General features: G+C 36.9%; 58 protein-coding genes and 1 pseudogene (1 of these 59 only partly in view). 16 read left to right on the top strand and 43 right to left on the bottom strand.

Features of this window, described 5'->3' with window-relative positions:
* The 4 genes from fsa to JEM45_RS09545 all read right to left on the bottom strand — a co-directional run.
* A protein-coding gene (gene fsa / locus JEM45_RS09560; RefSeq protein WP_166626940.1) for a fructose-6-phosphate aldolase crosses the window boundary here: on the bottom strand, positions 1–365 show its 5' portion. The gene continues 277 nt to the left of window position 1, outside the view; 365 of the gene's 642 nt are visible here — the first part of the coding sequence; the start codon lies at positions 363–365; its stop codon lies beyond the left edge, outside the window.
* A gap of 171 nt (positions 366–536) precedes the next feature.
* Entirely contained in the window at positions 537–2,138 is a 1,602-nt protein-coding gene (locus JEM45_RS09555; protein WP_166626941.1) for a CTP synthase, read from the bottom strand.
* 127 nt (positions 2,139–2,265) lie between these two features.
* Complete coding sequence (gene rpoE, locus JEM45_RS09550; RefSeq protein ID WP_026866019.1) at positions 2,266–2,778, bottom strand: DNA-directed RNA polymerase subunit delta; 513 nt, start codon at positions 2,776–2,778, stop codon at positions 2,266–2,268.
* Positions 2,779–2,851: 73 nt separating this feature from the next.
* Entirely contained in the window at positions 2,852–3,682 is an 831-nt protein-coding gene (locus JEM45_RS09545; protein ID WP_035855590.1) for a GNAT family N-acetyltransferase, read from the bottom strand.
* Positions 3,683–3,844: 162 nt separating this feature from the next.
* Between JEM45_RS09545 and JEM45_RS09540 the strand changes: the two genes are divergently transcribed.
* Together JEM45_RS09540 and coaW are read left to right on the top strand one after the other, a co-directional pair.
* Positions 3,845–5,428, top strand: a complete 1,584-nt coding sequence (locus JEM45_RS09540; RefSeq protein WP_026866021.1) for a BCCT family transporter — start codon at positions 3,845–3,847, stop codon at positions 5,426–5,428.
* Positions 5,429–5,500: 72 nt separating this feature from the next.
* Positions 5,501–6,301 (top strand): type II pantothenate kinase, encoded by an 801-nt coding sequence (coaW, locus tag JEM45_RS09535; protein ID WP_026866022.1) that lies wholly within the window; start codon positions 5,501–5,503, stop codon positions 6,299–6,301.
* Here coaW and JEM45_RS09530 read toward each other — a convergent pair.
* From JEM45_RS09530 to JEM45_RS10985, 7 genes are all read right to left on the bottom strand, one after another.
* Positions 6,294–7,001: an ATP-binding cassette domain-containing protein gene (locus tag JEM45_RS09530; RefSeq protein ID WP_026866023.1), complete on the bottom strand. Its 708-nt coding sequence runs from the start codon at positions 6,999–7,001 to the stop codon at positions 6,294–6,296. The genes coaW and JEM45_RS09530 overlap by 8 nt on opposite strands.
* Before the next feature lie 2 nt (positions 7,002–7,003).
* Positions 7,004–7,348 (bottom strand): carboxymuconolactone decarboxylase family protein, encoded by a 345-nt coding sequence (locus tag JEM45_RS09525; RefSeq protein ID WP_051220440.1) that lies wholly within the window; start codon positions 7,346–7,348, stop codon positions 7,004–7,006.
* Positions 7,349–7,354: 6 nt separating this feature from the next.
* Complete coding sequence (locus JEM45_RS09520) at positions 7,355–7,600, bottom strand: hypothetical protein (protein WP_198687386.1); 246 nt, start codon at positions 7,598–7,600, stop codon at positions 7,355–7,357.
* Between the two features lie 64 nt (positions 7,601–7,664).
* Positions 7,665–8,171 (bottom strand): GNAT family N-acetyltransferase, encoded by a 507-nt coding sequence (locus tag JEM45_RS09515; protein ID WP_026866026.1) that lies wholly within the window; start codon positions 8,169–8,171, stop codon positions 7,665–7,667.
* 85 nt (positions 8,172–8,256) lie between these two features.
* Entirely contained in the window at positions 8,257–8,787 is a 531-nt protein-coding gene (locus JEM45_RS09510; RefSeq protein ID WP_026866027.1) for a chromate transporter, read from the bottom strand.
* A complete protein-coding gene (locus JEM45_RS09505; RefSeq protein ID WP_370545355.1) occupies positions 8,784–9,332 on the bottom strand; it encodes a chromate transporter in 549 nt (182 codons plus the stop codon). The genes JEM45_RS09510 and JEM45_RS09505 overlap by 4 nt, the downstream gene beginning before the upstream one ends.
* Positions 9,333–9,382: 50 nt before the next feature.
* Positions 9,383–10,423, bottom strand: a complete 1,041-nt coding sequence (locus JEM45_RS10985) for an SEC-C metal-binding domain-containing protein (protein ID WP_035855615.1) — start codon at positions 10,421–10,423, stop codon at positions 9,383–9,385.
* Positions 10,424–10,533: 110 nt separating this feature from the next.
* Between JEM45_RS10985 and JEM45_RS09495 the strand changes: the two genes are divergently transcribed.
* Positions 10,534–11,385 (top strand): Cof-type HAD-IIB family hydrolase, encoded by an 852-nt coding sequence (locus JEM45_RS09495; RefSeq protein WP_026866030.1) that lies wholly within the window; start codon positions 10,534–10,536, stop codon positions 11,383–11,385.
* Here JEM45_RS09495 and JEM45_RS09490 read toward each other — a convergent pair.
* A complete protein-coding gene (locus JEM45_RS09490) occupies positions 11,380–12,018 on the bottom strand; it encodes an alpha/beta hydrolase (RefSeq protein ID WP_026866031.1) in 639 nt (212 codons plus the stop codon). The two genes, JEM45_RS09495 and JEM45_RS09490, sit on opposite strands and share 6 nt — an antisense overlap.
* Positions 12,019–12,092: 74 nt before the next feature.
* Between JEM45_RS09490 and JEM45_RS09485 the strand changes: the two genes are divergently transcribed.
* On the top strand, positions 12,093–13,013 hold the full coding sequence (locus tag JEM45_RS09485; protein ID WP_026866032.1) for a VOC family protein: 921 nt from the start codon (positions 12,093–12,095) through the stop codon (positions 13,011–13,013).
* A 59-nt stretch (positions 13,014–13,072) separates the two neighbouring features.
* On the opposite strand, the gene JEM45_RS09480 is transcribed toward JEM45_RS09485, so the two are convergent.
* From JEM45_RS09480 to JEM45_RS09470, 3 genes are all read right to left on the bottom strand, one after another.
* A complete protein-coding gene (locus tag JEM45_RS09480; protein ID WP_026866033.1) occupies positions 13,073–13,900 on the bottom strand; it encodes a hypothetical protein in 828 nt (275 codons plus the stop codon).
* A gap of 69 nt (positions 13,901–13,969) precedes the next feature.
* The gene (gene rarD / locus JEM45_RS09475; RefSeq protein WP_166626943.1) at positions 13,970–14,893 is read right to left on the bottom strand and encodes an EamA family transporter RarD; all 924 of its coding nucleotides are present in this window, start codon (positions 14,891–14,893) and stop codon (positions 13,970–13,972) included.
* Positions 14,894–15,015: 122 nt separating this feature from the next.
* Positions 15,016–16,005, bottom strand: a complete 990-nt coding sequence (locus JEM45_RS09470; protein ID WP_026866035.1) for a hypothetical protein — start codon at positions 16,003–16,005, stop codon at positions 15,016–15,018.
* A 152-nt stretch (positions 16,006–16,157) separates the two neighbouring features.
* On the opposite strand from JEM45_RS09470, the gene JEM45_RS09465 reads away from it, so the two are divergent.
* From JEM45_RS09465 to JEM45_RS09450, 4 genes are all read left to right on the top strand, one after another.
* A complete protein-coding gene (locus tag JEM45_RS09465; protein WP_198687385.1) occupies positions 16,158–16,628 on the top strand; it encodes a MarR family winged helix-turn-helix transcriptional regulator in 471 nt (156 codons plus the stop codon).
* A complete protein-coding gene (locus JEM45_RS09460; protein WP_026866037.1) occupies positions 16,612–19,251 on the top strand; it encodes an MMPL family transporter in 2,640 nt (879 codons plus the stop codon). The genes JEM45_RS09465 and JEM45_RS09460 overlap by 17 nt, the downstream gene beginning before the upstream one ends.
* Positions 19,252–19,316: 65 nt before the next feature.
* Complete coding sequence (locus JEM45_RS09455) at positions 19,317–19,556, top strand: hypothetical protein (protein WP_026866038.1); 240 nt, start codon at positions 19,317–19,319, stop codon at positions 19,554–19,556.
* A 109-nt stretch (positions 19,557–19,665) separates the two neighbouring features.
* On the top strand, positions 19,666–20,241 hold the full coding sequence (locus tag JEM45_RS09450; protein WP_198687384.1) for a hypothetical protein: 576 nt from the start codon (positions 19,666–19,668) through the stop codon (positions 20,239–20,241).
* A 32-nt stretch (positions 20,242–20,273) separates the two neighbouring features.
* Here JEM45_RS09450 and JEM45_RS09445 read toward each other — a convergent pair whose 3' ends face one another.
* Positions 20,274–21,386: an amidohydrolase gene (locus tag JEM45_RS09445; protein ID WP_026866039.1), complete on the bottom strand. Its 1,113-nt coding sequence runs from the start codon at positions 21,384–21,386 to the stop codon at positions 20,274–20,276.
* Positions 21,387–21,536: 150 nt separating this feature from the next.
* Between JEM45_RS09445 and menC the strand changes: the two genes are divergently transcribed.
* Positions 21,537–22,676 (top strand): o-succinylbenzoate synthase, encoded by a 1,140-nt coding sequence (gene menC / locus JEM45_RS09440; RefSeq protein WP_035855618.1) that lies wholly within the window; start codon positions 21,537–21,539, stop codon positions 22,674–22,676.
* Positions 22,677–22,724: 48 nt separating this feature from the next.
* On the opposite strand, the gene JEM45_RS09435 is transcribed toward menC, so the two are convergent.
* The 8 genes from JEM45_RS09435 to JEM45_RS09400 form a co-directional block, all read right to left on the bottom strand.
* Complete coding sequence (locus tag JEM45_RS09435) at positions 22,725–23,585, bottom strand: metallophosphoesterase (protein WP_035855619.1); 861 nt, start codon at positions 23,583–23,585, stop codon at positions 22,725–22,727.
* Positions 23,582–24,832, bottom strand: a complete 1,251-nt coding sequence (locus JEM45_RS09430) for a hemolysin family protein (RefSeq protein WP_370545426.1) — start codon at positions 24,830–24,832, stop codon at positions 23,582–23,584. Before JEM45_RS09430 ends, JEM45_RS09435 begins: the two co-directional genes overlap by 4 nt.
* A gap of 129 nt (positions 24,833–24,961) precedes the next feature.
* A complete protein-coding gene (gene copZ, locus JEM45_RS09425) occupies positions 24,962–25,168 on the bottom strand; it encodes a copper chaperone CopZ (protein ID WP_035855628.1) in 207 nt (68 codons plus the stop codon).
* Positions 25,169–25,208: 40 nt separating this feature from the next.
* Complete coding sequence (locus JEM45_RS09420) at positions 25,209–27,593, bottom strand: heavy metal translocating P-type ATPase (RefSeq protein ID WP_198687382.1); 2,385 nt, start codon at positions 27,591–27,593, stop codon at positions 25,209–25,211.
* 15 nt (positions 27,594–27,608) lie between these two features.
* Positions 27,609–27,911: a metal-sensing transcriptional repressor gene (locus tag JEM45_RS09415; protein ID WP_026866044.1), complete on the bottom strand. Its 303-nt coding sequence runs from the start codon at positions 27,909–27,911 to the stop codon at positions 27,609–27,611.
* Between the two features lie 111 nt (positions 27,912–28,022).
* A complete protein-coding gene (locus tag JEM45_RS09410) occupies positions 28,023–29,198 on the bottom strand; it encodes a M20 metallopeptidase family protein (protein ID WP_035855639.1) in 1,176 nt (391 codons plus the stop codon).
* 57 nt (positions 29,199–29,255) lie between these two features.
* Positions 29,256–30,782, bottom strand: coding sequence for an AbgT family transporter (locus JEM45_RS09405; protein WP_026866046.1), 1,527 nt, complete (start codon positions 30,780–30,782; stop codon positions 29,256–29,258).
* Positions 30,783–31,095: 313 nt separating this feature from the next.
* On the bottom strand, positions 31,096–32,025 hold the full coding sequence (locus JEM45_RS09400) for an oxidoreductase (RefSeq protein WP_198687381.1): 930 nt from the start codon (positions 32,023–32,025) through the stop codon (positions 31,096–31,098).
* Between the two features lie 209 nt (positions 32,026–32,234).
* Between JEM45_RS09400 and JEM45_RS09395 the strand changes: the two genes are divergently transcribed.
* Positions 32,235–33,314 carry a branched-chain amino acid aminotransferase gene (locus JEM45_RS09395; RefSeq protein WP_198687380.1) on the top strand — a complete coding sequence of 360 codons (1,080 nt, stop codon included), beginning with the start codon at positions 32,235–32,237 and terminating at the stop codon, positions 33,312–33,314.
* A gap of 20 nt (positions 33,315–33,334) precedes the next feature.
* Here JEM45_RS09395 and JEM45_RS09390 read toward each other — a convergent pair whose 3' ends face one another.
* On the bottom strand, positions 33,335–34,687 hold the full coding sequence (locus JEM45_RS09390) for a MocR-like pyridoxine biosynthesis transcription factor PdxR (RefSeq protein ID WP_198687379.1): 1,353 nt from the start codon (positions 34,685–34,687) through the stop codon (positions 33,335–33,337).
* 94 nt (positions 34,688–34,781) lie between these two features.
* On the opposite strand from JEM45_RS09390, the gene pdxS reads away from it, so the two are divergent.
* Positions 34,782–35,636, top strand: coding sequence for a pyridoxal 5'-phosphate synthase lyase subunit PdxS (pdxS, locus tag JEM45_RS09385; RefSeq protein WP_166626952.1), 855 nt, complete (start codon positions 34,782–34,784; stop codon positions 35,634–35,636).
* 52 nt (positions 35,637–35,688) lie between these two features.
* On the opposite strand, the gene JEM45_RS09380 is transcribed toward pdxS, so the two are convergent.
* The 5 genes and pseudogenes from JEM45_RS09380 to JEM45_RS09360 all read right to left on the bottom strand — a co-directional run bounded on the left by JEM45_RS09380 (position 35,689) and on the right by JEM45_RS09360 (position 39,529).
* Positions 35,689–36,429, bottom strand: a complete 741-nt coding sequence (locus JEM45_RS09380) for a 2-keto-4-pentenoate hydratase (RefSeq protein ID WP_198687378.1) — start codon at positions 36,427–36,429, stop codon at positions 35,689–35,691.
* A gap of 13 nt (positions 36,430–36,442) precedes the next feature.
* Positions 36,443–36,778 carry a cupin domain-containing protein gene (locus tag JEM45_RS09375; protein WP_026866052.1) on the bottom strand — a complete coding sequence of 112 codons (336 nt, stop codon included), beginning with the start codon at positions 36,776–36,778 and terminating at the stop codon, positions 36,443–36,445.
* Positions 36,779–38,016: pseudogene (locus tag JEM45_RS09370) on the bottom strand (TRAP transporter large permease). It lies immediately after the preceding gene.
* 50 nt (positions 38,017–38,066) lie between these two features.
* The gene (locus JEM45_RS09365; protein ID WP_035855649.1) at positions 38,067–38,531 is read right to left on the bottom strand and encodes a TRAP transporter small permease; all 465 of its coding nucleotides are present in this window, start codon (positions 38,529–38,531) and stop codon (positions 38,067–38,069) included.
* Positions 38,528–39,529 carry a DctP family TRAP transporter solute-binding subunit gene (locus JEM45_RS09360; protein ID WP_166626955.1) on the bottom strand — a complete coding sequence of 334 codons (1,002 nt, stop codon included), beginning with the start codon at positions 39,527–39,529 and terminating at the stop codon, positions 38,528–38,530. Before JEM45_RS09360 ends, JEM45_RS09365 begins: the two co-directional genes overlap by 4 nt.
* 128 nt (positions 39,530–39,657) lie before the next feature.
* On the opposite strand from JEM45_RS09360, the gene JEM45_RS09355 reads away from it, so the two are divergent.
* Entirely contained in the window at positions 39,658–40,806 is a 1,149-nt protein-coding gene (locus JEM45_RS09355; RefSeq protein ID WP_026866056.1) for an aminotransferase class I/II-fold pyridoxal phosphate-dependent enzyme, read from the top strand.
* A 266-nt stretch (positions 40,807–41,072) separates the two neighbouring features.
* Here the strand turns inward: JEM45_RS09355 and lhgO are convergent, their stop codons facing one another.
* The 11 genes from lhgO to JEM45_RS09300 all read right to left on the bottom strand — a co-directional run bounded on the left by lhgO (position 41,073) and on the right by JEM45_RS09300 (position 52,318).
* Positions 41,073–42,281 (bottom strand): L-2-hydroxyglutarate oxidase, encoded by a 1,209-nt coding sequence (gene lhgO / locus JEM45_RS09350; RefSeq protein ID WP_084145671.1) that lies wholly within the window; start codon positions 42,279–42,281, stop codon positions 41,073–41,075.
* Positions 42,278–43,555, bottom strand: coding sequence for a (Fe-S)-binding protein (locus tag JEM45_RS09345; protein ID WP_198687377.1), 1,278 nt, complete (start codon positions 43,553–43,555; stop codon positions 42,278–42,280). Before JEM45_RS09345 ends, lhgO begins: the two co-directional genes overlap by 4 nt.
* Positions 43,548–44,954 (bottom strand): FAD-binding oxidoreductase, encoded by a 1,407-nt coding sequence (locus tag JEM45_RS09340; RefSeq protein WP_026866059.1) that lies wholly within the window; start codon positions 44,952–44,954, stop codon positions 43,548–43,550. The genes JEM45_RS09345 and JEM45_RS09340 overlap by 8 nt, the downstream gene beginning before the upstream one ends.
* A gap of 10 nt (positions 44,955–44,964) precedes the next feature.
* Positions 44,965–45,666 (bottom strand): FadR/GntR family transcriptional regulator, encoded by a 702-nt coding sequence (locus JEM45_RS09335; protein WP_026866060.1) that lies wholly within the window; start codon positions 45,664–45,666, stop codon positions 44,965–44,967.
* A gap of 74 nt (positions 45,667–45,740) precedes the next feature.
* Positions 45,741–46,619 (bottom strand): DUF6282 family protein, encoded by an 879-nt coding sequence (locus JEM45_RS09330; RefSeq protein ID WP_198687376.1) that lies wholly within the window; start codon positions 46,617–46,619, stop codon positions 45,741–45,743.
* A gap of 28 nt (positions 46,620–46,647) precedes the next feature.
* On the bottom strand, positions 46,648–47,862 hold the full coding sequence (locus JEM45_RS09325; protein ID WP_198687375.1) for an Nramp family divalent metal transporter: 1,215 nt from the start codon (positions 47,860–47,862) through the stop codon (positions 46,648–46,650).
* A 16-nt stretch (positions 47,863–47,878) separates the two neighbouring features.
* A complete protein-coding gene (locus JEM45_RS09320; RefSeq protein WP_198687374.1) occupies positions 47,879–48,469 on the bottom strand; it encodes an MBL fold metallo-hydrolase in 591 nt (196 codons plus the stop codon).
* Between the two features lie 363 nt (positions 48,470–48,832).
* On the bottom strand, positions 48,833–50,188 hold the full coding sequence (locus JEM45_RS09315; RefSeq protein WP_198687373.1) for an anthrax toxin lethal factor-related metalloendopeptidase: 1,356 nt from the start codon (positions 50,186–50,188) through the stop codon (positions 48,833–48,835).
* A 19-nt stretch (positions 50,189–50,207) separates the two neighbouring features.
* Complete coding sequence (locus JEM45_RS09310; protein ID WP_198687372.1) at positions 50,208–50,480, bottom strand: YciI family protein; 273 nt, start codon at positions 50,478–50,480, stop codon at positions 50,208–50,210.
* A 57-nt stretch (positions 50,481–50,537) separates the two neighbouring features.
* Complete coding sequence (locus tag JEM45_RS09305) at positions 50,538–51,068, bottom strand: thioredoxin domain-containing protein (protein WP_198687371.1); 531 nt, start codon at positions 51,066–51,068, stop codon at positions 50,538–50,540.
* 74 nt (positions 51,069–51,142) lie between these two features.
* Positions 51,143–52,318, bottom strand: coding sequence for a M20 metallopeptidase family protein (locus tag JEM45_RS09300; protein ID WP_198687370.1), 1,176 nt, complete (start codon positions 52,316–52,318; stop codon positions 51,143–51,145).
* Positions 52,319–52,619: 301 nt separating this feature from the next.
* Between JEM45_RS09300 and JEM45_RS09295 the strand changes: the two genes are divergently transcribed.
* From JEM45_RS09295 to JEM45_RS09280, 4 genes are read left to right on the top strand one after another with little or no spacing between them, the layout of a single operon-like run.
* Positions 52,620–53,777: a betaine/proline/choline family ABC transporter ATP-binding protein gene (locus JEM45_RS09295; RefSeq protein WP_198687369.1), complete on the top strand. Its 1,158-nt coding sequence runs from the start codon at positions 52,620–52,622 to the stop codon at positions 53,775–53,777.
* Positions 53,774–54,409 (top strand): ABC transporter permease, encoded by a 636-nt coding sequence (locus tag JEM45_RS09290; protein WP_198687368.1) that lies wholly within the window; start codon positions 53,774–53,776, stop codon positions 54,407–54,409. Before JEM45_RS09295 ends, JEM45_RS09290 begins: the two co-directional genes overlap by 4 nt.
* 10 nt (positions 54,410–54,419) lie before the next feature.
* Positions 54,420–55,349 carry an osmoprotectant ABC transporter substrate-binding protein gene (locus tag JEM45_RS09285; protein WP_198687367.1) on the top strand — a complete coding sequence of 310 codons (930 nt, stop codon included), beginning with the start codon at positions 54,420–54,422 and terminating at the stop codon, positions 55,347–55,349.
* Complete coding sequence (locus JEM45_RS09280; protein WP_198687366.1) at positions 55,349–56,035, top strand: ABC transporter permease; 687 nt, start codon at positions 55,349–55,351, stop codon at positions 56,033–56,035. Before JEM45_RS09285 ends, JEM45_RS09280 begins: the two co-directional genes overlap by 1 nt.
* 48 nt (positions 56,036–56,083) lie before the next feature.
* On the opposite strand, the gene JEM45_RS09275 is transcribed toward JEM45_RS09280, so the two are convergent.
* Positions 56,084–56,794, bottom strand: coding sequence for an MOSC domain-containing protein (locus JEM45_RS09275; RefSeq protein ID WP_198687365.1), 711 nt, complete (start codon positions 56,792–56,794; stop codon positions 56,084–56,086).
* Positions 56,795–56,799: 5 nt separating this feature from the next.
* Positions 56,800–57,657 carry a fumarylacetoacetate hydrolase family protein gene (locus tag JEM45_RS09270; RefSeq protein WP_166626965.1) on the bottom strand — a complete coding sequence of 286 codons (858 nt, stop codon included), beginning with the start codon at positions 57,655–57,657 and terminating at the stop codon, positions 56,800–56,802.
* Positions 57,658–57,671: the final 14 nt, after the last annotated feature.

Raw genomic sequence — 57,671 nt, 5'->3', positions numbered from 1 at the left:
GCACGAGCTGCGGTTAGAGCTTGTACTGTATTAAAGATTAAAGTGACATTCGTCTTGATTCCCTCTTCTGTTAATACTTTAACTGCTTTCATACCTTCTTCAGTCATAGGGATTTTAACAATGATGTGCTCGTGTAATTTAGCGAGTTCTCTACCCTCATTAATCATACCCTCTGCATCTAATGCAATGACTTCTCCACTTACAGGGCCATTAACAAGGTCACAGATTTCAACGAGTCTATCGTGAAAAGAAATATCTTTTTCCTTAGCTACTAGTGATGGGTTTGTTGTTACACCACTTAAAATCCCCCACTGATGGATTTCTTTAATTTCGTCCATATTTGCTGTATCTATAAAAAATTTCATTTTGTATCCTCCAAACAATTTTATGTTAGCTCCATTATAAGTTAAAGCTCATTAAAGTGACAATGCTTTACTATTAAAGGTTGATTTAAATTTGATTAAAATCACGATTTAACCCATAAAGGTAAAAACTCAGCTGAAGACTCTACTTAGAATTTTCAGCTGAGCTTAAACTTATTCGTTGTCTAAAGTTGCTTGAATCAAACCACTAAATAGTGGGTGTGGACGTGTTGGTCTTGATTGGAATTCTGGGTGGAACTGAACAGCCATGTAATATGGGTGGTCTTCTAATTCAATCATTTCCACCAATCTACCATCTGGTGAAGTCCCACTAAACACCATGCCATGTTCTTCCAGCTGTTCCTTATAAGCATTGTTGAATTCAAAACGGTGACGGTGACGCTCATTAATTTCATTTTGCTCATAAAGTGCCTCTGCCTTGGTTCCTTCTTTAATCACACATGGGAAACTACCGAGGCGAAGAGTACCACCAAGATCAACAACATCTTTTTGATCCGGCATTAAATCAATGATTGCGTATGGTGTATGTTCATCTAATTCGGAAGAATTTGCACCTTTAAGGCCTACTACATTACGAGCAAATTCAACTGATGCGAGTTGCATGCCGAGGCAAATACCTAAAACAGGCACCTTGTTTTCCCTCGCATATTTAAGCGTTAAGATTTTACCCTCTATACCGCGGTCACCAAAGCCACCCGGTACCACTATACCATCGACTTCTCCGAGTATTTCCATATAGTTTTGCTCAGTCACTTCCTGAGAATTAATCCAGTGGATATCAACGTCTGCATGGACTTCATAACCTGCATGACGCAGCGATTCTGCTACAGATAGGTAAGCATCCTGTAGTTCCACGTACTTACCAACTAAACCGATTTTGATTGTTTTATCAATTTTACTTAGGTTATCAAGTAAATGCTTCCAATCAGTTAATGCCGCTTCACCCTTAGATTCAAGTTTCAGGTTTTCAAGAACTAAATCATCCATATCTTGATCTTGCAATGACATCACAAGCTTATATATTGTTTCTTCATCTTTTGCATTGATTACGTTTTTCTCTTCGATGTCACAGAACAATGCAATCTTATCACGTAAATCTTCAGTCATCGGATATTCAGAACGAACAACAATCATGTCAGGGTGAATACCTAAACCTCTTAGTTCCTTAACACTATGTTGAGTTGGTTTTGTTTTCATTTCTCCAGCTGCTTTAATATAAGGCAGCAATGTACAGTGAATGAACATAACATTATCTTTACCAAGGTCACTTCGTAACTGACGAATTGATTCAATAAACGGTAAGGATTCAATATCACCTGTTGTACCGCCTATCTCTGTAATAACGATGTCAGCTTGTGATGAATCCCCCGCTTTTTTAATGCGTGATTTAATTTCATTTGTAATGTGAGGAATCACTTGCACTGTACCACCTAAATAATCTCCGCGGCGCTCTTTTTGAATGACTTCAGAGTATACTTTACCAGCAGTGACATTAGAGTACTTGCTCACATTAATATCGATAAAACGCTCATAGTGCCCTAGATCTAAATCAGTTTCCGCACCATCTTCTGTGACGAATACTTCACCATGTTGATACGGGCTCATCGTCCCTGGGTCAACATTTAAGTAGGGATCAAATTTTTGAATTGTGATTTTAAAACCTCTATCTTTCAATAAACGTCCTAGTGAAGCTGCTGTTATTCCTTTACCTAAAGATGACACCACGCCACCTGTTACAAAGATATATTTAGTCATAGTCTTCCTCCTGCATAAAATAAAAATAGCTCCCTTTCACAAATGTGAAAAGGAGCACGTTTACTAGTCCCAATTTAAGGGAGCCCAATTAAAATATTATCACTTTCAAGAAGAAAGTCAATAATTATTAATATGCATCTGCCTCGTCATCATATTCATCTTCAAGCTTTTCTTTGTCGTCGAATTCCAACTCATCATCGACTTCAGAATCGATGGCTTCTTCATCATCATCTTCTTCAGTTTCACCATGAAGTGTGCCATCAATTTCTTCCTGGTCTTCACCTAGTTCCTTGGCACCAGGGTAATCTTCTTCTTCATCAATATACTCATCTTCAGAAGCAATCTCAATCTTATGGATGGTCGGTGCAATCTTATCATTGATATCATCCACGGCATACCATTCACGTAAGCCCCAAACACCTTCACCTGTACTTAAGAAACGACCGTCAGTGTTTAAATCCGTATAGAATTGTAAGATGCGGTCTTCAATTTCACTTTCAGTATAATTCCCAACTTCTTTAAATTTATCTACCATTTCATAGAGGTTAGTATCTTCGCCTTTATCTTCTAAATAAATGTGTGACATATCAATAAATGAATTTTCGTCCATCATTTCCTTAGTATAACTGTCCAGTCTCATTTACGTCATCCTTTCAAGATGTAAATACCTTAGGATATAATACAAATATTTTACTAATGTTTCAAGAGCTAAGTTAGTATCTCACCAATTTCCGGTAATAATTCTCATCTTCAGCATCATGAGGGTGAACAAATCCAGCACCAGTAAACAGCTTTTCTAAGCCCGTATTCGTCACGTTAACTTCAGCAATCTCAACATCTTTCAAATATTTTCTAACTATTGTAGCAAACTGCCTTATTGCGCTCTCAGCAATCCCTTTTGAACGATGCTTCTCCTCAACATATATATGTTTAATTTCCAGTACTTTACCGTTTTTAACCGTATCAATATAGCCTGCAACTTCCTCGCCTAGCATGAGATTGAATTTCAGTGTAGAAGCAGACACGTCACTTGCCAAATTGATTCTTAAGTTCGGTACATAATTACGGTCTAAATCTAAATAATATAAACGTTCCTTACCAATAGGTCCTTCTTCCTTTGTTGCAGTGTGTAAGAACCCTGCTCTTTCGTATAGATTCCATGCCCCTTGATTCTCACCATCAACAACTAAGTATAAATGCTCAAACTGAGAAAAGTTTTCTTGTACATAAACCGGTAATAATTGAGCCACTTTCGTACCGTAACCATTTCCTTGATATTTTTCATTGATGGATAAAGACCTCACGTAAACCACCTCATGCGGCGTATCATACCCTTCGTGTTGATAATGTTTATGTAGTACAAAAAAACCAACAACTTTTCCATCATCTGTGACAACCACATTGGCAGTTCGATCTTTATCTTCTAGAGCTTCATTTAATACATCTAATGGTAAACTAGAATAAATTTGTTGCTTGTCACTTAATTCATAGGACTGAAGTGCGTCCTTATCACTTTCATTGTACTTTCTCACTTTAATGTCCATAATTTTCCCCTTTTTGACAAGATTCTATAGTTTGCTATTATAAGTCCATACCCTCTCTAGTGACAATTTAGACATTAACACAAAATTTTCCAATTCAACGTTTCATGTCGTTATTGCCGGGTAGTAACTTTGTATACTACAAATATATTAGGAGGAACTTTCGTGACAAACGAAGAAAGTACAACTACAAAGAGTCAGGAAAACCAGGATCAACCGGAAAAATTTCAGTTTAATAAGCTAGGCGTCGTTTTCTGGACTGCAGCTTCAATAATCATTGTAGTGTCTGCAATTGCCATGATTATTCCAACTCAGTTCCAGGTCGCTTCTGAAAATGTCTATGCTCTTATCTCAGAAACATTTAGTTGGTTTTTCTTACTCGTTGTATTTGGATTCGGTGTATTTCTATTATTTCTTGCCCTATCACCTTATGGCCGCGTAAAACTCGGTGGTGATAATTCCAAACCAGAGTTCTCATTTTGGGCCTGGGTCGGAATGCTATTTTCAAGTGGGCTAGGTGTTGGTTTAGTATTCTTTGGTGTCGCAGAGCCTATGGAACACTTTATGACCTCACCATTTTTAGGTGGTCCAGTTGAGGATGCCGAAGCCGCTAGACTCGCGATGGGTTATACTTATTTCCACTGGGGAATCTCCCAATGGTCAATATTCGGGGTAGCTGGTCTATCAATTGGTTACTTCCAATTCCGTAAAAACCGTGATGGTTTAGTCTCAACTGCTTTAGAACCACTATTCGGTATGGATTACAATCAAAAAGCACGTAAAGCAATTGATATATTAGCAATCATTGCAACTGTAACGGGTATGTCGACTTCTGTTGGTTTAGGTATTATGCAGATGGATGGTGGTTTAGATATCGCCTTTGGTGTTCCATCAGGACCATTAACTCAAATCATTTTGACAGCAGCTATGACAGGTCTATTTATATTTTCAACAGTAACTGGACTTAAGAAAGGAATGAAATTCCTTTCCAGTTTAAACATGATCCTTGCACTTGTCTTAACCATTTTCATTATGGCAGTTGGACCATTTACATTCATTATGGAAAGTATTATTCTTGGGCTTGGTGACTATTTGACAAACTTTGTTGGCTATTCATTACGCATGACACCATATGCAGGTGGTACTTGGGTTCAAGACTGGACAGTGTTCTACTGGGCATGGGTAATTGCTTGGAGTCCATTCATTGGTTCATTTGTTGCCCGTGTATCTCGCGGTCGCACGATTCGTGAATATGTACTGGGTATTCTGATTGTCCCACCAATGCTATCTTTCCTATGGGTTGGCGCCCTCGGTGGTACAGCAATTTATTCAGATCTTATGAATAATACAAATATTGGACAAATCGTTCTAGATGACCAAACGCAGGCGCTCTTCGCCTTGTTTGATACCTTACCTATTTCATGGTTTACATCTATTGTTGCGCTCCTGTTAATCTTTACTTTCCTAGTAACATCAGCCGATTCAGCAACATTTATTGTTTCGGGAATGAGTATTGGTTCAACAGAGAATCCACCAATTCGACTTAAAGTCCTTTGGGGTCTATTGCTCGGATTGTTGACTATCGCATTAATATTAGCAGGTGGATTAACCAGCTTACAGGCAGCTTCACTGTTAGCAGGTCTACCGTTTGGCCTCATACTAATCTTGATGATTGCATCAGTTTCTAAAGGATTAAGAAGAGAACCTAATAATGCAATGAAACGTAGACAAAAACCAAAAAAATATTAAAATAGAAGAAACGTTAATAACAGCGCTCATAACTTTGAGCGCTGTTTCATTTATAACTTTAGGAGCGATCTTATGAAAATCGGCATCGATGCTGGCGGTACATTAATTAAATTGGTCATTCTTGATGATGAAAATCGTACCTTTAAAAAATACCCTTCCACTGATATTGACCAAGTGATTGAGATATTAAACAATGATTATAGTGAAGAAGAAGTTTATTTAACAGGAGGCAAGTCAGAATATATACAAGAGAAGCTAAATTTTGAATCTAAAATTTCCATAGAATTCGATGCTACCTTTAGAGGTCTGACTCAACTCTTGAATGAAAGTAATTTGAATTTTGAACGTTATGTATACTTAAATGTTGGTACAGGAACAAGTTTCCACCAAGCGACAACCACGGATCAAAAACGTGTTGGTGGGTCTGGTGTAGGTGGTGGAACTTTACTCGGCTTAAGTCATTTACTGACAGGAATCGAGGATTACCATACGATTATAGAACGTGCAAAAAAAGGTGACCGTAACAAAGTCGATTTAAAAGTCCATCATATTTACAATGGTAAGCCTACACCAATTCCAGGTGATCTTACTGCAAGTAACTTCGGAAATGTACTTAATCACAAAAGCGACCAGTCAATTGAAGATCAACTGATCGCAGTTATTGGTCTTGTAGCAGAAACTGTTACAGCAATGGCTTTAAATCTAGCTGATGCCTTTGACACTAAAAAAATGGTGTTTATTGGTTCTACTTTACTCGATAACACTGTAATGACGGACATCATTTATAATTATAGTCAGTTAAAAGGCGCAGAGGCCTATGTTGTACCCAACGGTGAATTTTCAGGTGCCCTTGGTGCCATAGAAACTAACTGAGGACAGCTACCTTATTCCCTTGCCTGATAACCTTCATTTCACGTGAAAATATATGAGACAACATCTCTTCTGTTACTTGATGATTCGGTACTTTAGCTGCGGTTAAAGTACCTTTTTTCATGCCGGAAATTGAATCTGCATATGTCATCGCCAAACTTAAATCATGCATGGCAAGAATGACCACTTTATTTTTAGCTAATTCTTTCAATCTCGATAAAATAATGTGTTGATAGTTAACATCCAATCCTTGTTCAATTTCATCAAGCATGATTATGGGTTTGTCTTCCAATTCAATTTGCGCAAGAAGTGCACGTTTGAACTCCCCACCACTTAAATTTTCAATGCTGTGATTTCGATAATGTATTAAATCGTAATCGTTTAGAATTCCAATAAACTGTTCACCAGAAATTTTCTTCTCTGTGCTCAAACCTACAAAATCTTCTACATTAATTTGAAAAGGTACGTTGTGTTGAGGAAGATAGCTGATGTATTCTGCTGTAGAAGAAAGTTTGTGGTTGTCTACATAGAGTTCACGTTTTTTTATGGACTTTGTATTAAAACCCGTAACACCTGTTAAAACTGAACTTTTACCACTTCCATTCTCCCCAATTAGAACGTGTAAGCCAGGTTCGAATATCAAACTTTCCACTATAATTTTAAAGTCATCGTAATCGACCACCAAAGAATGAATGTCTAACACGATTATACCTCTGTCGTCGCTTCATCATATGCTTCTAGTGCTTTACCACCATATACACTAGCTGGTCCGCCACCCATCACTATAGAGACCGCAACGATATCTGAAATTTCGTCACGTGTCGCACCGAGTTTAACTAGTTTGTTGACATGGTTACCAATACAACCCTCACACTTATCTGCGATAGCATAAGTTAAAGCGATATACTCTTTGGTCTTCTCATCCAAAGCATTAGCTTTATACCCTTCTTTTTGAAGCTTTCTGAAAGCAGACATAAAATCGGGTTGCGTTTCTTGAATTCGACCTGTGTTTTTTTGCGCACGTTTATTAATTTCTTCAAAATTACCCATGAATAATCATCCTTTTAATTTATTTAAAGAAAGAGAATCGCTTAAATGCGATTCTCTTTTTTTGTGGATTGTTCTTTTTCTGTAACACATTAATACCCAGATGTAGGCAGCAAAAATGACTATCATAAAGATACCTATTGTTGTAAGTGATAATGGCGCATCCTGTGTGTAGGATGCAGTCGTTGAAAAGATAACCCCTGCCGTAAATAAAGTTAATGCTATTGCGTAAATGAAAACATTTCTTAATTTCATGTGCTCACCCACCATATTATTCTTCTTAACTTTATAATATCACGACATTCCGCTATTTTCTCATCTATTCTAAAAAGTTCGACATATAGACTAAATTAGTATAGCCTTCTTTCAATTTCACTTGGTTCTTCAATACAGCTTCTTCTTTAAAGCCTAATTTTTCGTAAAGTTTAATTGCTCCAGGATTATTAGAGAAAACAGTTAGAATGACTTTTTCAATTATATCGTTAGCTTTAGCAAATTCTAGGGCACGTTCAATCATCGCAGTCCCTGTACCTGAGCCAGTATAGTCTGGTTGTAAACTGATACCAAATTGTGCGATATGTTCAAACTTCTTACGGTGATCTTGGCGCATATTTAACATACCAATAACCGTATCACCATCTACAGCAACAATACCTAGGTCATTGGTGCCTAAAGATTTTATAGTTGCTTCTTCTTCTTCAACAGTTATCTCACGATTTTCAATTGCTGTTGCTAGAATATCTGGATACGCCTCAGTCACAATATGTTTGTGCCTGACAATACTTTTAGCGTCCGATATTCTCATTTCACGTATTTCATATGCCATACTTAGTCGTCTCCTTCTAGCTTGGTTTTTAATCATTCCCATTCATTATATTACAAGTTTACTTTTCCATTAAATATCATGCTTCTTATCTAATAAACAGGGCACCATAAATTAAGCCAATCATAATGACGAAGGCAGGATGTATTTTAACAATCTGTAAAAGTATAAAAGCAATGACAATTAAGAATATTGTGTGGAAGCCACCTGAAACCTCTAGAGAGTTAAATAGAAAATCTACTACGATTACACCCATTAATATTGCAATCACTGGTCTAATTAATGTTGTTAAGGTGCTGAATTTATTCGTCCCTTTCAACTTATATAAAAGTGCAGCAAGTAAAATCATGACAACCAAGGAAGGTAGGACACTTGCAGTTACTGCAACAATACTACCAAGTACGCCACCGGCTTCGTATCCAATGTAGGCACCCATCTTCGTTAGTATAGGACCAGGTAGTGAGTTACCGAGTGCAAGTACTTCAGCAAACTCACCAGTTGTCATCCAACCATAGGTATCAACAACCTCTCTTTCGACTAGAGGGATTGAGGCTGGACCTCCACCATATCCAATTATACCTGGAATCAGAAAGGCCAGAAAAATTTCCATGTAAATCATGTTGACCCTCCTCTAACCTTATCTTTCCTTAAAAGACTAATAACGATAATAATGGCGATAACAATTGCCGGATGAATATTTAGCACTTCTAAGATAATCAACATACCTATAGTAAAAGGAATTAAAAATGCCCACGTCGTGACCGCTTTCGCTGATTGTAAAAATTCAATTGTTAGAATCGCTAGCATGACTAGGACAACTGGCACTACCCCTGCACTCATTCCCTGTACCCAGGCTAGGTCTTTAAAACCTGTAAATAAAGCAAGAAGGATGGTCATAATCACTGCCGTTGGTAAAATCATCGCAACCATGGCATTGGCTACACCAAGCCAACCCTTTATTTGATAACATATGTACCCAGCGACTTTAGTAATAATTGGTCCTGGTAAAACATTGGCGATTGCCAGTACATCTTGGAATTCTTCATTCGACATCCATTTATATTTATCAACAACTTCTATTTTAACTAACGGAATCGATGAAGGACCCCCACCGAAACCGAGCATCCCTACTCTAAAAAACGCCTTAAATATTTGCCAGTGCATCATTCTCACCTCTTATCAGAAAAAGCACCAGCATGGCTGGTGCTTTTATATCAAACTGCTTTACCACAGCATTTTTTATATTTCTTTCCACTGCCACATGGACAAGGATCGTTTCGTCCGACCTTGAACTCATTGACGATTGTTTTTTGTCCAAGTTCTGCTTCTGACTTACCTCTATATTGGAAATGACGAGTATGTTTTAGCACGCCACTCACTAAATTAAAGAAGTCATCTTCTTCTTGTTTAGTAGAAAATTCATAGCCTAGATTGTTAATTTCTGCGATGATATCAGTCCGTTTTTGACCACTAATAATCATACGTAACATTTGAATATATAATTCTTCTAGTGAAGCTACGTCTGTATTTAAGTGACTACTAACCCAAGATTTTAGTGACTCATGATAAATAGACTCATCAATGTAGTTCGGGTTTGAAAACTGTATGAACTTAGCAAATTCTGGTTCATAGTAGTTGTATTTTTGCTGATTTTTTCTAATAATTTGGTACTGTTCATCTGTCATATCATCTATGACAAATTCTTTGTTTTTTTCATTAATCGTAATGACATAAGGTGACTCATTTACTAAATCGACTAATTCCTCAATTGTCGTCTCCTGGCCATAGTATTTCTTAAATAGTTTAGTAAGCTGTTTAAATTCAACAACACCATAGAGATGTAAGGCAGCTCTAATTAAATTTAACTTTCTTTGAACTGCCAAACGTTTTTCTTTATTTTCTTTCGTATCGACTGTTTTAAATTTATCGAGCACTTCATCAATAATAAAGAAGTGGTCAGGATTATTTAAATCTTCATAGGCCAAGCCCATGATATACAAGCCGTAAATGTCTACAAGGCTTAAATCTTTCGCTTCATCCAAATTTGTCGCTGCTCTTTTCCATGATTCGAGCGCAATATCATCACTATATAGGTAAGTGTACGTGAGTACTGATTCATTCGTTAAGTTTGCTGAAATTGCCTCAATTAAGTCTTCTTTATCTAAAGCTGTTTCATTTTTGACGCCGGTATTTATTGCAACTTGATGCAAGTCTTCTAAATCATATTTTTCTAAATACACACCCGTATTTGTCACTATGAACAACTCCTTATATACTAATTCTAGTACTGGTATTTTATCATACTTGTGTAAATATGCTAAAATTTAAGAGGTAACGAATACATATGATAGGAGCTCATATAAAGATGAAAGCTATTGCCCTCGATTTAGATGGTACAACATTAAATCATGCAGGTGAATTCCCCAACAGTCTCATTAAGACACTTCAAGACATCCATAATAAAGGAATCAAAATCATTATCGCGACCGGACGTTCGCTTCAAATGATTCATCAAAAAGTGCCTAACGATGTTCCGGTCGATGGCTTTGTCGCTGCGAGCGGTATGACCGTATACCTTGGTGACACGCTCTTATCACGCACTGCCTTTACAAAAGAACAAGTCAGTTTCGTCTTAGAAGAGGTTCGTAAACACAAGATATATTATGAGATAACAACGAGCCAGAGCGGTGGTCCATATACCTATAATGATGATTACGATTATGCTTTGGAGGACCTCACTGCACAAGCTGATGAGACAGTACTAGATTATGAAAACATCGGCACTGCCCGTACCTTAAACTCTCAAGAGCAATGGGTCGATAATCACGCACTCGACACCAATGATATTATTAAGTTTTACTTCTTCTCAAATGATAAAAATAAGATGGACAACTGGTATGACTACCTCAATAATCACTTTACATCAGACGCTGGTTTTCAGATATACCGTACATCAAATCATAACTCAGAAATCATGGTCTATGGCACAGACAAAGGTTCCGGTTTAAAGACAATTGCTAGAGAACTTAAGCTGCCGCTTCATGACATTCATGCTTTCGGCGATTCTATGAATGATATCCCTATGTTTAAAGTTGTCGGTAAATCAACTGCCTTAAAAAACGGTCAAGAAGACGTTAAATGTCTTGCAGATGATGTCACCGATTTTACATGTGATGAAGATGGCCTTGAGATTTATTTAAAGAAACATTATCTATAGCAATTTGCCCTCGTCTCTGAGGGCTTTTTTAATTGGCATAAACCAAACATTACCCTCCATCAATTCCATCGGCGAAATTTCATGACCCCCGTCAGTCAGCTTAATGGTTACATTCATGCCCTTGTCTTCTAGTTTTTTCTTTAAGGTGTATGATTCACCAGCTGTAGCAGTCATATCTTTTGCACCGGCTGTTAGAAGTACATCTGTATTAAACAACATTCCTTTTCCAACTGTTTCACTACGGTAAGCACTGTGCATTAACATTGCCCCTCTTAACCCTAAATCGTAGTTCAACAATAAATAAGCTCCCATATTTGCGCCATTAGAATAACCAATAAGTATGGATTTAGAGAGCTCAAAATCATAGATTTTACTCAAGTCTTTTAAAGTGTTGTATATTTTATCACCTTCTTCTTTTAGACTCGCTTCATCAAATTCATTAGCTGAAAGGCGTCTAAAAAATCGGCTTTGTCCATTTTCATCAATCTCACCTCTTAGGCTTAGGACATTGGCATCACCATCTACCATGGCAGCAACATCGAGTAAATCCGTCTCTCTACCTCCTGTACCGTGTAAAAGAATTATGGTTTCAACATTTTCTTCAACTTTACTTTTGATGTATAAATGTTTCATTTAAAGTCCTCCTAATAGAGTTACGCATAGTCGTATTATATAATAAAATCAAAGAGATTAAAGGAGGATGCATTATGCCTGCATTTGGTATACACCATGTTTCCGCAATTACTAAGAATATCATTGAAAATCATGATTTTTTCACTAAAATATTAGGTCATCGTCTCGTTAAAAAGACTGTTAACCAAGATGACCCAAGTATGTATCACTTATTTTATAGTGACTACAAAGGGACACCAGGGACAGATGTGACTTTTTTTGAAATCGGTCTTGCCCCTAAGTACACACCAGGAACTAACTCTATCTCACGTACAATCTTACGTGTTCCGTCAAAAGAAGCCTTACAATACTTCCGTGACCGTTTCGATGAAAAAGGCGTTTATCACGAAGGTATCATCGATTATTTCGGCGAAACATTGATGAAATTTTCTGATGAGGAAAGTCAACGCTTTGCCCTAGTCGTTGACGATAATGAGAATAAGGCAGTCCCTCATACAGATAACGATATTCCTGAAGCCTACGCCATTAGAGGCGTTTACGGTGTTGAACTCACCGTTCAATATTTAAAACCTATGGTTGAGTTTCTTACATTGCTAGGCGGTAAATACGATGGGGACATTGACCAAGATACAGAAGCTCGAGTTGACTTTGGTGATGATGCGGTGTTTATCTTCGAATCTAGAACGACAAATGTTGAAAAAGAAGGCTATGGTAGTGTTCATCACTTCTCACTGAGAGTGAAAGATGAAGCTGATTTAGAAGAAATCTATAAAAAGATTAAAGCAGATAAGTGGCTGTCTTCTGGCGTTGTGAATCGACATTACTTCAAGGCACTATATATTAATGCACCAGGCAATATTACCGTTGAAATTTCTACAGATGGTCCAGGGTTTACAGTCGATGAGCCACTAGAAACATTAGGAGAAAAACTCGCAGTCCCTCCATTTTTAGAGGATGATAGAGACTTCATTGAAATGCGCCTACACCCACTCTAAAATTTAGTAATTAGAACATAAAAAACCGTTCCTTTAAAATTAAAGGAACGGTTTAATCATTACTCATTAGGGAGTTCGATTTGATCAATATTATTAAAGTTATCAAAGGTAGTATCACCATTTAATGAGAACGTGCCACCTGTATCTTTACCTTCGACATCAAAATTAATCTTCTCTATCAACATTCTCTCTTCATCTACAACAAATTCGATTGAGGATTCCACTGTTTCTACAGTCATTTGTCCAAAATTAACTTGCACCAATGACTCTAGATTTCTATAAACTTCCTCATCATTTCCATGGTACTTATAAATAATCTTATCATCGGTCTCCTCTGTGGTCATGTAACCAAACAAGGTTTCTAAAGAATGAACCGCTTGATCATAAGTGACACTGTATAATAAATTAACATCGACCGAATCTGATACATTAATCCAATCTTGACCATTGTAGAAATAAGTTTGTCCATCTCTCGATAAAGTGCGATCTTCGCCTGCACTTCTTAGCCGTAATTGAGGTGGGTCTCCATTTATGACGTCAGCTTCTGCATTAAGAGATTCTTCCTCCATCTCATCTAATGAAGCCTCTAGGTTTAATTCTGCTTTGTAGCTTTCGATTTCTGTTGACTTATCGATTATTTTGGCGAGCTGTTCATCTTCAACTTTCGCCTGTTCTATGTTGTCTTCTTCAGTAGAATTATTTTTATTTTCACTGGTTTGCTCTTCAGATTCTTCTGTGGAATTATTATCTTCTGAGACTTTAGTCTTGTTAGTATCGACAGTTCTTTCGTTTTCTGAGTCATCTACAGCTTGTGAATCAGTTGCCTGACAGGCTGCTAAAAAACCCGTGACGATTAACAATAAGCCAAAATTTTTAAAATAATACATGACTCATTCCCCTTACACTAAAATCTTTCTAAATAGTACCACGGACTTCTCATTATATCTAACAATAAGCTAAGACTCCGTAAGTTTGACGGTCTTCTTCGGACGTCTTGGTCTAGAATTTTTAAACCTTATTATTGTGTACAATATTAGGCCGTACCAAATGAAAGTATAAGAAATTTTATGGGTGTCGGTGAATGATTCACCATATATAAATATGCCAATTAACAGTGTTAGGGTTGGTCCTATATATTGTAGTAAACCTATTAAAGACAAAGGAATGTACACTGCACCAATCGCAAACATTAATAGTGGAATTGCTGTAACAACACCTGTTCCTACAGTGAAGGCTGTCTCAGCGTTCACACCAAATTCCAAGGTATTCATACCCGTAACATTCAAATAGATGATATATATTAAAGCTATGGGAGCGAGTACTGCCGTCTCAACAGCAAGTGCGTACGTCGCGTCTAAGTTAATCGTCTTTTTAATCAATCCATATACCCCAAATGTTACTGCTAGAGTCAAAGCGAGTAATGGTATTCTCCCCACGCCAAGCGTCATGTACACTACACCAATCAAAACTATGAATATTGCTAGCCATTCGCCCTTAGAGAATCTTTCTTTCAAAATAAAAAAGGCAAGTAAAATACTGACAAACGGATTGATATAGTATCCTAAACTTGCCTCTAGTATATAACCTTGGTTCACAGCTAAAATATAGGTCAACCAGTTTAAGCTTATAATAATCGAAGCTGCTATGATACTTAACGCTTTTTTCTTATCACTGAATATGTATGTAAGATTGGTTTTTAAATATTCCCATCGCCCAGTTAGTTTGATATAAAAAATCATAAAAATAAAAGACCAAAATATTCTATGGGCTATAATCTCTAATGGTGAGACATATTCAATTTGCCTCCAGTAAATTGGAAGTACACCCCAGATTACGTATGTTGCACCTGTTAGCAATATCCCTTTTGCTACATTGGACATTGACTCACCTCATTCTTTTTGTATTTTATCTTAATTTTACAACTGAACACTAAATTAGCAACAATTACACTTCAATAAAAATAGCGGCAAACAGCTTGAGCTGTTCACCGCTAAGTTTTTTACTATAAATCATTATCGTTTTCAATTTGGTGATCCGGTTCACGTTTCTCTTGATGATTAATCTCATCCAATGATTCTCTTCCTACAAAATAATATGCAACGATTGATCCTAAAATCAGGTAAGAGACATACACACCAATCACAAACGTGATTAAGAGTACAACAAATCCTAATATTGCTGACAAGCCAGGCATGTCCGTTTGTACAGCGGTGAAGCTGACTAAGAATGCAAGACCGAAAATGACAGCGAACATTACAATCATCATCACAATATACAAGATTAAGTTACTAAAGAATAACTTCACCATACTCGCGCTTGATTTGAATAAGATGTCCCACGCTATTTTTAGCTTATCCATAGTTGGAATTAAAGGCTCATCAATGTAGACCATAAATACCACTGCGAAATAAATAAACATGATGATATATGGAATGTAAGCAACAATCGTAACGATAAGAGCTAGAGCTACCGATAAGATTATCATTGGTACAGACAATTCTTGGAGCTGTGTTGTTTCAGTCACAAATCCTGCGCCAGCAAGTGGCGTAATTGCAATAACAAACAGCATATTTATTAATATACCAATCACTATAGACAAGGCAACGTACAGGAGAAAAACGAGTAAAGCAATCTTAATAAGTTTTGAGTAGTTTCCTTTCTTGAAAACTTTATATGCTTCACCAAAACTAAATGGTTTACCTGTATACGCACTTGCAAAGTATCTAAGAATACCGACATACATTGGAAAAATTAAGAAGATACAAGCTAATACAAAAACCAACGAAATGACTAGTCCCCAGACAATGAAGGCGACGCCTATTGTCGAGTCATCGGTATTAGTAAATGATAAAAGCGCAGGTGCAAACATTAAAGCAAACATCAAGATTGAAGGTAGTATGATACAAAGTATCATCTGTAAAATTGTAAAGCCTAATACTTTACCGTGTTGCCCTTTTGCATTTCTTCTATACAAAGATAGATATTCAAACATAACCTAATAATCACTCCTTTATTTATATAGTCTTCCATACCCTGATTCAATATATTCATTCATACCAAGCGATAACTTTTGCCTTAAGTAGTTGAACATGTTAAACTTCTTTTGTTCTAAATATAAATTTGCTTGATTGGAGGTCACTTACATTGAATGCAGATTCTGAGACAATTGAAAAGTTTACTCAGATTTTCGGCTTTGGTTATGCTCACATTTTTTCTGAAGTTACAGAGTCAGTCAGACAAATGCATATTTCTAAAGAACAGATGGCAATCATTGAATATTTATTTATGCACAAATCCGCAACACCAACAGAACTATCAGAAAAACTAGGCGTACATAAAAGTTCCATTGCCCATGCTTTAAGAAAGTTGAGTACAAAAAAATTGATTTACTCGAAGAAAAATCCACTAAACAATGATAAGCGCTCAAAACTTATTAGTCTGACAGAAAAAGCACAAGAAATCATTAGTGAGGTCTTTACACATTTATCTAAGATTATATGTCAGAAATTAGGCTCATTATCACAGAAAGATACCCAAGCTCTTAATGAAGCAGCAGACACCATCATAAAAATTTTTAAGATAGACGGAGGATTATTTAATGAAGCAGGTGCTTAAATTTAAATGGCCGATTACTGTATTAATGCTCGCTTTTGCGATTATTTCTTTCATGTTATCGCCAAACTTAACTGAACTTGCCGCTGAAAAAGGTGATGTTCAATTACCGAGTACGGCCGCAAGCGAACAAGCAAGACAATACTTAGAAGATCACGGCCAAGATGTAGAAATGATGTCCTTAGTTCTCGAGTTTGAAGACTCACCAATGTCTCATCAAGCAGATATTGAATCTTATATCTCAGAAATTGAAGACGCAGATTATACAGAAAATGTGATCAATCCATTTACACTCAGTGAAGACATGCAGGAAAACTTTGTAAACGAAGATACTGGCGTCATTATGATTCCAATGGAATACACTGGTGATGCGAATAATATCCTCACTAATGCCGAAGAAATTGAAGGCATGAATACCACAGACGCAGACACGTCCATTACATCTAATGAGATGATTCAAAGAACACTCGAAGAAGATGCAATGAATGGTGTACAGACAACTGAAATCTTTACAGTCATGATTATTATCGTCGTCTTACTTGTAATGTTCCGCTCGATTGTCACACCATTTGTGCCACTGATTGCAGTCGGTATTTCTTACCTACTCGGACAATCCTTTGTTGGATGGTTTGTAGAATGGTTCGGTTTCCCAGTATCACCTCAAACACAGAGTTTCTTAATTGTAATTCTATTCGGTATAGGTACGGATTACGTCATCCTATTACTCAATAGATTTAAAGAAGAGCTCGAACATCACGACAAAAATCAAGCGGTCATCAATACCTTTAAGACAGCAGGTAAGACAGTCTTTATAAGTGGTATTTCAGGTGCAATATTATTTGGTGTCCTTTACTTTGCGAACTTTGAAATCTACCGTTCAGCAGTTGGGGTAGCAGTTGGTATTTTAGCACTATTATTATCACTATTTACGATATTACCTATCTTAATGTCTCTCATTGGTAAGTATATATTCTGGCCAAGTAAACACACTTCTGGTTCAGGAGAAAGTAAAATTTGGACACCACTTGGTTTGTTGTCCTTAAAATTCCCAACGCGTGTCATATTTACAGTGGTTGCTGTTCTCATTGCATTAATTTACTTCTATGACGATGAGGTTCAGTACGATTCTCTATCTGAACTCGATGATTCATATTCAGCCGTTCATGCGGTTAATACGATCAGCGATAGTTTTGATGCAGGTTCAACCTTCCCTGTAGAAGTTATTTTTTCTAATGATGAAAATCTGATTACTTCTGACGGGCTCACTCGTGTAGAATCTGTATCTGATGCGGTAACTAAGTTAGACGGCGTCAAAGAAGTACAGACACTTACACGACCTGTCGGAGATAAGATGGATGAGTTGTCAGTCTCTTACCAACTCAATGAAGCCAATGATGGATTGACTGAAATTCAAGATGGCTTAACTGAAATTTCTAGCGGACTTACAGAAATTAATGAACAAATCTCTAGTGCTGATATGAGTGGCGGAGACCTATCCGAATTAGAAAGCGGTGTTCAAGAATTATCGACTGGTATTGATGGTGTCAGCCAATACCTAAGTGCCACAGGAGACGTAAACGGTGCAAGTCAACAGCTCGCACAACTTTCACAAGGTGCAAATCAGCTATCACAAGGTATGACTCAAGCAAACCAACAAATTCAAACAATGACTGAACAATCTCAAACACAGATGTCAGAACTTGCCGCAGGACTATCAGAGATGGCAACAGGACTAGACGAAATCAACAATGGTGTGAGCCAAGTTGGTGATCTTATGACTGCCATTAATGACAATGAAGCGACAAATAGTACAGGTATTAACGTTCCAAACGAAATGATAGAAAACGAAGAGTTTCAATCAGCAATTGACCAATACTCATTCGCAGATGGACAAGCAGTTAAGATGAATGTCATCCTAGATGTCGATCCTTATAGTAATGAAGCGATTGGTGTGCTTGATGATATTGAAGAAACAGTCGATAGTGAAATGCAACGTCTAGACAACGAGGAAACAACTGCATATTACTCAGGTGTCACTAGTATGAATAGAGATTTAGACACAGTGACAACTGATGACTACACAAATGTTGTCATACTATTCATCGTCACTCTATTCGTCATTTTAGCGGTACTCTTTAAATCACTTGTACTGCCAGTCGTAATGATCAGTTCCATCTTCATTACCTACTTCAGTTCAATGACCATTTCTCAGTGGCTCTTGTCCTTATTTGGTATCGATCAATTAAACTGGGCAGTTCCATTCTTTAGTCTAATCATCTTTGCCGCACTCGGTATTGACTACTCTATTTTCATTATCGACCGCTTTAGAGAAGAAGTGAGATACAGTTCAATTCGTGAAGCGATTGAATTATCTGTACGCCGAATGGGTACCGTAGTCATCACAGCAGTTATCATCCTAACTGGTACCTTCGCAGCCCTATATCCTTCAGGTATCGCGATATTAGTGCAGGTAACCAGCGTCATTATATTCGCCCTACTATTCTATGCCTTTGTCGTTTTACCATTGCTTATTCCAGCAATGATCGCAACGCTTAAACGCGGCACATTCTGGCCATTTAGAATGCCAGGTGGAAAGGGTCGCGAAGATAGTATTGATGATCAATAGAAAGTTTGAAATTGACAATTCTAGGGTATAAAAAACTAGTATTTTTTAAGTAAGGAGTTGAATCCATGCCAGGAGAGAAAAGTGCTGGATTAGCAGCAGTATTGAGTTTCTTTGTAACAGGACTCGGACAGATATATAACGGACAAATCTTTAAAGGTATCCTACTCATATTGATACAAATGATTAACGGTCTACTTCTATATGTTCTGATTGGTTTTATTACATTACCAATCGTATGGCTCTACGGTGTGATCAATGCATATCGTCATGCCGAACGTGTAAATAGAAGGTTATATAGAGGATAGTTAATAACCCGTATGTGAATTCACATACGGGTTATTTAATAGGCTTATGATTTTTTGAGAATTACTGTTAATGGTACAATTAACATAACTTATTAAAGGATGTGTATCTATGGGCTGGGAATTTATAGCATTTTTCTTTGGAGCAGCAGCACTTGGAATCTTTTTATTACTCGTCGTATTTATAGTAGGGTTATTGAAATGGTTGCTACAAGGTTACTTCCTTTTCAGAGTGGCTGAAATCAAAAGATATGACTTACCTTGGCTTGCCTTCATACCATTTGGTACTTTCTACCTCGGTGGCCAAGCTTATGATGGTAATATTCTCAAGAAAGGATCATTTCAACCTAAGCACATTGGTCTAGTATTTGCCATCGCTGGTATCATCTTATATCTAATGGGCTTATCTATTGGTGATATTGTCATCACTTATCTACTAATGGAATCAATCGCCTTTATTGGTATATTTACAGCGTATGTTAAACAACCTATTATTGGTGTCTTACTTGCCCTGTTGAATGCTGTTACTGCAGGTATTGCTGCTATTATCATCCTCTTCTTATATTCTAGAAAACTAAGAGATGAACATGACGGCAGTGTATTGAATAACGAAGACTTTGAAGATAACGCTTCAAATGACAAACAACCACAACATCCAAATGACCCAAACCTGAATAGAAACATTTAAAGGACCAGTACTGGTCCTTTATTTTTGCACATTTATTTTTCAGGTACATTCAAAATCGTTTGATATAAAACATTCGCACCTGTTTCCATACGTTCATGATTAAAGATCATATCTGGATGGTGAAGGCCTGGTTGTAAATCACAGCCTAAACCTACCATTGCGCCTTTGAGTTCTGGGTACTGTACTGTATAGTTATGGAAGTCATCTCCACCACTTGTTACAATTGGTTCTAGTAAATACTCTTCTCCAACAGTATCTATGATTGCTGAACGGAAAACAGCAATAGCCTCTTCATTGCTCTCACTTGCAACTATTGAAGATTCCTTCAAGTCTTCAATAGTCACATCATATAATTCTTCAACGACTCTTAAAATGTTATGAATATTCGCTTTTAAATCTTTCATTGCATCATTTGTTTGTGCACGCACGTCAATTCCACATTCAGCTGAACCTGGTATGATATTTAATGATTTTGAACCCGCCATAAATTTAGTCATCTTAGCACTCGCCGGAACCATCGGGTTAATGTGTATTTTAGAGAGCATGTCAACAATAGCTGAACCGACTTCAATCGCATTAGAATTCAAGTGCGGTCTTGCACCATGTGCATCATGCCCACTAATTTTAAACTCAAATGATCCTGCAGATCCATGTTCAATACTTGGTGAAATAAACCCGTCTGTCGCCTCTTCAATAGGTCGTAAATGAATACCAAACATGTAATCTAATGGATCAATAACGCCTTCTTTTAGCACATCTAAAGCACCAGTACCTAGCTCTTCGGCTGGTTGGAAAACAAATCTTACACCACGTGTTTTAAGTGCATCATGACCCTTTAGTTTTAACATTGCCCCAGTCACCATAGAGATGTGTGCATCATGTCCACAGGAGTGATTCGCCTGAAGTTTACCATTCACTTCTTGGTAAAGTGCATCAATATCGGCACGCATACCAATTAGAGGGTATTCTCCACTCCAATTCCCCATATCACAGTATAATCCAGTAATATTCTTAAACTTCACCGGTTCAAAACCTTCATTTTTTAGAAATTCATATATATAATCCGTCGTTTTATATTCTTCGTTGCTAAGCTCTGCATTGTTGTGAATATGATTGAAAATTTCATTGATTTTTGCCGTTGTCATGCAATCCCTCTTTCAAAAATTAAAATCTGTTATTAATAAATATATCACAGTTATAATTGTAAGAAAATTTAAATTAATGGTGGGAAATGAAAGAAGTGTTTATGCTTATGGTGTATAATACATATATATTGATTACACGGAGGAAATAAGATGAAAATAAAAGAAATTAAACTACATCAGCTATTGATGGATATGAAAAACCCATTTACAACATCCTTTGGCACACAACAACAGCGTTTTATTACTATCGTGGAAGTCATTGATGAGGACAACACAAGTGGCTTTGGAGAATGTGTGTCTGGTGAAGACCCGCTCTACTCTGAAGAATTTATGGACGCGACTTTAATTGCCTTAAAGAAATATTTCGGCCCATTAGTTATCGGTAAAGAAATCTCTCATCCAGATGAAGTTTGGGATATATATAAGCCATTCAAGCGTAACAACATGGCTAAAGCATGTATTGAAGGTGCCGTTTGGGACTTATACGCTAAGAAACAAGGCATTACACTTGCTAAAGCACTTGGTGGAGAAAAAGAAACTGTAGAAGTCGGCGTTTCTTTAGGCTTAGAAGATACAGATGAAGCCCTACTTGAAAAAATCGGTGAAAAAGTTGAAGAAGGTTATAAACGTATTAAAGTTAAAATCAAACCCGGCCGTGATGTAGAAATGGTTCGTAGCATAAGAACAGTCTACCCTGATATCCCATTGATGGTTGATGCTAACTCTGCTTATACACTCGATGATATCGATACGCTGAAGGCTCTAGATGAATTTAACTTAATGATGATTGAACAACCTCTAATGGCTGGAGACTTAATCGATCACGCTAAATTACAAAGAGAAATTAAGACCCCAGTATGTTTAGATGAAAGTATCGATTCATTTGAATCTGCCCAGGCAGCAATTGAGCTTGGTAGCTGTAAGATCATCAATGTCAAAGTAGGACGTGTCGGTGGTTTAACCCAATCACTAAAAATTCACGACCTTGCGGCCAAACATGATATTCCTCTATGGTGTGGCGGTATGTTAGAAGCGGGTGTTGGTAGACTTCACAATGTGGCAATTACATCACTCAGCAACTTTGTACTTCCAGGTGACACAGCGTCCTCTTCAAGATATTGGTATGAAGACATCATCACACCGGAAGTAGTCGCAGAAAATGGTGTTGTAAAAATATCAGAAAAGCCTGGTATAGGTGCAGAAGTTGACTTCGATAAGATGAAACAATACCTAGTAAAAACAGAAGTACTTACTGAAGACGATCAACTCGATATGATTATGCATAACTAATTAAAACTGCCTAGGGTTCTTGAAATACCAAGATCCCTAGGCAGTATTTTAATACTCTTTTTTAAGTTCTACGACAACAAGTTCAGGATGGTTAAATACCCTAAAAGGGAAGCGGCTGTTGCCAAGTCCTCGGCTGACCACCATTGTGGTGCCATCTTTTTCATATAAACCTTCTGTATATTTTGGATTAACCCCCTGATGAGGCGCATATAAACCCTTTACTATTGGTAGGCGAATCTGACCTCCATGTGCATGGCCACAAAATACTAGATCTACAGGATTCTTGCTATAGATAGATAATAGCTCAGGACGATGCGCGAGTAATATTGTAAAATTATGTGGTAAATTATTCACATTTTTTTTAATTTCATTAGAAAAATTTCTATAGGTCATAATATTCTCTTCATCACCAAAGAACCAAACATCGCTCACACCAGTGAGGTTAATCTTTTCACCCCTATGCTCAAGTTCAACAGCCTTCTTTGTCACATTCACTACATCAGAATTTCCAATAATCTCGTACAACTTATGAAACTTAGTGTAATCCGCTTCATGATTACCCGTTACATAATATGCATCCTGAATATTGGTAACCTTCTCAATAAAGGTCTTAGAACGCTTTAAAAAAGGTGTCCGTCTATCGATAACATCACCAGTAATAAAAATTACATCTGGATTAGCTTTTTTGATTGCTCTTAAGAGGTTACTTGCGCTTCGACCAAAAAAAGCATTATGATAGTCTGAAACTTGAATAATTCTATATCCATCAAAAGCACTGGGTATATTTTTATTTTTATATTGATATTTCGTCGTAATAATATGCTTATCTTCTTTCCATAAAAAACGAGCGAGAGCAATCGTAAATCCTAGGATGAGTGGTGTTATTTTTAATTTTCTAAGTATACTCATTTCTCTTCCTCATTATTTTCGTTGAATGATCTATCATGCTTCATAATTTTAACAAGACGAATCATATGATCTTCCATCTTCAAAACTTGAAATTCTAGATTATCGAGATATGTCTTATCTCCCATTTTTGGAATATCTTCAAACGCTGATAATAAGAATCCTGATAAGGTATCCTCTTCTTCTGGTATTGCTGTATTGAACAATTGATTTAGACGGTGTAAAGTAATCTTCCCATCACAGATTATCTTATCGTCACTAAAGGCACGTACAACAGAATCATTTTTTAAATCCGTTTCATCTTCTATTTCAAAACCAAGCATGGTTTCTATAATATCTTCATGTGTTAAAATACCTTCAGTTCCTCCGTATTCATCTAGAACAATCGCAAGATGTCTACGTTCTCTACTCATACGTCTTAAAACATCTTCTACATTTTGAAATTCTCTAATAGTAAGAGGTTTAGTATCACTAAAATCTAGAAGTGACTTTTCTGGTGTAACAGACCATTTCAAAAGATATTTAGAGTGAAAAACACCCACAATATCATCTAGGCCTTCATCATAAACAGGATACCTGGTATGCATGTTATTTATAACGGTATCCCTGACGTCCTCCATCTTTTCATCTTTATGGATTGCCATCATTTCTGTTCTTGGTGTTGTCATAACATCCTTAACATTTAATTCCTTAAAATCTAAGATTCCTTTTAACCTCTGTGATTCGGTCGAGGCAAGTGCCCCTTCACTATCTGCAATCTGAACTAGATTCACAATTTCATCACGCGATACTGTCCAGCTTTTTTTTGACCCCTTTGATAGTATCTTCGTTATAAAATCTGTCATTGAATTTAAGATAACAGTCAATGGATAAAAAATGATATTCAAAAATGAAATAATTGGGCGCACCGTATATGACACGCGTTCTGGAAACGCTGCTGCAATAGATTTCGGTATAACTTCTGCACAAATAATTATCGTAATTGTGAGTACAGCTGATGCAAGTGTGACACTCCACCCGTACTGAATTGCCATTGAAGTCACCAAAACCGGTGTGATTAAGTTTGCTATATTATTACCTATTAATATTGTCGTAATAAATTGACTCGGTTTATTTACCAGTTCATAGAGTTTCTCTGCTTTTTTATTTCCCCCTGCTGCTTGTGATTGCAATTTAATTTTATTAACCGCTGTTAAAGCTGTTTCACTTCCTGAGAAGAATAATGACGTTAAGAGCAAAGCAATAACCACAAATATCAATCGTGGTTCCCCCTTGTTTAAGTTATGTATTATACTTATCTTACCATTATAGAGCTTTTGATTGGAATAATAAGGTATAAAAAAACCGAAATCCGATAACGGATTTCGGCTTTCGGTTACTTATTTTATATCGTAACCTTGATTTTCTATTGCTTCTGTCATTTTTGCTCGATCGGTTACTGTATCATCGTAGTTTACTTCAACATTGTTATCTTCTAGGCTTACAGAAGCTTCAGATACACCTTCTAGATTATTCAAAGCACCTTCTACAGAAGCTTTACAGTGTCCACAAGTCATTCCTACTACATCAATTGTTGTTTTAGCCATTATATTCATCCTCCAAATTTTTATTAATTATATATTGTATTTACACTTTAACACGTTTTAAACGTAATGAGTTGGTTACCACACTTACTGAACTGAATGCCATCGCAGCTCCAGCTACCCATGGTGCTAAGAAACCTAGGGCTGCAATTGGAATTCCAAGCGTATTATAAGCAAATGCCCAGAACAAGTTCTGTTTAATATTTTTAATTGTTTCGTGACTCAGATTTACCGCTCTTGGAATTAGTGTTAAATCATCACCAAGTATTGTAAGATCCGCTGCTTCAATGGCAACTTCAGTACCAGTGCCCATGGCAATACCAACATCCGCTAAAGCTAAAGCCGGTGCATCATTGACACCGTCACCAACCATCGCAACGACTCTTCCTGATTCTTGGATACTTCTAATCTTATCCGCTTTTTGGTCAGGCAAGACTTCCGCAATCACATCATCAATACCAACTTCACGTGCAATTGCCTCTGCTGTACGTTGGTTATCTCCAGTTAACATGATGACTTCTAAACCTTGATCATGCATTTCTTTAACAGCTTCTCTAGCTGTGTCTTTAACAGTGTCAAGGACTGCTATAGAACCTTTAAAGACGCCATCAATTGCAATAAGCATTGCTGTCTTACCTTCATGCTCATACTGCTCAATATCACTATCTGCAGTACCGATATTCACTTGGTAGTCTTGCATTAACTTACGCGTACCTACTAGAATTTCTTTACCTTCAATAGTCGCTGTTACACCATGACCGGTAATTGCTTCAAAGTGATCAACATCACTTAAAGTCAGTCCTTTTTCAGTCGCATTGGCAACAATTGCTGTTGCTAATGGGTGTTCAGACCCTTTTTCTGCTGAAGCTAGAAGACGAAGTGTTTCATCATCTCCAGTAAAATCTGTAACTTCAGGTTTACCTTTAGTAACAGTACCTGTTTTGTCTAGAACAACAACATTCACCTTGTGTGTTTTCTCTAAGTGCTCTCCACCCTTATAAAGAATACCGTTTTCAGCACCCTTACCTGTACCTACCATTATAGAAGTCGGTGTTGCAAGTCCTAAAGCACATGGACAAGCAATAACAAGTACTGATATTGCTGCAACAAGTGCAGATTCTAGGTCACCTGATGGTACCAAGAAATACCACACAATAAAGGTCACGATTGCAATACCAATTACGATTGGTACAAAATAACCTGAAATAACGTCAGCCATTCTTTGAATTGGCGCCTTATTACCTTGAGCTTCTTCAACTACTTTGATAATTCCTGCTAAGGCAGTATCTTTCCCAACTTTTGTAACCCTGACTTGAACACTACCATTTTGGTTGATTGTTGCACCGATGATACTGTCCCCAGCTTCTTTTTCAATAGGAATCGATTCACCTGTTAGCATTGATTCATCAACAGAGGTTCTTCCTTTTAATAGTTCTCCGTCTACAGGGAATTTTTCACCTGGTTTAACAATTAACACATCATCCACTTTAACTTGATCTACAGAAACCATCTCTTCTTGACCATCTCTTAATACACGTGCTTCTTTTGCTTGCATGTCTAGTAATTTAGAAATGGCACCTGTCGTTTGTGATTTAGCCCTCGTTTCTAAATACTTACCGAATAGAATCAAAGTGATGATAATTGCGCTGGCTTCAAAATATAAATGTGGGTGTCCGACAGCATCTGTCATCCATAAATAAGTCTCGTAAAGACTGAAACCATATGCAGCTGTCGTCCCCATTACAACAAGGACGTCCATATTAGCCGTAAAGTTTTTTAAATTCTTATAAGCCCCGCGGTAGAATTGCCAACCTAATATAAACTGAACCGGTGTTGCAAAGGCAAGTTGGAACCATGGATTCATAAAGATATCTGGTAAGTTAACACCAAATAGGTGATCTAACATCGTGACAAGTAATGGAGCTGATAGTAACGCCGCAATAATTACTTTCCACTTCATTGTTTTTAACTCTTGGTCTTTATGGGAAACTTTTTCCTCGTTTGAGCGTTTTTGGCTTGCTTCATAACCAAGATTACCAATTTTATCGATTAAGCCTTTCTCGTCAATCATATTAGGATTGTACTCAATCATTGCATTTTCCGTCGTTAAATTGACTGTAGCATTTTCTACACCACTTGTCTTGTTCAGAACTTTTTCAATTCGGTTTGAGCATGCTGCACAAGTCATACCCGTAATATCGAGTTCTGCTTGCTCATATCGAACACCATAACCAAGGTCATTAATTTTTTTAGTAATATCTTCTGGCTGAATTTTGTCTTTATCGTATTGAATAGAAGCTTTTTCAGTTGTTAAATTGACTGTCGCATCAACATCATCCATCTTATTAAGCACTTTTTCAATACGATTTGAGCATGCTGCACAGGTCATGCCGGTAATGTTTAAATTTAAGTCATCTTTTTCTGCCAATTCTTTTCCTCCTTTCTACTTACTAAATTGTTTTAGGACTGCCATCAATTCTTCAATTGAGTCGTCCCCTTCTCCTGTATTGATTGCATCTGTTACACAGTGCTTCATATGACGTTCTGTAATTGTTAATCCTGTGTTTTTCAGTGCACTTTGAATTGCTGAAATTTGAACTAAAATATCTATACAATATCGATCTTCTTCAACCATAGATTGAATGCCTCTAACCTGTCCTTCGATACGTTTGAGTCGATTCATAATCTTTGCCTTTTCATCTTCTGGACGTGGTCTTGACATATGTTTTACCGTTTCTTCTGTCATTTTTCCACTCCTTTCTTAAGTTCAATGTTTTATCTTATATCCATACTATATACCCCTATAGGGTATTAGTCAAGTCATAAAACTAGAGACCTAAATTGGTCTCTAGAATAATTAATTATTTAGTCCTAAGCCAAGCGCAACATTAACATGTGCACGGACGCCATCTATGAAGGCATCTTCGTCAATTCCAAATTTAGGATGATGGTGTGGGTAAACATAATCTTTCTCTTCATTATATGTGCCCAGTAATATATATACCCCTGGGAGGTTAGCAGTGAAGGCGCCGAAGTCTTCCCCACCCATCATTTTCTCACTTTCGATCACTCTATCTTGACCAAAAGTCTCATCTAAAATAGTACGCACGCGCGCTGTCTCACTTTCATCATTTAATACTGCTGAATAACCGTAGTTAAATCTATAGTCATATTCTGCACCATAAACTTCACAATTCGCCTTAGCAATCGCTTCAATTTTCTCTTTAGCTAATTCTCTAATATCTGCATCTAAAGAACGAACACTACCACTGATTTCTGCCGTATGAGGAATGACATTCTTCGCTCCTGTACCTGAATTAAAGTTAGTAATTGATATGACTAGATTATCTAATGGGCCAGCCATACGTGAAACAATATCTTGAATTTGAGTCACTATCCTCGAACCGATTACTAAAGGATCAATGGCACCTTCTGGTTGAGAAGCATGACCACCTTGCCCCTGAATAGTCAGTTCAAATGTATCTGAATTTGCAGTGACCGCACCAGATTTAATATGAATCTCACCGATTGGTTTAGTTGTCATTATGTGTTGAGCAAAGACGACATCCAGGTCATCAAACAATCCTGTTTCTACCATTTCAATGGCTCCACCTGGTGGTAATTCTTCAGCATGTTGGAAAATCAAATATATTTCTCCACTAATTTTATCCTTATTTTTAGATAGGACTTCTGCTGCGCCAAGAAGCATCGATGCATGTGAGTCATGTCCACAAGCATGCATTTTCCCATCGATTTCAGATACGAAGTCTAAATCATCACGGTTCTCTTGAATAGGGAGTGCGTCAATATCTGCACGTAAACCAACTTTACGTCCAGGTTTGTCCCCTTTAATAATACCTAAGACACTCGTTTTTGTTGGTCTTTGAATCTCAATACCGTCCATTTCTTTTAGAGCATTTTCAATATAATCACTTGTCCAATACTCTTCAAAAGATAGCTCTGGATGGCGATGCATATCTCTTCTCCACCCAATAACTTTTGGAGCAACTTCTTTAATCATATTTTCTAACATATTATCTCTCCTTAATATAATGAAGAGGATTTGTATAAATCAAAGCCTCTAAATGTTTTATTCTGGTAAGTAAATTGGCCCGTTTGGTCCGACTGGTATTCCGAGTAAATACCAAATTATTATAAAGATTATCCATACTATTAAAAGTGCAATAGAGTATGGCAAGAGGTTGGCAATTACTGTACCCAACTTGATATCTTTTTGGTAACGTTGTGCATACATGATGATTAATGGTAAGAATGGCATCATTGGTGCAATTGGGTTCGTTGTTGAATCCCCAATTCTATACAGCATTTGAGTAAAGGCTGGATCATAACCAAGATACATGAACATCGGCACAAAGACTGGCGCCAAGATTGCCCATTTTGCACTCGCTGATCCAATGAGTAAGTTAATCAATGCCACAATAAGTATGAATCCTATGAATAGAGGAATACCTGTCATGTTGATTGATGTCAGTAAGTCTGACCCATAAATTGCTATGATTGGTCCAAGATTAGACCACTCAAAGTAAGCTAACATCTGCGCAGCAAAGAACACTAGGACAATATACTGCCCCATAGATGCCATAGAGTCTCCTAACATTTTAGCAAATCCTTTAGTTCCATCTAAGTTCTTCATCATGAAACCGTAAACTAAACCAGGTACAAAAAATAGTATAGTAATTAAGAACACCGCTGAATCCATTAGTGGGGATTCTTGTAAAATAGAACCTGTTTCGGGATTTCTTAGTAATCCGTTAGGTAACACTGTTGCAACGATAATAATTACGATAAATGCTAAGGCAGATAAGTTTGCCCATAGTAATGCTTTCTTTTCTTCTTTTGAAATTGGCTCCTCATCCACAGCTGGTCCATCATATTTACCCAGACGTGGGATAGAGATTCTTTTAACAACTACGTAAATCACTGCAAGTAATATAATTGAAGATGCAGCAATGAAATAATAGTTCATTGCGATATTACCAACATATTCTGAGTCAACCAATTTCGCACCTGATTCTGTAAAGCCGGCAGCAAGTGCATCCGTCATACCTAATAAAAAGTTTGCCGAGAAGGCACCATTGGTCGAAGCATAGGCCATAAAAATACCACCGATAGGATTCAAACCAAGCCTAATGAAAATCATCGCTGCGATTGGTGGAAGAATAACTGGTCCTGCATCACCTGCTACGTTAGAAATAATACCCACTAAGATAACCATTGGAATGATTAAAGCATTTGGTGTAATTTCTAGAGAACGCTTCATTAAAGCTTCAAAATAACCTGTTTTCTCTGCTAAACCGATACCAATCATAACAACTAATACCATAGCAAGCGGTGGGAAAGCACCAAAGTTGTTAATAGCCTCTGTAATAATCATGACAATACCGTCACCTGAAAGTAAGTTAACTGCCTCGATAGTCTCTCCATCTGTTGGATTCTTTGCAGATAGACCAAACATTCCTGCAATCCAAGATGCTAATAAAATTAAACCAGCAATAATCATGAAAAGTACGATTGGATCTGGCAACTTATTACCCAGCTTCTCTATTACATCTAAAAATCGTTGTGCAAAGGACTTCTTTTCTTTTTGTTCTGCCAAGTATTTTCACCCTTTCATACTATGTATATCTTTATATAAGAAAGCCCTTTCCAGGGAACTTATAATAAACGATTTTACTATATATTCTCACAAATACAAACAAACCTTTGTAAATTTTTACAAAGGTTTGTGTTAATTTCTTATTTTTCTTTTAAAAATCCGAGTATATTCCACAGAGGTGTCGGTATTGAGAGTTTTTCATTATCTCCCTCAAGAAGCTTAGAATTTACCGGTTCATCATTCTTCACTTTGTTCACAAAATCTGGATTAATCAAATGAGTCTTACCGACACTCATTAAGTCATAACCTGAATTTAGTGCATTTTGTGCATCTTCCTTAGATTTAATACCCCCTGCCCCATAATAGGGATGGCCTTAAGTGAGCTATTTCTTGCTCTAAGATATTTATCGATTAAAAGCTCTTCATCATCAGTGTCTATAATCGATGTTCTTTGCCAGTTATTAATACTGAAGTGGAAGTAATCGATTGGATATTCGGCGAGAGTATTCAAAAGATACATAGTGTCGTCAAAGTTAATGCCTGGTTCCTCTAGTTCCTCAGGTGAGAAACGATAGCCAATTATAAAATCAGATTTACCATATTCTTCGGCAGTTTCTTTCACTTTTTCAACTACACGTTCGGCAAATGTCGTACGACTTTCTCTACTACCTCCCCATTCATCTTCTCTTCTATTTGAGTGAGGTGAGAAAAATTGCTGTAAGAGATAAGTGTTTGCACCATGAAGCTCAACACCGTCAAATCCAGCTTCCATTGCTCGACGGCTCGCATCAGCAAATAATTCGATTTGTGCTTCAATCTCATCAATTTCTAAAGTTCTTGGTTCTACTGCATTATCTCTAAGCGCTTTGATATTACTTGCAGAAATTGGCTGACGTCCCATATTGAGTTCTGGACTCCCCATTCTTCCTGCATGATAGAGCTGAATGAGTGCCTTAGATCCTTTTTCCTTTATTGCACTTGCAAGTTTTCTTAAGCCTGGAATCTTATCATCAGAATCCGCACCTAAAGCACCTTCAAATGCACGTCCATAATTATCTATAAAAGTACTTTCTACAATCACAGCTGCAGGGCCATCTGCTCTAGTTGCGTAGTACTTAATCAGTTCATCAGTCACTGAACCATCATGAAATGAACATTGTGTCGTCATTGGTGCCATAACTAAACGGTTTTCGAAGGTTTGTCCATTTTTCAAATTAACTGCCTCGAAAATTTGCTTCGTCATATTAATTCCCCTAACTTTTACTAATGAAAAAAGCTTTATAACTCCATTGTACATTTAATATAAAAATATACCATATTACTTTAGTATGATTAATATAATTTATCTTTAATTCTAAATTATCTGATAATATATTGCCTTTTTAATCTAGCCTTGTTACAATGAGAACAATTTTCAAATTATTTAACTTATATTATTTAGGAGGCCCAATTATGACACAGCAATTACAAATTATTAAATCACAAAATTTAAAAGAAAAGCCTGAGGTCGCTGGGATTCCTTTCGGCTCATATTTTACCGATCACATGTTCATTATGGACTACACTGCAGAGATGGGATGGCATAATGCAAGCATCGTCCCATATGCACCATTTGAAATCTCACCTAGTGCACAAGCCCTTCATTACGGACAAACAGTTTTTGAAGGCTTAAAAGCATATAATGTTGACGGAGAAGTAACTTTGTTCCGTCCAGATGAAAACTTTAAACGATTAAATCGGTCTTTAGAACGCATGTCGATGCCAAAAATAGATGAGGAATTTGCCCTAAGTGCTCTTAGAGAATTACTTAAAATGGAACATGATTGGGTACCAGATGGTGAAAACCAAGCCCTATATATTCGCCCTTTTGTTTTTGCAGATGAATCTTACCTTGGAATCCGTCCAGCGAAATCATATAAAATGCTTATTGTACTTTCCCCGGTAGCAGGTTATTACGGCGCACAGCTAAATCCGACAAGTATCTATGTTGAGGATTATTATGTACGTGCCGTACGTGGTGGCGTTGGTGAAGCGAAGTTTGCAGGTAACTATGCTGCGAGTTTGACCGCTCAGCAAAAAGCCAACGACCTTGGTTATGAACAAGTGCTTTGGTTAGATGGTGTGCATCAAGAATACGTTGAAGAAGTAGGCAGTATGAACATTTTCTTCGTTAGAGATGGTCAACTTGTTACACCTGAATTAAACGGTTCAATCCTCCCTGGAATTACTAGAAATTCTCTAATTACGCTTGCTCGTGACTTAGGATATGAAGTTGTTGAAGAACGCATTCATATCAATGATGTTGAAAAAGGTCTAACCGATGGTTCCATTACAGAGGTATTCGGAGCGGGCACAGCAGCTGTTGTCTCTCCAGTGGGTATAATGAATATTCATGGGAAAGATTACCGTGTGAACAATAACGAAATCGGTGAAGTTACACAACAACTTTATGAGAATTTAACAGGTATTCAAACACGCAAACTAGAAGACAAACATGGATGGGTTTTTGAAGTTACTTCCACAGTGAAATAATATATTGACGAAGGTCAGAGCTAGTTTTTTGCTCTGACCTTCTTTTTTGCTTCTTGAAAAAAATAATCGAGCTTATTGATGATTTCTTTTTCATCTTTTGAGCCAACACCGATAAGTACCGTATCAGTTCCGACCCTATTTTCAGTGTAGTCTGCCATGGAAATGATAAGATGTTCTTTTGCTAATTGTCGCAGATCCACCCCTTTCAATTTTGCTACAAAATGCATACCTGTATGATAGCCGCTTAAATCAACTTCAGGATGTTTATTCTTTAAGGATTCTATTATAACTTCCATCTTTTTTCCGTAGAATTTTCTTACTCTATTAATATGTCGAACAAGATATTGTCCTTCTATAAATTTCGCAACAATATGTTGCATCTGCCTAGATACATTACAAGACAGACCTTTGTCATAGTATTTCTCTGCGAGCTCGGGAGGTAAGACCATGACAGCAATACGTAAGGAAGGGTAAATTGATTTAGAGAATGTATTGATATAAATGGTCTTGTTATTTTGGTCTAAACCTTGAAGGGAAGATAATGGTCGGCCAGTGTATCGAAATTCGCTATCGTAATCGTCTTCAATTACATAATTTTCAGTATCACTCAGTAGATTTAGTAGTTGAATTCTCTTGTTTAAAGACATGACGACACCACTTGGAAACTGATGAGATGGTGTAATGTGAACAATTTTATTATTGTATTTTTTTACCGCCTTCAGATCAATACCATCTGTATTAACTCCTGCAGTATTATATGATATTTTCAACCGAGTTAAGACATTCTTAACCACAGGATATGAGGGGTCTTCTAACGTGACTGCAGGGTAATCTAGCAGGTAAAACACCTGTTCAAGCAAGTATTCTGTCGAAGGCCCTATGAAAACCTGGTCATCAGTACACTGTACCCCCCTGTTCACATATAAGTATTCTCTTATGGCTGATTTCAATTCTGCTTCTCCACTCTTATCCCCACTGTTGAGTAGTGACCGATCTTGAAATACATCAATGCTCAATTGTTTAATAACATCATTTTGAACAATGGAAGTATCCACCTCCCCTAGAGGAAACTCCATTTTATTAAATACTGGCTTTTTAACTGATATGAGTGGTTTGCTCTGTATTTTTAATGATTCTGTTGGCACGACGTAATGTCCACTTTTTTCCTTAGAAGAGATTAAGTTTTCTTCAACCAGTAGATTATATGCACGTTCCACTGTTGTAATGCTAATCGACACATCTTGACTCAACTGACGTTTACTCGGCAATTTAGCATTCGCATGTAAGCGACCATCTAAAATTTTAGTTTTAATATCTGTATATAACTGTTCGTATAGCGCTACCTTGCTATTCTTTTTTAAGTCGATAAACATAATCTGACCCCTAATTTTTCTTTTAATTTGATACTTATAGAATATCAGATTATGGATTAAACTGATATTAATTTAAAGAAAAGAGGTTGTTTAGATGAACTTAGCAGAGAAATTAAAAGGTGGCGTCATCATGGATGTCGTCAATGCTGAACAAGCAAAAATTGCTGAAGCCGCTGGTGCTGTTGCAGTCATGGCTTTAGAGCGTGTGCCATCAGATATTAGAGCAGAAGGCGGCGTTGCACGTGCTTGCGACCCAAAAATTGTTGAGGAAGTCATTAATGCTGTATCTATACCTGTAATGGCCAAATGTCGTATCGGACACATTGTTGAAGCGAGGGTATTAGAAGCAATGGGTATCGATTACATAGACGAGTCCGAAGTGCTTACGCCTGCAGATGAAGAGTTTCATCTCAAAAAAGATCAGTATAAGGCACCATTTGTTTGTGGGTGTAAAGATTTAGGAGAAGCAGCGAGACGTATAGGCGAAGGGGCATCTATGTTAAGAACAAAAGGTGAACCAGGTACTGGTAATATTGTTGAAGCCGTTCGTCACCTACGATTAGTGAATCAACAGGTTAAGCAAATTGTAAGTATGAATGATGATGAGCTGATGACTGCATCAAAAGACTTAGGTGCACCATATCATGTGTTACAACAAATTAAAGCATCAGGGAAATTACCGATAACAAACTTCGCAGCTGGAGGCGTAGCAACACCACAAGATGCAGCTTTAATGATGGAACTCGGTGCAGATGGTGTCTTTGTCGGTTCAGGTATCTTTAAATCAGAGCACCCTGAAAAATATGCCAAAGCAATTGTTCAAGCTGTAGAAAACTACAATGATTACAAAATGATTGGCGATCTATCAAAAGAACTCGGTTCAGCAATGCCTGGTCTTGATGTGCATAGTCTTTCGCTAGAAGAACGCATGTCAGATCGCGGTTGGTAAACGTTAGTGTAAAAAACTCGGAGAAAAATTTCTCCGAGTTTTTTACAATTATTTATTCACTCACTTTAAAGCTTACAGTACCTATGCCATCAAATTCTGCTTTGTATTCTCCAACCTCTAGTTTAATAGGTAAGATGAATGTTCCTGATGAGACAAATTGACCTGCCCTTAAAGTTTTACCTTGCGAATTTAGTTTTTCAATTAGCCACAGCATAGCATTAACTGGGTGATCCATGACTTCTGAGCTATCTCCACTTTTAACAACTTCACTATCTAAATACAGTTGCCCTTGGATTTTATCCAGCTCATTATAAGTCGCTTTCCTTCTTTCTCCGATTACAATCGCACCTGAGACTGCACAATCTGCAACAACTTCGTATTTTGAAATGTTAGGAAACCAATCATCATAACGGCCATCAGGAATCTCTATGGCTGGGGCAACATCACATTTTTCTATAATACTTGTTGCATCATCATCAACAGATAAGTCTTCGTTAACATAAAAAACAAGTTCTAATTCTGCGAGTGGCACATTGTAATCTTTTAAAGATAATTCCCTGATTACCTGTCTAGTAGTAAAGGGTCCATAAACTGGCTCATGACTATCAAACAGGTTTTGCGTTTCTGGACTTGTCATAGAAATTTTATAGCCTATAGCACTATCACCTTGCATCTTTAATAGTTCATCCTGAACTTCATAAGCCGCTTCAACAGAGTCGATTTCTATATCTTGCCCCGGTGTTAATATATTTCCACTTACCCTAGCATCATAAAGCTTCTGTACATCTTGCATAGTATCTCTCCTTTTAAAAAACAATTGCCATCATCTTTAAAGGTTTCTCAGATAAATTAACCAACCCATGAGATTGCCCCTTTGTAATGATGCAGCAGTCCCCAGGACCTACTGGTTTGTATTCACCATCCGCATCTTGAAATTCTCCATTCCCACTTATAATATGATAAATTTCACTATCTTCTTGATGTTGATGGTAGCCAATAGAAGCATGTGGTCCGAGAACAATCTCCAGTACTTTATCTATACCCTCAAAATCATTCTTTTGTATATAAGATTTAGAAAAGATACTCCCTTTTCCACCAAATTTATTTTTTATCTCTTTTGTTTCTTCACCTTTAATAATCATTTACTCTCCTCCAAGTAAGTTAGGTAAAAACGTTGAAATGCTTGGTACGAATATAATTAATAACACCATTACTGCGATAATAAAGAGCACGTGCAAGATATAGGGCAGTGTATCTTCTATTCCCATCTTTCGGTCCGTTACTGAGGCACCAGCAATTAATGATAGACCAACTGGTGGCGTCACGTTCGCGAGGGCAAAATTTATGATCATCACCATTCCGAAGTGGATTGGATCCAAGCCAAATTCTACAGCAATCGGCATAAAGATTGGTGTTAATAGTACAATTAAAGAGGTGACTTCTGTTAACATACCTAGGAATAATAGTATGACTGATACAACTACTAAAAATATAAGTGGTGACTCTGCAAAGTCTAAGAAAAATCCAGATACTGCTTCAGGGATATGATTAATAGTCAGTACATATGTAAAGACATTCGCCATTGAAATAATCATTAAAATCACTGCTGAAGTAACTGCTGAATCTGCTAATATTGTTTTAAGTTTGTTAAATGATAATTCTTTATATATTAAGGTTAGTATAAAGCCGTACACAACTGCAACAACTGCTGCTTCTGTTGCTGTGGCATAACCTGAGAAGATACTACCTAATATAAAAATTGGTGTTAATAAAGGAAAGAATGCTTGGCGCGTTACCTTCCAAAATTCTTTACTAGTGATCTTATCTTCAGTTCTGTTTCCAAAACCTGCTCTTTTACTCATATACCATACATATGTTGATAGTGCGACTGTTAATATGAGTCCGGGTAGAATTCCTGCTATGAATAAATCACCAATAGAAATATTCGCCGTTATACCGAGTATAACCATGGTGATACTCGGTGGAATGATCAATCCTAAAACGCCTGCTGGTCCAATAATTGACGCTATAAATGAATTAGAGTACTTCTCCTCTTTTAGTCTTGGGACTAAGACGGAACCGACAGCGTAAGTCGTCGCGACGGTGGATCCTGATACTGAGCTGAATAAGGCAGTCGTTAAAACAGTCGTAATACCAGTACCACCTGTTAATTTTCTTGTAAATACATTGGCAAAGGCCATCAAACGACGTGTTAAGCCCCCTTACCCATGATATTACCAGCAAGAACAAATAACGGTAGTGCTAAGTAAGAAAAGTTATTTACACCTGCAAATGATCGCTGGATTATAATTTCCAAGGGGACATCTGCAATAATTAGCATCGTTAAACCGACAATACCGATTACAAAGGCAATAGGCATACCTAGAAACAGTAAGACAAAGAATAATATCAACATTGAAATAGCTAACATCAAACCGCCTCACTTTCATCTTGAGGTAGCCAGAAATTCTGTATAATGAAATACGTTGAGAGCAAACTACTCACCGGAATTGCTAAGTAGAAAATTGTCATCGGTAATTGCAAGGTTGATGAGGTAAAGTCTAAGGACTGGTAAGAAAAAATAAAACCGTAAACTGTCAGAATTAAAAAGAACAATCCTAGAATAATATTCACAATTAAATATAGATAGGGTCTGATCTTATCATTTGATTTTTTAACAAAGAAATTTACAGCCAGGTGCCCACGTTCATAGACTGCAATACTCGAACCTAAAAATGTCATCCATACAATGAAAAGACGTGATAACTCTTCTGTTCCTGGGAGAGAATAATTAAAGAATCTGGAAACCACTTGAGTTAAAACAATCAGCGCTAAAATCCCAATCACGACTGCACAGGTGACATACAAAACTTTTACAATAAATTTAGCAATCATTGGTCTGCCTCCCATCCAGAATTTTCTCTATAAATGTCCATCATTTCTTGACCAAACACTTCATCTTCCCACTTTTGATAGACGGGCAACATCGCTTCTCTGAACGCTTCTTTGTTCACATCATCATTTACTTCCATACCATTTTCTGCAAGAAAATCGATATGTTCTTGTTCCGTATCATCGTTAGTTACTTGAATGTCTTTTGATACTTTATCAATCTCTTCAATGATAATTTTTTGATCGTTGGAACTAATTTCATTCCAAGATTCATCATCAAAGACAATCATCAATGTGTTATAAAAGTGACCGGTTAAAGAGAGATAATCTTGTACTTCATTTAATCTTGGGGCAACGATATTAGCGAGAGGATTTTCTTGGGCATCTAAAGCGCCTTGTTGAAGCGCCCCATATACTTCACTGAAGGCCATGACTGTCGGAAGTGCACCAACAGTTTCAAATGTATCTACACGGAGTGCTGTTTCAGCGACACGAATATTCATCCCCTTTAAATCCTCCGGTTCAACAACCGGGCCCTCATTGTTCGTCACATGACGAAATCCCCATTCCATATATCCTGCTGTATGCATATCATATGTCTCGACAATATCTGCTAAATAGTCACCGAACTCGCCTTCGTAGGCAAGTCTCGCTTCTTTTTCACTCGGCCACATATAAGGTAAATCTTCAATGGCTAACCGCATATCCATGGTCTGCATTGAACCCACCATGATCGCCAACCCATTCATTGCACCAACATCAAGCTGTTGGAGCATTTCTGTCTCACTACCAAGCTGTGAGTTCGGATAGATTTCAAACTTAACTCGACCTTCAGTTTGCCTTTCTACCGATTCCCCCATTTCCTCAATCTTCTTAGCTTGTTCGGTATCTTCAGGCAAGGCATGGCCAAACTGCAAGGTTACCGTTTCTTCATCATTATTACATGCACTCAGAAACACAACCAATCCACTAAACAATATGAAAAATATGTATTGCTTCACAAGCAATCCCCCTTATTTATTAATAACTATACATTATTATGAAATTATATACAATTATCAATTCGATTTGCTTTCCTCCTTAAAGGACTCCTATAATAAATGAAAGATATATTTCAGGAGTGATACATATGCCAACAATTAATCCACGCGCCACAGCACTATCAACACCAGGCATCAGAGTTTTTTCTAACCAAGTCCAACAAATGGATGACGGTATTAACCTTACAATCGGACAACCAGACTTCCCTACACCAGATAGTGTGAAAGCTGCTGCTATACAAGCCATTAACGACAACCATACGGGTTATTCGTTAAATGCCGGGATGGTTGAGTTACGACAAGCCGTTGCTGAGTTTTTTGAAAATAAATATCAAGCTCCCTATTCAGTTGATGAAGTCGTGATTACAAGTGGTGCTAGCGAAGCGCTAGACTCAACACTCCGTACATTGCTCGTTGAAGGTGATGAAGTGATTATCACCGCACCAGCCTATCCAGCTTATGAATCATTAATAGAATTAAACGGCGGAGTTGTTAAATACTTAGATGTTTCTGATAGTGACTTCATACCCTCAATAGATAAACTAGAAGCATTAATGACAGATCGTACAAAAGCTATTCTTTTAAACTATCCATCCAATCCTACAGGCGCTTCCCTAGGTGAAAAAGAGATACAAGCCATTGTGGACTTTATTGAGCAAAAAGATGTTTTTTTAATTAGTGATGAAATATATAGTGAGAATGTCTATGAAGGACAACATATTTCCTTTGGAAGCTTTAGTAGTATAAGAGACAAGACGATTATTATTCATGGCGTTTCAAAATCTCACTCAATGACTGGATGGAGAATCGGTTACACCCTATCACCAAAGTATTTAAGCGATGAGATTTTAAAAGTACATTTAAGCAACTCCATCTGCGCTACTGTGCCAAGTCAATATGCTGCTATAGAAGCGCTGACAGGTGCCATTGATTATCCTAAAGTAATGAATGAAGCTTACCTCAAGCGTCGTGACTATATATGCGAACGACTTAAAGCGATGGGTTGTGTCGTCAAAACACCCGGTGGCGCTTTTTATATTTTCCCGTGCATCGCACACACTGGAATAGACGACTGGGAATTTGCAGTTAAGCTCTTAGAAAAAGAACATATGGCTGTCGTGCCAGGTTCAGCTTTTTCAAAATACGGTAAAGGACATATTCGTATCTCATTTGCTAGCTCTATGGAAGTTTTAGAAGAAGGTATGGATCGATTAGAGCGATTTATGAATGGATTATAATGTTGTTCATTGACTGATATTTTGATTTTACAAGTCAATGAGTTCGCTCATCTACCGACAAAGACCAAACTTTATACAAAGGGGTTGGGGCAAAACAATTCCCTTCATAAATAAGCCGGACGTTAGCTTTTCTGGGGCATCGCGTGAGCCTTTAGTCTCACGCAGATGCTATTCCCCTAGAAGTCTAACGTCCGGCTTTTCATGCATTATCGATTATTATTCGATACCTTCAGGACTTTTGCCCCAGCCCCTTTATACTTTTCAAATTAACATTTACTGATCTTCGCTTGAAATCTTCTGGCAATTTCTTTTCCAATTTCTATTGAACACGTAGCTGCAGGTGAAGGTGCATTTAATACATGAACTGAGTAATCATTTTCCTCAAAGTAAAAATCATCTAATAAGGTACCATCCGGTTTCATCGCTTGAGCTCTCACTCCCGCTTCCATTGGTGTAATATCTTTAGCTTTCAATAACGGTATTAATTTTTTAGCAGCCTTTACAAAGGCTTTCTTATTGAAGGATCGATAGTATTCACCGATACCCTCTTTGATATTCTTTATGCCCATTCGATAAAGTCCAGGAAACGTTAAAATCTCTAGCGTTTCACTTCTATCAAAACCAATTTTCTGATAAGCCTCTTTTTTTAGTCCAAGTACAGCATTTGGTCCAACATCAACACCACCTGAAATCATATTAGTGAAGTGGACACCTAGAAATGGTAATTCAGGGTTAGGAACAGGGTAGATTAAAGTTTTTACATACTTTTCTGTTTCACGACTTAATTCAAAGTATTCTCCTCTAAATGGAATGATTTTCACATCAGAGTTAATACCACTCATTTTTGCTAGTTTATCGCTGTATAGGCCAGCACAATTAATAAAATATTTAGCTTGAAATGCCTGATTTTTAGTGTGTATCACCACTTGATTATCTATAGGATCAACCGAAGTCACTTCACTGTTATAAATGACATTCCCACCGTTGTTAATGAACAACTCACCAAACTTTTCAGTCACTTCTTTATAATCCACTATCCCAGTATTTTTTACATGTATACCTCCAACAGTGTTCACAAATGGTTCTATTTCTCTCACTTTTTCCGCAGACATTAATTCCACATCTAAGCCGTTTTCCAACCCTCTTTTATAGAGATTATGAAGTCGTTCTAACTCTTCATCTTCAGTGGCAACTATCACCTTTCCACATTGATTAAAGTCGATCTCATGTTCACGACAAAAATGCATCATGGATTGTGAACCATTCCTTGCAAATTCAGCTTTATAAGACCCAGGTTTATAGTAAATCCCCGAATGTATAACACCACTATTATGACCTGTTTGATGTTTAGCAGCTTCATCTTCTTTATCCAAGACAACGATTTTTTTATCTGGCTCTATTAACGACAAATGATAAGCAGTACTCATTCCAATGATTCCCGCTCCTACAATTAATATATCAACATTTCTCATCATACTTCCACCCCACAAGATTCTGCGATAACTTCCACTAAGTGCTTGACTTCTATTACGTCACTTAAACCTTCTCTTTCAACGCCTAACTGCATCTGTATATGACAGCCAGGGTTTGAAGTAATAATCAAATTAGGTTCTGTTGCTCTGACATTTTTCATTTTCATATCTAATATTTTCATCGATTCATTATAATGAACAATATTGTAAATACCGGCTGAACCACAACATAATGACCGTTGTGGCATAGGTAAATATGTTAGTCCAGGAATTTTCTCTATCAGTTTGTCAGGTTCATTAAATACTTTTTGTACATTTTCTAAATGGCAAGATGGTTGATACACTGCATTCTTATTAATTGGGTTGATAAATTCTAAATTCAAAAATGAGAGAATCTGAGATATGTCTCTTACCTTATTAGTAAATGCTAAAGCTCGATTATGCCAGTCTGTACCAGACTTAAATAGTTTATGGTACTCTTTTAAAGTCGCTCCACACCCACCAATTGTATTGACTATATAATCAAAATCATACTTCTCAAAAGCCTCAATGTTTTTCTTTGCAAGCTCTATAGTGTCTTTTGACTCACCTGCATGATGTTGAAGTGCCCCACAACATGTTTGGTTAGGGATGTTAGTGACTTGAACATAATTTTTTTGCATTATTTTTATGGCAAGATCATTAATTCGTGCAAAAAATGAATCCATTATACATCCTTGGAAGAATCCAACCGATACATTGTTTCGTCTAAAAGGATTAATATTACGGTTGATTCGTCGACTCAATATCACGTCAGGCATTGCTTTATTTAACTCATTAAATTTTTGAACTGGTTTTAATAAGTTATAATTTTTAGTTAAGCGCTTGACTCCAGAAATTTGATACATATACAAACCTTTGTTAATCAATCTCAACACATTTTTATTTTTTAAAGCGATTTTAAATGCCAGTGTTCGATTCGTTTTTTCTATCACGCTCTGTTTTTTATTTTCCTTTAAAACCTCAACAGCCGACATCAAAATGTCACCGTACCTAACATTGGTTGGACAAACTGTTTCACACGCCCGGCACCCTAAACAAAGATCTATACCTTCTTGCATATCCCCAATTGTAATTTTACCTTCTGCTGCCATCTTAACGAGATTTATTCTACCTCTTGGAGAGTGCTTTTCTTTTTCAAAAGCTATATATGTCGGACATGCTGGTAAACAGTATCCACACTGCACACAATCGAAAGTCGCTTCATAATCCAATTTTTTCACAAGTTCATTAGTCATTTCGCAACACTAACCTTTTTTCTCCGTCTTGGGGAAATATTTTTCCTGGATTCAATATATTCTTTGGATCCATTGCTTTTTTAATCGCTTTTTGTAATTCTAATCCATCTTGGCCCACTTCTCTTTCGAAAAATGCGCGTTTCATCGTTCCAATTCCATGTTCGCCAGATAATGTACCACCAAGTTCAATAGCATAATCAAAGATTTCTTCAATTGCATCTTCGACCCTACTTACTTCTGACTGGTCCCTCATATTTGTATTAATAGATGGGTGCAAATTACCATCACCCGCGTGACCGAACACGACAATATCTAATTCATATTTATTTTTTAATTCATTAATTTTTTTAAACATGTCAGGTATTTTGCTCAATGGGACTGTAGCATCTTCTGAAATTTTGGTATAGCCACTTGTCACAATAGCGGGTGATACAAGCTTTCTTACTCGCCACAAATTTTCTTCATCTTCTTTACTTTCTGCAATTCTAATATCATTAACCCCAATACTTTCCAATGCTTCTTTAATAACATTGAGTTCTTTCGGTAATACATCCTCGTCACCATCAACTTCTATTAAGATAATAGCTGCCGCATTTCTTGGGAGATTGAGCTTAGCATAGTCTTCAACCTTATTTATTGAATTTTGATCCAGAATTTCCATTTTCGATGGTCGAACACCGGAGGTTAATATTTTTGAAATCGATTGACCTGCAGTATATAAATCATCAAAAATTGCCATTGCGGTTAAGGTATCTTGTGGTTTAGGAATTAATCTTAAAGTCGCTTCTGTAATTATACCCAGCGTTCCCTCTGAACCAATTAATAACTTTGTTAGATCATAGCCTGTAACGTTTTTAACTGTATTACCGCCAGTTCTAATCACTTTACCTTTTGCCGTAACAACTTCTAAACCAATTACATAGTCTTTTGTCACTCCGTACTTTACTCCTCTAGGACCTCCCGCATTTTCTGCGAGATTACCACCAATTGTACAAATTTTAGATGATGACGGATCAGGTGCATACATCAAATTATGTGACTCAGCGAGTTTATGAATATCCTCAGTCTTTACACCAGGACTTACTTTTATCAGTAAATCATCTGGGTATATCTCTAGCTTTTGAGTCCATTGAGAGAAGTCGAGCACAATCCCTCCATGTACTGGTAATGGTCCACCAGACAGGCTTGTTGCTGCTCCTCTAGGATATATTGGGACTTCGTATTCATCTGCCAAAATCACTGTTTCTTTAACTTCTTCTGTACTTAACACTTGTACCACAGCCTCTGGTATATACTGTCCAAAAGAGCCATCATATCCATACGAAATTCTATCGTCTATTTCAAGCAATAATCTCTCAGCAAATATCAAATTTAGTTTTTTAATTACCTTTTCCTTCATCAAACGTCACCTATATTCTGTCATCTCCAAGCTTTCTCCTCATATTAAATAAGTGTGTTTCCATATATTTTGCAGCTTGTTCAGGAGATTGGTTTTTTATGGCTTCATAAATCAATTCATGCTCTTCATATACACTTTCTCTCTTCTCAGGTTTCCCAATGTTCAATTTCAACGAGAATTCCAATGCATCTCTATGAACTGTTTGAAGATTATTGAACGTCTGTATCATGTACTCATTCTTTGTTGAAATGACGATTGCCTTGTGAAAGTCGTAGTCCGCTTCCATTCCAATCACATGCTGATTAGTGGTTATTTTCTTAAAATGTTTAAGTGCAGCAGCAATTTCCTTCAAATCTTCTTCCGTCCTTCTTAATGCAGAAAGAGGTGCGGACTGAACTTCTAAAACTGTTCTCATCTCTAGTAAATCGAGTAATTCTTTCTTGTTAAAACTCTCATAAGTATAGGCTTTAACTTGATCAGCAACAGAAGTGGTTTTAACGTAGCTACCTCTCCCCTGGCTCGACTCTACATAACCCATAGATACTAATCGACTCAAAGCTTCCCTTACTGGTACACGACTTACCTTGTAAAATTTTGAGAGTTCATTTTCAGAAGGTAGCTTTTCACCGACTTCATATTCTTTACCTTTTATGCGTTTTTCTAAATCTTTAAATATAATATCCGAAAGTTTTCCCTTTTTAATTAGGTCCATTACTCGCTTCCACCTTTTTTAACCTGTCATTGAATATAATAACAATCAGATGAATTTCCTCCTGTCTAATCAATCTAACTCTCCATTAAATATCTAGGATTTTCTACAATCATTTTCTTAATATCACTTTGGCTAACTCCCACTTCTAAAAGTTCTTTAACGAATGTGTCCAAGGCTTTAACAACAGGAACATTATGCTTTTGACCATAATCAGTTACCAGTACACATTTACTACTCCCTAATTTGTGTATAGTGTCGGCCATCATCGTTACATCCATATCTTTAAAATCATTGCTACAAGCTAGATAACATTTTTCTAAAAAACATCCTTCTTCAACTAGTTGCTGTTGTTCAGTTAGTGTGTATGGAGATATCCCTAGATCAACATGTTGAATTAAGATTTTTTCAACACCTATTTTCTTAGCTTCTAAAACTAATTTATATGCGTCATCACTGTTTAGATGACCTGTAGCAAGTACCTTGTTATTTTTTGCTATTAATTCAAGTATTGTTTTTACAGAATCTTTTATGTGCTTACCATTGAAAATAGATATTGATTCATCAGAATCTATCATCTTATTATTAGATTTTAAAATCTTTTCATTTTTATTTCTTTCAAAATATTTTTTATGAGTAGACGTTGAAAGTGTTGGCATCCATATAATACTTGCTCCCATTTTCAACGCTAAGTCCACAGCATGAATATTTAAACCACCCACAAAATGGTTACACACCAAGCCTCCATATATTTTTATTTCGGGATATTTATTTTGCAACAAATTTGCTCTATCATAAGATACACCTTCATGAGCTTTCAATACAATGCCGTACATCCCGGCATCTCTAACATCTTCTATTAATTCCCAGTCGTTTTGTCTTCTCGGAAATATACTAGGCGCCGAATGAGCATGTAACTCTATTGCACCTTCAAGAAGATTACTATTTTTTTGCAATTTCTCTCACCTCTACTTGTATAATAATTTATTGAAAAGTACTGATTATATTAATTAACCCTAAAATAATTGTAAATCCAACAGCTACATAACCTAAAATATTACTTACAAGGTTATTTCTAAGTGATCCACTTGTATCTTTTTTGTTTATTAAATATAAAACTAATATTGCCGTTATTGGAAGCAACATTCCATTTATAGATTGGGCTAAAATTATTGTCCAAATTGGATTCTCTATACCTACCGCAAAGAAAACAGGTACCCAAGCAACAAAACTAAACACTAATCTAAACGCGTTACCTTTCATATCTGGGTTTAAACCAAAACTTTGAGTAAATACATAAGCTGCAGATAATGCAGCCATTGGCATTGAGGATATAGCTGCAGCAAATAACCCTAAACTAAATAGCGCATATGCATTTTTCCCAAGTAAAGGTTCTATCGTCATTGCCATTTCGTTAGAACCCTCAATGACCAAGCCATTTGATAAATGCAAAGGATAGAGAACCGTCCCTGCGACGACACCTATAGACATTGTTATTATTCCTCCAATGAAAATAGGTACGATAGTATCAAAACGCATCATCCCAAGATTGGTTTTAGCATTTTTATGCCAACCTCTTTCTAGCACAGCTGTTGAATGTAAATAGAAATTATACGGAACTACCGTTGTACCTATCAATGCTATTACAAGTGTAATTTTATCGATTTCTAATGTCGGTATTATTAGTCCTTTTACAACTTCTACATAATCTGGTTGAACATAAAACATGTTGATTAGAAACAAGATTCCCATTAAAGCTACAAGTATTGTTATAATTTTTTCTAGGATATTATATTTACCAATCATCAAGAGAGACCAATAAATAAAAGTTACTCCAATAATCCAAACACTTGCTGGAATTCCTTCAAATAATCCTCCTAGAGCAATATTGACACCAGATAAGTTACCTACTGAATAAACTGAATTCCCTCCGACAATTGCTAAAATAACAATTATACTAGCCCAAATCCCTAATCTTTCTTTAACAAGAACAGCTAATGGTTTTCCCGTAGACATCGATAATCTCGCTGTCATTTCTTGTAATATAATGGAAATTACTATTGCAGCTGTAACTGATGCCCATAGAAACGTGTAACCATTTTCAGTTCCAGCTACTATACTAGTGGTTATTGTTCCGGTCCCTACAAATGCCCCAGCTACTAACATACCTGGTCCTATGGTTTTAAATTTTTCCCACATTTTCATTTTCCTCCATCTATAAGATTTTTGTTGTAAAGTTAGAGTCTTTAAAATTAGAAATAAAGATAGTTTCATTTAAATTTTCCGAAATATCCCACTTACCTTCTACTTTCACCAACCTACCATCATGTCCTGGATATATTACGGAAGCATTGTCGTTTAAAAATTTTATAGTTTCTAATGCATTTTTTTCGTCCATAACATTCATTAGTTTCATTTCATTAATTTCTGTTCTATTCTTGATAGCATCACTTACAATAAATATGTCATTATATCTTAGACCTATTAATCCTTTTGTATGTCCAGGCAATAAGATAACTTCAAAGCCCCATAAATAATCTCCATTTTTCACTTTGACTAGATTCTTATGCATCAATAAATTTTCTAAATGAAAATCGGGTATATTTATATCTTCAGAAGTAAAACTTGAAGATATCTCTACTTCACCAACAACAATTTTAGCGTTTGGAAAAAACACCCAATTGACACAGTGATCAAAATGAAGATGACTAATAAACACTATATTTATATCTTCTAATGATAAATTTAAGTCATTTAACCTTTTTTTCAACTCACTCCTTTCGTTATATCCTCCAGTATCAAACAAAATATTAATAACTTGATTATTCTCATTGAAAACCTTAATTAAATAAACACTACTCCACCCTAGAAAGCCTCTACTACATTTTGCGGGAAACCCAGTAAATAAACTTATAATCTCATATTTGATTTCTACCCCTCCTAATTGTATACGCTTACACTTGTATTACAATATAACAACCATATAATATAAATGTGTCTAAAACAAGTCTTTTTTCTGATAATTTGATTTTTTAGTTTTTTTAGCGAGATCAAATAGATTTCATCTCCAGTTTTTTATAGATTAATGTCGTTACTCATCCACACAATTTCCCTATACAAAAAAACGCACGACCTCTCAAAAGGTCGTGCGGTTCTCTTTAAATTTCCTTTATTTTCTCTTACGGTATATCATCCAGCCAATAAATGCTGCAACAATCACTAAGAGTCCAACACCAACCTTAGTTAAAGTTGACATCAGTGCTTCTCTTTCTGCTAAGGCTTCAGCTTCTTCTCTCTCTTTAGCTTCTAAGGCAGCCTGTTCTTCTGCTTTTCTCTGTTCTTCTGCCTGCCTTTCTTCTTCTTCACGTTGTTTTTCTTCTTCAATTTGACGCTTGATTTCCTCATCTTCTTCCCAAGCTTCTTGTAAGCTTGCATTCAATGAATCTACGCCACCTTGAGTAATTTCATTGCCCCCAGAAGTATATTCATCATTGTTTACATCTGCAATATAAGTATTCGCATTTTGCAGGGCTCTTGTTAATGATTTGCCCATTTCTTCATCTTCATAGGCAGACTCAACTTCTGAGATTGTAGCTTCAAGTTCTTCAATATCTACATCAGGTGGATCCTGTACACTGCCTGTCAGTGCCGACCGTGTGTATGAAGTATACAAGGCCTTACCTTCTGAATCTTTAGCAATGACTTTAAAATCATAGGTTGTGTCTGTATCAAGTCCTTCTATTCTATAGTTTGGACCTGTCGTTGTACCGACAGATTCATCATTTCTAAACACTTCATATTCAACTGCATCTTCATGAGGATCCCAGTGCATCGTAACAGTATTACCTGTCACTTCCCCAACTGATAAAATGCTATGTGCAAATTTATCGAAGAAAGCGAGTGTTCTTGGTGCTTTTGAAGCCAATTCACTACGACTTTCATCATTTAGATAATACATAGCAAAGGCTTCTGCAAAGTACTCATCTACATTATTGTAGTAATCTCTTTGTGAATTATCACCAAACAGACTATCGAGCTCAGCGTTCTGAACTGCACGAAATTCTTCCGTTTCACTCACTTGAACCCCGACTGTAAATGAGTCAACAACATGGCCATACTCGTGAAGCTCAAGGTTAATGGCAGAATGCCCTTTACCTGGATCACTATAACCAATTCGTGCGATAGATTCATACGCTCCAGCACCGGGAATCGAATCCCATGAGTTAGTATGTCCTCTAGGGACGCTCCCCTTTAAGTATTCAAATTCTGGTTGTTCAGTAATCGGTGTATCTGCCAATATAAATGTTGCACCATGATTATTCGTTTCATATAAAATTCGATTCTCTACATGATTCATACGACTGATCATCTGCCACGCTTCTTGATTCGCCTCTTCAGATGAAGTCCGAATATCAACCATGTTCAATAAGTATGGATTAATTTCTTCTTGCGCTTTAACAAGCGGTGTGATCATCAATAGCATTGCAATAATAATTAAGCTCGCTCTTCTAGTTGCCCTAATCATCTTTTACCACTCCGAACATCTAAAACTCGTAGTTACTTTCCATATCCCATTCACGTATCTCGTAATTTCTTGCACCTAATTTAATGTAAGGATCCTCGTTGACGAGTGATTCAATTTTACTTTCATCTTCTCCTCTATATATCACGAGCCCTCCGGAGCCATCAGTAAAGCGCCCGTTAATTAAGATATTACCTGCATTTCTTTGTGTTTCTAAAAAAGCCAGGTGTTCTGGTCGATGTTGTTTGGATAATGCTTCACTTTTCATAGATATAAAAACGGCAAAATATTTCATATCTATCTCTCCTTACAGGTACTATACACTAAAATAAAATAGACTTGAAACACAAGCCTATTTTAAATGTTCTATTTTATTTTTAAATAGCTCAGCTACTTCATCTTTAGACAGTTCTTTTGGCTTGTAATCTACCTGTTCGCCATTAATAAACACAGTTGGCACAATTCTTAATCCACGTTCATTGAAGTCTTTAAGTACTTCCTCACCACGGTCATACTGTGCTTTTAATTCTGGTAAGCCCAGGTCATTTTCACACTTATTAATCGTATCCTTAAAGCTATCCGACCATGAATCTTGTGTCATGAATAGTTCTTTCATTGTATTATACCCTTCGATTGGATCATCATGGTCCACATAATTATTGGCAACAGTACCACGCAATAATTTTGATTTTGTTCTGTCCACATGTTTAAGAACAAGTTTGATATAACCATCATCTGCATAAGGTTTTAATACCTCATCAACAACTTCAAAGAATGTTTGGCAATAAGGGCACCCTAGATTCACAAAAGCTTCAACTTCAACTTTGGCATGGTCTAAGCCCACCGTTAAATATTCAATATCCGCACTATATCTATTTTTCATGTAAATCCTCCTAGAAAAATTACTTATTTATACATACCCTATTGTGACCCATCACAACCTAATAAATTCTAAACTTAATGATTTTCTATATAATCATATGCAAATTGTGCCAGTATCGCTGAACCATAAGGCAAAGCATCTTCATCCACATTAAATTTAGGGTGATGATTGGGGTAGCTCGTATCTTCACTGCCATTTGTACCTAGCCTAAAGAAGACACCTGGAATCTTGTTAGTGTAATATGAAAAATCTTCTCCACCCATACTCGGTTTCACTTTAAGCAGTTGATTTTCACCAAGGACTTTATCAATTGAGTGATGTAAGTCAGGAATTAATGTTGGTTCATTATAAACTGAAGGAATACCATCTGTATAAGTAAATTCATAAGTCCCACCCATACCCTCAGTAATACCTTTTAAATACTCATCCATTTTTTCTTTAACGAGTGGTCGAAGGTTTGGATTTAATAATCGTACAGTGCCTTCTAAGGCGACCTCTGGCGCAATGACATTTCTCGCAAATCCACCGTTAATCTTCCCTATTGTTAATACGATGTTTTCTAAAGGATCAACATTTCTACTGACGACCTGCTGCAATGATGCAATGACTGTAGAAGCAATTGCAATCGGGTCAATGGATAGGTGAGGATGGGCAGCATGCCCGCCTTTGCCAATAATTTTAATATCAAATGAGTCTGCACACGCTGTCGCATAACCTTCTGTAATTGAAGTTTCTCCTGTTTTTACTGTTGGATGCACATGCAGTCCAGCAATCACATCAACAGCGGGATTTTGTAAGGCGCCTTCATTTACCATCACCTCTGCACCACCATAACCTTCTTCAGCTGGCTGGAACAGCAATTTAATATTCCCCTTCTTCAGAGGATTTTGGCTGAGAATATGAGCAGCACCAAGTAAAATTGCAGTGTGTGCGTCATGCCCACACAAATGCCCGACGCCATCGACTGACGATTTATAAGGTAGATTACTTTCTTCTTGTATTGGCAGGGCATCCATATCCGCACGTAAAGCAACTGTCGGACCCTCAGATTCTCCTTTTAAAGTAGCTATTAAACCAGTTTTCGCGATCGGGTACTCGATATCAAAATTTAATTGTTCAAGTTTCTCTTTAACGAATCTAACTGTTTCTACTTCTTCAAATGATAGTTCAGGATACTGGTGTAAATGTCTTCTCCAAGTAATAATGTCCTCTTTTAATGCGGCTGCTTTCGATAAAATACCTTCTTGCATATAAACACCCCTTCTTCTATTTAATTTAAAGCTAATTGTTTGTCATGAACTTGTCAAATAAATTTCTGAATACTTTTAAAATTATAGGGTAATATAATTTATGCGTTTCAAAATTTCATATTATTACAGACTAGTATTTCAATAAATTTCAATTATAAATTTCACAATACTATTTATAACAGTGTTTTAAAAGCATTTTAAATATGTGAAACTTATCTAATAATATGAAATTTAAAATCTACTATGCTATACTAATCATGTTCTGAGATCAACTTTTTAATTATGGAAAAGGAGATAGATTATGCTCAGTTTTAAGAATGTTTCAAAGACTTATGGCGGTAACAAGAAAGCCGTCGACAATATCTCACTCGATATTAATGAGGGTGAATTTATTGCCTTTATTGGTACGAGTGGTAGTGGTAAAACAACCGCTCTACGTATGATCAATCGCATGATTGAACCATCAACAGGCACAATCACAATAAATGGTGAGGATATTTCTAAGAAAAATCCTGTTGAACTTCGTCGTAGCATTGGTTACGTGATTCAACAAATTGGACTCTTACCTCATATGACTATCAAAGAAAACATCACCTTAGTCCCCAGACTATTAAAATGGTCCGATGAAGATAAAGACAAAAAAGCGAGAGAACTAATCAAACTAGTCGATTTACCAGAAGAGTATCTCGACCGTTATCCTTCCGAACTCTCAGGTGGTCAGCAACAACGTATCGGTGTTGTCAGAGCACTTGCAGCTGAACAAAACATCATCCTGATGGATGAACCCTTCGGCGCGCTAGACCCTATTACGCGTGACACCCTACAAGATTTAGTTAAAGAATTACAGAAAAAATTAGGCAAAACATTTATCTTCGTTACCCATGATATGGATGAAGCAATCAAGCTCGCTGACAGAATCGTTATCATGAGTCACGGTAAAATCGTCCAATTTGATACGCCTGACGAAATTTTAAGACATCCTGCTAATGGCTTTGTTCGTGATTTCATTGGTGAAGGCCGCCTCATTCAAGATCGTCCAAATATGAGAACAGTACAAGATGCCATGATTCAACCGATTAGTATCACTGTAGATAAATCAATCAATGATTGTATAACACTCATGAGAGAAAAGCGTATCGATACAATCCTAGTAACAGATGATCAGAAAAAATTACTTGGTTTTGTAGATATTGAAGATATTAATGATGGTTACAGAAAAGGCATGGATCTTGTTGACCTAATGAATCGCGACGTTTATCGAATCGGTGTAGATTCTAAACTTCAAGATTCTGTACGCACTATCTTGAAACGTAACATTAGAAATATTCCAGTTATCGATGATAACAACAAGTTAGTTGGACTCATTACCCGTTCGAACTTAGTAGATATTGTCTATGACACGATTTGGGGAGAAAGCAAGGAAGATGAAAGTAATCCCTTAGGAGTTGAGCAATCATGATGGAATTTTTAGAAGTAAATGGCGCAGATCTGATGCTTAAGACTTGGGAACATTTTTATATTTCATTAATCTCCCTAGTCATAGGCATCCTAATTGCTGTACCAGTTGGCATGATGATTGCCAACACTAAACGTTTAGCTGGGTGGGTCTTAACCACTGCAGGCGTCTTACAGACTGTCCCAACTCTGGCTGTCTTAGCTTTGATGATTCCCTTGTTTGGTGTAGGTAGAATACCCGCGATTATTGCTCTTAGCGCCTATATTCTCTTACCTATTTTAAACAACACAATCATTGGTGTGAGAAATATAGATCCTAACATTATGGACGCAGCGAAAAGTATGGGTATGACCCGCGGTCAATTAATGAGACGAATAGAGGTTCCGATGTCTACACCATTGATTTTAAGTGGTATTCGCCTATCATCTGTATACGTCATATCATGGGCAACACTAGCGAGTTATATTGGTGCAGGAGGCCTAGGCGACTTTGTCTTCAATGGCCTAAATACCTATCAACCTGAATTAATAATCAGTGCTGCGATTATGGTCACAGTCCTCGCCTTAATTGCTGATTTTTGTTTATCACTCACAGAAAAATGGGTTACACCAAAAGGACTAAAAGTATCCAGATAGGAGAGATTATATGACACAGATTAAACGATTATTTACACTCATGCTCGTGTCGGTCATCTTCTTATCCGGGTGCAGTCTACCTGGTTTAAGTAGTAGCTCGAGCGATGGTATTACTATTACATCAATGACTACAACCGAATCACAAATTACATCACATATGGTTCGTTTAATGATCGAACATTATAGTGACGGTGAAATAGAGCCAACTATGATAAACAACCTTGGTTCTTCAACAATTCAACATAACGCCCTCTTAACCGGAGATGCCCAAATCTCTGGTACCCGTTATTCCGGTACAGATTTAACCGGAACCTTAAATGAAGATCCAGTTAACGATCCAGATGAAGCGATGGCCTTAACACAAGACATTTTTAAAGAACGATTTAACATGAAATTTTATAACTCCTATGGCTTCGATAATACTTATGCCTTCATGGTCACTAGGGAAACTGCAGATGAGTATGGTCTTGAAACTACTTCTGATCTAGCTGAATATGCAGATGAATTCAATGTAGGCGTTGATACTTCGTGGATTAACAGACCTGGTGATGGTTATCAAGCCTTCCAAGAAGCATATGGTTTTGGTTTTGACACTATGAGAGCCATGCAAATTAGCTTAGTTTACGAAGCCCTTAATACAGGGAGCCTTGACCTCGCTCTAGGTTATACAACAGATGGTCGTATCCCAGCTTATGATTTAGTCGTCTTAGAAGATGACCTACAATTCTTCCCACCATATGATGCATCACCTTTTGCCACATATGACATTATCGAAGAATATCCCGTCATTGACGAAGCCTTAACTCGTTTAGAAGATACAATTTCAACTGAAACAATGCAAGAACTCAACTACCGTGCTGATGAGGAAGGCATCGAGCCTGCTATTGTTGCAGAAGAATTTTTAGATGAACACAATTACTTTGAAGTGGAGGAAGAATAATGGGAGAAAATTTAATCGTTGAACTCTTTAACTATTTCACCAATAACTTCCCTTACTTGTTCCGCTTGTTCATGGACCATTTACTCATGAGTCTATATGGTGTCCTCTTTGCTGCGATTGTCGGCGTACCGATTGGGATTTTTATCGCGCGGTATTCTAAACTTTCAGGCGTGGTCATCACGATTGCTAACATCATTCAGACCATACCTGCTCTAGCGATGATTGCCATCTTAATGCTCGTTATGGGGCTTGGTACAAATACGGTGATCATGACAGTATTCTTATATGCACTATTGCCGATTATTAAAAACACCTATACAGGCATTACCAATGTGGATAAAAATATTACTGATGCTGGTAAAAGTATGGGTATGACTTCAAATCAAGTACTCCGCCTAATTGAATTGCCACTTGCCCTATCAGTAATTATCGGTGGCTTTAGAATTGCACTCGTCGTCGCAATTGGTGTCGTTGCGATCGGCTCCTTCATTGGCGCCCCTACATTAACAGATTTGATTATCCGAGGGACAAATGCAACAGAAGGTACTGTCTACATTCTGGCAGGCGCCATTCCTATTGCTCTTATCGCTATAATTATCGACTTCGGTTTAAGGTTCTTAGAACGCAAACTAGATCCTACTCATAACCCTGATGATCAGACACCTAAAGCACAATCCGTAAATTAACAATAAAAATTCCCGCACAACATGTTAAAAAATGTTATGTGGGAATTTTTATATATTCGGTCCATACAACCTTGGTGACTCATCAATTTCCTCACCTGTTAATATTTTATTGATTGTTTTAACCCAACTGTCTGGTGCGAATTCTTGATCTCTAAGATTTTCTAGTAAGCCAATATTGTCGCGGTTATGGTAAAGCACCTCATTCATCTGAGCAATCGTCCAATCCGGTGCTGGGCGTTCTAATAACTTAAATTCATCGTCTTTTTTGATTTTACCTTCTCTAAGTACTCTAAAGTACCAACCTGTCCGCCCACTATCTTCTATCTTTTTAGCAAGTTCAATATCGCCATGTCGTCTAGCAGGCTTCCAGCATGGTCTTCTAGGTTGCGAAACTTGAATGGTTGCCTCACCCAGTTCGTAAATATCTCCAATACATACCGATTCTTCATCCATGTGCAAGACAGCAATATTTTCTCCATTGCCACCAGGTCCAATGTCATCAGTAGCGAGTTCAACACGCCATTTTTCGTAGTGACTAACTGCATAAGCAAACAAAGCTTTTTCAGGACCACCATGGTTTTTCTTATCCTGACATTCGTCTCCTACTAAACCATTTTTCGATAAAAATACCGCTTCTTTAGTCTCTTCTTTGAATGCACCAGTCTGCCATTCTTGATCCATCTTTTCTTCTGCCTTAGGATTACCAATCGTTTTTACTTTACCAACAAAAAGTTTGTGAACTTTACCATACACTGGCATTTCTATCACTCCATTTTAAAACAATTTGTTAATCTACCGAGTGACTCAATTTCTACTGTTACAGTGTCACCGTCTTTTATCCAAGGTTTAATTGCTGTTTTATAACCTGAAGCAACACCTTCTGGAGTTCCTGTTAAAATAATATCGCCTGGCTCTAAAGTCATAAACTGGGAAGTATAACTAACTAAACTTCTACTTTTAAATATCATATCATTCGTATTAGAATCTTGTCGTAACTCACCATTGACATAAGTCTTAATACGTAATTTATGAGGTTCTCCGAGTTCTTCTAAGGTGACAATGTATGGTCCAACGGGACAGAACCCATCATAGGTCTTACCTGTTAGCCATTGGCTCGTTCTAAATTGTGATGTTCTCTCCGATACGTCATTCGCATTTGTATAACCAAAAATATAATCCATAGCGTCTTCTCTACTGACACTTTTAGCTGTCTTCCCGATTATAATCGCTAACTCACCTTCATAATCCATTGCAGTCACACCTTGCGGAATATTTATAGTACTATTATGCGCAGTGAGTGCGTTGTTAAACTTAGAAAATAGTATCGGATGTTTGGGAATATCAATTTGCATTTCCTCAGCGTGGCGTTTGTAATTTACCCCAACACAAATGATTTTTCCTGGATTAGGAACAGCTGGTCCAAGAGTGAGACTGTCATACTCTAGAAAATCCACACCTTCACCTTCAATATAAAAATCAATCAGTGCTTCAGCCTTTCCTTGATGGTTCATAACCTCTTGAATCGAACTAAAATCTTCAGATATGTCGAGTACACCTTTAGAAGTAAGTACACCTGTGCGACAATCTCCTGAATCTGGATCTATAAAAGTTAGTAATTTCATATTATTACCCCATT

Source organism: Jeotgalicoccus sp. ATCC 8456, assembly GCF_016313225.1.
Lineage (GTDB): Bacteria > Bacillota > Bacilli > Staphylococcales > Salinicoccaceae > Jeotgalicoccus > Jeotgalicoccus marinus.
Note: the sequence above shows the minus strand (reverse complement) of the source record. Positions and strands in the feature narration are given on the sequence as shown.

What these genes read in the sequence shown, in the direction of transcription:
- JEM45_RS09290 (WP_198687368.1), top strand. Translation starts at nt 53,774, where the DNA reads ATGATGGAATTTTTAGAAGTAAATGGCGCAGATCTGATGCTTAAGACT.
- JEM45_RS09410 (WP_035855639.1), bottom strand. Translation starts at nt 29,198, where the DNA reads ATGTTAGAAAATATGATTAAAGAAGTTGCTCCAAAAGTTATTGGGTGG.
- JEM45_RS09300 (WP_198687370.1), bottom strand. Translation starts at nt 52,318, where the DNA reads ATGCAAGAAGGTATTTTATCGAAAGCAGCCGCATTAAAAGAGGACATT.
- JEM45_RS09505 (WP_370545355.1), bottom strand. Translation starts at nt 9,332, where the DNA reads ATGCACTGGCAAATATTTAAGGCGTTTTTTAGAGTAGGGATGCTCGGT.
- JEM45_RS09545 (WP_035855590.1), bottom strand. Translation starts at nt 3,682, where the DNA reads ATGGACATTAAAGTGAGAAAGTACAATGAAAGTGATAAGGACGCACTT.
- coaW (WP_026866022.1), top strand. Translation starts at nt 5,501, where the DNA reads ATGAAAATCGGCATCGATGCTGGCGGTACATTAATTAAATTGGTCATT.
- JEM45_RS09380 (WP_198687378.1), bottom strand. Translation starts at nt 36,429, where the DNA reads ATGCAAGATGTACAGAAGCTTTATGATGCTAGGGTAAGTGGAAATATA.
- JEM45_RS09275 (WP_198687365.1), bottom strand. Translation starts at nt 56,794, where the DNA reads ATGCCAGTGTATGGTAAAGTTCACAAACTTTTTGTTGGTAAAGTAAAA.
- JEM45_RS09295 (WP_198687369.1), top strand. Translation starts at nt 52,620, where the DNA reads ATGCTCAGTTTTAAGAATGTTTCAAAGACTTATGGCGGTAACAAGAAA.
- JEM45_RS09340 (WP_026866059.1), bottom strand. Translation starts at nt 44,954, where the DNA reads ATGAAGGAAAAGGTAATTAAAAAACTAAATTTGATATTTGCTGAGAGA.
- JEM45_RS09335 (WP_026866060.1), bottom strand. Translation starts at nt 45,666, where the DNA reads ATGGACCTAATTAAAAAGGGAAAACTTTCGGATATTATATTTAAAGAT.
- JEM45_RS09315 (WP_198687373.1), bottom strand. Translation starts at nt 50,188, where the DNA reads ATGATTAGGGCAACTAGAAGAGCGAGCTTAATTATTATTGCAATGCTA.
- JEM45_RS09270 (WP_166626965.1), bottom strand. Translation starts at nt 57,657, where the DNA reads ATGAAATTACTAACTTTTATAGATCCAGATTCAGGAGATTGTCGCACA.
- JEM45_RS09480 (WP_026866033.1), bottom strand. Translation starts at nt 13,900, where the DNA reads ATGTATTATTTTAAAAATTTTGGCTTATTGTTAATCGTCACGGGTTTT.
- JEM45_RS09395 (WP_198687380.1), top strand. Translation starts at nt 32,235, where the DNA reads ATGACACAGCAATTACAAATTATTAAATCACAAAATTTAAAAGAAAAG.
- JEM45_RS09495 (WP_026866030.1), top strand. Translation starts at nt 10,534, where the DNA reads ATGAAAGCTATTGCCCTCGATTTAGATGGTACAACATTAAATCATGCA.
- rpoE (WP_026866019.1), bottom strand. Translation starts at nt 2,778, where the DNA reads ATGAGACTGGACAGTTATACTAAGGAAATGATGGACGAAAATTCATTT.
- JEM45_RS09470 (WP_026866035.1), bottom strand. Translation starts at nt 16,005, where the DNA reads ATGTTTGAATATCTATCTTTGTATAGAAGAAATGCAAAAGGGCAACAC.
- JEM45_RS09280 (WP_198687366.1), top strand. Translation starts at nt 55,349, where the DNA reads ATGGGAGAAAATTTAATCGTTGAACTCTTTAACTATTTCACCAATAAC.
- copZ (WP_035855628.1), bottom strand. Translation starts at nt 25,168, where the DNA reads ATGGCTAAAACAACAATTGATGTAGTAGGAATGACTTGTGGACACTGT.
- JEM45_RS09390 (WP_198687379.1), bottom strand. Translation starts at nt 34,687, where the DNA reads ATGTTTATCGACTTAAAAAAGAATAGCAAGGTAGCGCTATACGAACAG.
- JEM45_RS09490 (WP_026866031.1), bottom strand. Translation starts at nt 12,018, where the DNA reads ATGAAACATTTATACATCAAAAGTAAAGTTGAAGAAAATGTTGAAACC.
- JEM45_RS09400 (WP_198687381.1), bottom strand. Translation starts at nt 32,025, where the DNA reads ATGACGAAGCAAATTTTCGAGGCAGTTAATTTGAAAAATGGACAAACC.
- JEM45_RS09345 (WP_198687377.1), bottom strand. Translation starts at nt 43,555, where the DNA reads ATGACTAATGAACTTGTGAAAAAATTGGATTATGAAGCGACTTTCGAT.
- JEM45_RS09485 (WP_026866032.1), top strand. Translation starts at nt 12,093, where the DNA reads ATGCCTGCATTTGGTATACACCATGTTTCCGCAATTACTAAGAATATC.
- JEM45_RS09325 (WP_198687375.1), bottom strand. Translation starts at nt 47,862, where the DNA reads ATGTGGGAAAAATTTAAAACCATAGGACCAGGTATGTTAGTAGCTGGG.
- JEM45_RS09460 (WP_026866037.1), top strand. Translation starts at nt 16,612, where the DNA reads ATGAAGCAGGTGCTTAAATTTAAATGGCCGATTACTGTATTAATGCTC.
- JEM45_RS09285 (WP_198687367.1), top strand. Translation starts at nt 54,420, where the DNA reads ATGACACAGATTAAACGATTATTTACACTCATGCTCGTGTCGGTCATC.
- JEM45_RS09375 (WP_026866052.1), bottom strand. Translation starts at nt 36,778, where the DNA reads ATGATTATTAAAGGTGAAGAAACAAAAGAGATAAAAAATAAATTTGGT.
- pdxS (WP_166626952.1), top strand. Translation starts at nt 34,782, where the DNA reads ATGAACTTAGCAGAGAAATTAAAAGGTGGCGTCATCATGGATGTCGTC.
- JEM45_RS09305 (WP_198687371.1), bottom strand. Translation starts at nt 51,068, where the DNA reads ATGAAAAATAGATATAGTGCGGATATTGAATATTTAACGGTGGGCTTA.
- JEM45_RS09510 (WP_026866027.1), bottom strand. Translation starts at nt 8,787, where the DNA reads ATGATTTACATGGAAATTTTTCTGGCCTTTCTGATTCCAGGTATAATT.
- JEM45_RS09445 (WP_026866039.1), bottom strand. Translation starts at nt 21,386, where the DNA reads ATGACAACGGCAAAAATCAATGAAATTTTCAATCATATTCACAACAAT.
- rarD (WP_166626943.1), bottom strand. Translation starts at nt 14,893, where the DNA reads ATGTCCAATGTAGCAAAAGGGATATTGCTAACAGGTGCAACATACGTA.
- JEM45_RS09455 (WP_026866038.1), top strand. Translation starts at nt 19,317, where the DNA reads ATGCCAGGAGAGAAAAGTGCTGGATTAGCAGCAGTATTGAGTTTCTTT.
- JEM45_RS09515 (WP_026866026.1), bottom strand. Translation starts at nt 8,171, where the DNA reads ATGGCATATGAAATACGTGAAATGAGAATATCGGACGCTAAAAGTATT.
- JEM45_RS09450 (WP_198687384.1), top strand. Translation starts at nt 19,666, where the DNA reads ATGGGCTGGGAATTTATAGCATTTTTCTTTGGAGCAGCAGCACTTGGA.
- JEM45_RS09365 (WP_035855649.1), bottom strand. Translation starts at nt 38,531, where the DNA reads ATGATTGCTAAATTTATTGTAAAAGTTTTGTATGTCACCTGTGCAGTC.
- JEM45_RS09415 (WP_026866044.1), bottom strand. Translation starts at nt 27,911, where the DNA reads ATGACAGAAGAAACGGTAAAACATATGTCAAGACCACGTCCAGAAGAT.
- JEM45_RS09355 (WP_026866056.1), top strand. Translation starts at nt 39,658, where the DNA reads ATGCCAACAATTAATCCACGCGCCACAGCACTATCAACACCAGGCATC.
- JEM45_RS09310 (WP_198687372.1), bottom strand. Translation starts at nt 50,480, where the DNA reads ATGAAATATTTTGCCGTTTTTATATCTATGAAAAGTGAAGCATTATCC.
- lhgO (WP_084145671.1), bottom strand. Translation starts at nt 42,281, where the DNA reads ATGATGAGAAATGTTGATATATTAATTGTAGGAGCGGGAATCATTGGA.
- JEM45_RS09525 (WP_051220440.1), bottom strand. Translation starts at nt 7,348, where the DNA reads ATGGGTAATTTTGAAGAAATTAATAAACGTGCGCAAAAAAACACAGGT.
- JEM45_RS09520 (WP_198687386.1), bottom strand. Translation starts at nt 7,600, where the DNA reads ATGAAATTAAGAAATGTTTTCATTTACGCAATAGCATTAACTTTATTT.
- menC (WP_035855618.1), top strand. Translation starts at nt 21,537, where the DNA reads ATGAAAATAAAAGAAATTAAACTACATCAGCTATTGATGGATATGAAA.
- JEM45_RS09435 (WP_035855619.1), bottom strand. Translation starts at nt 23,585, where the DNA reads ATGAGTATACTTAGAAAATTAAAAATAACACCACTCATCCTAGGATTT.
- JEM45_RS09555 (WP_166626941.1), bottom strand. Translation starts at nt 2,138, where the DNA reads ATGACTAAATATATCTTTGTAACAGGTGGCGTGGTGTCATCTTTAGGT.